At 68.7% G+C, this 57,240-nt stretch carries 48 protein-coding genes (2 of these 48 running past the window's edge); 18 read left to right on the top strand and 30 right to left on the bottom strand.

All coding sequences use genetic code 11. The annotated features are described in order from the left end of the window. The 5 genes in view from ACTJLD_RS11530 to ACTJLD_RS11550 are tightly spaced (at most 32 nt apart) and all read right to left on the bottom strand, a layout consistent with a single transcriptional unit that may run on beyond the window. Positions 1-627 carry the 5' portion of an ABC transporter ATP-binding protein gene (locus tag ACTJLD_RS11530; RefSeq protein WP_059696271.1) on the bottom strand. 201 nt of this gene lie to the left of the window's left edge, so the window shows 627 of its 828 coding nt (coding positions 1-627); its start codon is at positions 625-627; the stop codon falls past the left edge of the window. Then, positions 621-1,727, bottom strand: a complete 1,107-nt coding sequence (locus tag ACTJLD_RS11535) for an ABC transporter permease (RefSeq protein WP_060315283.1) — start codon at positions 1,725-1,727, stop codon at positions 621-623. The genes ACTJLD_RS11530 and ACTJLD_RS11535 overlap by 7 nt, the downstream gene beginning before the upstream one ends. A 4-nt stretch (positions 1,728-1,731) precedes the next feature. Then, positions 1,732-2,784, bottom strand: coding sequence for an ABC transporter substrate-binding protein (locus tag ACTJLD_RS11540; protein WP_174394621.1), 1,053 nt, complete (start codon positions 2,782-2,784; stop codon positions 1,732-1,734). A gap of 32 nt (positions 2,785-2,816) precedes the next feature. Further along, positions 2,817-3,656, bottom strand: a complete 840-nt coding sequence (locus ACTJLD_RS11545; RefSeq protein WP_027791454.1) for a class II aldolase/adducin family protein — start codon at positions 3,654-3,656, stop codon at positions 2,817-2,819. A gap of 22 nt (positions 3,657-3,678) precedes the next feature. After that, positions 3,679-4,764 (bottom strand): LLM class flavin-dependent oxidoreductase, encoded by a 1,086-nt coding sequence (locus ACTJLD_RS11550; protein WP_060085184.1) that lies wholly within the window; start codon positions 4,762-4,764, stop codon positions 3,679-3,681. A gap of 313 nt (positions 4,765-5,077) precedes the next feature. Between ACTJLD_RS11550 and ACTJLD_RS11555 the strand changes: the two genes are divergently transcribed. Then, positions 5,078-6,448, top strand: a complete 1,371-nt coding sequence (locus ACTJLD_RS11555; RefSeq protein WP_440658787.1) for an acyl-CoA dehydrogenase family protein — start codon at positions 5,078-5,080, stop codon at positions 6,446-6,448. A 61-nt stretch (positions 6,449-6,509) separates the two neighbouring features. Here ACTJLD_RS11555 and ACTJLD_RS11560 read toward each other — a convergent pair whose 3' ends face one another. Then, positions 6,510-7,484, bottom strand: a complete 975-nt coding sequence (locus ACTJLD_RS11560; protein WP_440658788.1) for a LysR family transcriptional regulator — start codon at positions 7,482-7,484, stop codon at positions 6,510-6,512. Between the two features lie 17 nt (positions 7,485-7,501). Here ACTJLD_RS11560 and ACTJLD_RS11565 point away from each other — a divergent pair, with 17 nt between their 5' ends. Continuing rightward, the gene (locus tag ACTJLD_RS11565) at positions 7,502-8,068 is read left to right on the top strand and encodes a cysteine dioxygenase (RefSeq protein WP_027791458.1); all 567 of its coding nucleotides are present in this window, start codon (positions 7,502-7,504) and stop codon (positions 8,066-8,068) included. 131 nt (positions 8,069-8,199) lie between these two features. Further along, positions 8,200-9,825 (top strand): rhodanese-related sulfurtransferase, encoded by a 1,626-nt coding sequence (locus tag ACTJLD_RS11570; RefSeq protein WP_059591247.1) that lies wholly within the window; start codon positions 8,200-8,202, stop codon positions 9,823-9,825. Between the two features lie 61 nt (positions 9,826-9,886). On the opposite strand, the gene ACTJLD_RS11575 is transcribed toward ACTJLD_RS11570, so the two are convergent. Further along, positions 9,887-11,032 carry a glycerophosphodiester phosphodiesterase gene (locus ACTJLD_RS11575; protein ID WP_440658789.1) on the bottom strand — a complete coding sequence of 382 codons (1,146 nt, stop codon included), beginning with the start codon at positions 11,030-11,032 and terminating at the stop codon, positions 9,887-9,889. 375 nt (positions 11,033-11,407) lie between these two features. Here ACTJLD_RS11575 and ACTJLD_RS11580 point away from each other — a divergent pair, with 375 nt between their 5' ends. Both ACTJLD_RS11580 and ACTJLD_RS11585 read left to right on the top strand, forming a co-directional pair. Next, the gene (locus ACTJLD_RS11580; protein ID WP_175757510.1) at positions 11,408-12,472 is read left to right on the top strand and encodes a phytoene/squalene synthase family protein; all 1,065 of its coding nucleotides are present in this window, start codon (positions 11,408-11,410) and stop codon (positions 12,470-12,472) included. Between the two features lie 479 nt (positions 12,473-12,951). Continuing rightward, on the top strand, positions 12,952-14,169 hold the full coding sequence (locus ACTJLD_RS11585) for a porin (protein WP_027791462.1): 1,218 nt from the start codon (positions 12,952-12,954) through the stop codon (positions 14,167-14,169). A 250-nt stretch (positions 14,170-14,419) separates the two neighbouring features. Here ACTJLD_RS11585 and ACTJLD_RS11590 read toward each other — a convergent pair whose 3' ends face one another. The 8 genes from ACTJLD_RS11590 to pdxR all read right to left on the bottom strand — a co-directional run bounded on the left by ACTJLD_RS11590 (position 14,420) and on the right by pdxR (position 22,455). After that, positions 14,420-15,907, bottom strand: coding sequence for an efflux transporter outer membrane subunit (locus ACTJLD_RS11590; RefSeq protein ID WP_440658792.1), 1,488 nt, complete (start codon positions 15,905-15,907; stop codon positions 14,420-14,422). Positions 15,908-15,917: 10 nt separating this feature from the next. Beyond that, the gene (locus tag ACTJLD_RS11595) at positions 15,918-17,072 is read right to left on the bottom strand and encodes an ABC transporter permease (protein WP_321843448.1); all 1,155 of its coding nucleotides are present in this window, start codon (positions 17,070-17,072) and stop codon (positions 15,918-15,920) included. Continuing rightward, positions 17,069-18,028, bottom strand: a complete 960-nt coding sequence (locus ACTJLD_RS11600) for an ABC transporter ATP-binding protein (protein ID WP_119339013.1) — start codon at positions 18,026-18,028, stop codon at positions 17,069-17,071. The genes ACTJLD_RS11595 and ACTJLD_RS11600 overlap by 4 nt, the downstream gene beginning before the upstream one ends. After that, complete coding sequence (locus ACTJLD_RS11605; protein ID WP_440658794.1) at positions 18,025-19,008, bottom strand: HlyD family secretion protein; 984 nt, start codon at positions 19,006-19,008, stop codon at positions 18,025-18,027. Before ACTJLD_RS11605 ends, ACTJLD_RS11600 begins: the two co-directional genes overlap by 4 nt. Continuing rightward, positions 19,005-19,703, bottom strand: coding sequence for a TetR/AcrR family transcriptional regulator (locus ACTJLD_RS11610; RefSeq protein WP_060358985.1), 699 nt, complete (start codon positions 19,701-19,703; stop codon positions 19,005-19,007). Before ACTJLD_RS11610 ends, ACTJLD_RS11605 begins: the two co-directional genes overlap by 4 nt. Positions 19,704-20,005: 302 nt before the next feature. Continuing rightward, entirely contained in the window at positions 20,006-20,434 is a 429-nt protein-coding gene (locus tag ACTJLD_RS11615) for a cupin domain-containing protein (protein ID WP_321909351.1), read from the bottom strand. 4 nt (positions 20,435-20,438) lie between these two features. Beyond that, entirely contained in the window at positions 20,439-20,876 is a 438-nt protein-coding gene (locus tag ACTJLD_RS11620) for a carboxymuconolactone decarboxylase family protein (protein WP_021159255.1), read from the bottom strand. A gap of 94 nt (positions 20,877-20,970) precedes the next feature. After that, the gene (pdxR, locus tag ACTJLD_RS11625) at positions 20,971-22,455 is read right to left on the bottom strand and encodes a MocR-like pyridoxine biosynthesis transcription factor PdxR (RefSeq protein ID WP_226180875.1); all 1,485 of its coding nucleotides are present in this window, start codon (positions 22,453-22,455) and stop codon (positions 20,971-20,973) included. A 267-nt stretch (positions 22,456-22,722) separates the two neighbouring features. On the opposite strand from pdxR, the gene ACTJLD_RS11630 reads away from it, so the two are divergent. Both ACTJLD_RS11630 and ACTJLD_RS11635 read left to right on the top strand, forming a co-directional pair. Next, entirely contained in the window at positions 22,723-23,640 is a 918-nt protein-coding gene (locus tag ACTJLD_RS11630) for a LysR family transcriptional regulator (protein WP_027791471.1), read from the top strand. Between the two features lie 146 nt (positions 23,641-23,786). Beyond that, a complete protein-coding gene (locus ACTJLD_RS11635) occupies positions 23,787-24,536 on the top strand; it encodes an SDR family oxidoreductase (RefSeq protein WP_027791472.1) in 750 nt (249 codons plus the stop codon). Between the two features lie 81 nt (positions 24,537-24,617). Here ACTJLD_RS11635 and ACTJLD_RS11640 read toward each other — a convergent pair whose 3' ends face one another. Both ACTJLD_RS11640 and ACTJLD_RS11645 read right to left on the bottom strand, forming a co-directional pair. Continuing rightward, positions 24,618-26,255: a glycoside hydrolase family 32 protein gene (locus ACTJLD_RS11640; RefSeq protein ID WP_440658798.1), complete on the bottom strand. Its 1,638-nt coding sequence runs from the start codon at positions 26,253-26,255 to the stop codon at positions 24,618-24,620. A 175-nt stretch (positions 26,256-26,430) separates the two neighbouring features. Next, positions 26,431-27,996 (bottom strand): glycoside hydrolase family 68 protein, encoded by a 1,566-nt coding sequence (locus ACTJLD_RS11645; protein WP_027791474.1) that lies wholly within the window; start codon positions 27,994-27,996, stop codon positions 26,431-26,433. A gap of 187 nt (positions 27,997-28,183) precedes the next feature. On the opposite strand from ACTJLD_RS11645, the gene ACTJLD_RS11650 reads away from it, so the two are divergent. The 5 genes from ACTJLD_RS11650 (at position 28,184) to ACTJLD_RS11670 (ending at position 33,341) form a co-directional block, all read left to right on the top strand. Continuing rightward, the gene (locus tag ACTJLD_RS11650) at positions 28,184-29,224 is read left to right on the top strand and encodes a substrate-binding domain-containing protein (RefSeq protein WP_060085197.1); all 1,041 of its coding nucleotides are present in this window, start codon (positions 28,184-28,186) and stop codon (positions 29,222-29,224) included. Between the two features lie 397 nt (positions 29,225-29,621). Next, positions 29,622-30,308 carry a type 1 glutamine amidotransferase domain-containing protein gene (locus ACTJLD_RS11655; protein WP_059683383.1) on the top strand — a complete coding sequence of 229 codons (687 nt, stop codon included), beginning with the start codon at positions 29,622-29,624 and terminating at the stop codon, positions 30,306-30,308. A gap of 141 nt (positions 30,309-30,449) precedes the next feature. After that, entirely contained in the window at positions 30,450-31,559 is a 1,110-nt protein-coding gene (locus ACTJLD_RS11660) for an NADH:flavin oxidoreductase/NADH oxidase (protein ID WP_027791477.1), read from the top strand. Positions 31,560-31,683: 124 nt separating this feature from the next. Further along, entirely contained in the window at positions 31,684-32,754 is a 1,071-nt protein-coding gene (locus ACTJLD_RS11665) for an AI-2E family transporter (RefSeq protein ID WP_134255763.1), read from the top strand. A 212-nt stretch (positions 32,755-32,966) separates the two neighbouring features. Then, a complete protein-coding gene (locus ACTJLD_RS11670) occupies positions 32,967-33,341 on the top strand; it encodes a hypothetical protein (protein WP_049097651.1) in 375 nt (124 codons plus the stop codon). 24 nt (positions 33,342-33,365) lie between these two features. On the opposite strand, the gene ACTJLD_RS11675 is transcribed toward ACTJLD_RS11670, so the two are convergent. Further along, complete coding sequence (locus tag ACTJLD_RS11675; RefSeq protein ID WP_059696233.1) at positions 33,366-34,160, bottom strand: SDR family NAD(P)-dependent oxidoreductase; 795 nt, start codon at positions 34,158-34,160, stop codon at positions 33,366-33,368. 170 nt (positions 34,161-34,330) lie between these two features. Between ACTJLD_RS11675 and ACTJLD_RS11680 the strand changes: the two genes are divergently transcribed. After that, positions 34,331-35,176, top strand: a complete 846-nt coding sequence (locus ACTJLD_RS11680; protein WP_060085199.1) for a helix-turn-helix transcriptional regulator — start codon at positions 34,331-34,333, stop codon at positions 35,174-35,176. Between the two features lie 60 nt (positions 35,177-35,236). Here ACTJLD_RS11680 and ACTJLD_RS11685 read toward each other — a convergent pair whose 3' ends face one another. The 4 genes from ACTJLD_RS11685 to nthA all read right to left on the bottom strand — a co-directional run bounded on the left by ACTJLD_RS11685 (position 35,237) and on the right by nthA (position 38,563). Next, positions 35,237-35,824, bottom strand: a complete 588-nt coding sequence (locus ACTJLD_RS11685) for a LysE family translocator (protein ID WP_012338243.1) — start codon at positions 35,822-35,824, stop codon at positions 35,237-35,239. A gap of 184 nt (positions 35,825-36,008) precedes the next feature. Then, positions 36,009-37,271: a GTP-binding protein gene (locus ACTJLD_RS11690; RefSeq protein ID WP_440658802.1), complete on the bottom strand. Its 1,263-nt coding sequence runs from the start codon at positions 37,269-37,271 to the stop codon at positions 36,009-36,011. Next, on the bottom strand, positions 37,268-37,921 hold the full coding sequence (nthB, locus tag ACTJLD_RS11695; RefSeq protein ID WP_027791483.1) for a nitrile hydratase subunit beta: 654 nt from the start codon (positions 37,919-37,921) through the stop codon (positions 37,268-37,270). The genes ACTJLD_RS11690 and nthB overlap by 4 nt, the downstream gene beginning before the upstream one ends. A gap of 42 nt (positions 37,922-37,963) precedes the next feature. Next, positions 37,964-38,563, bottom strand: a complete 600-nt coding sequence (gene nthA / locus ACTJLD_RS11700; RefSeq protein WP_059694987.1) for a nitrile hydratase subunit alpha — start codon at positions 38,561-38,563, stop codon at positions 37,964-37,966. A 513-nt stretch (positions 38,564-39,076) separates the two neighbouring features. Between nthA and ACTJLD_RS11705 the strand changes: the two genes are divergently transcribed. The 4 genes from ACTJLD_RS11705 to ACTJLD_RS11720 all read left to right on the top strand — a co-directional run bounded on the left by ACTJLD_RS11705 (position 39,077) and on the right by ACTJLD_RS11720 (position 43,889). Next, positions 39,077-39,973: a transporter gene (locus ACTJLD_RS11705; protein ID WP_366919100.1), complete on the top strand. Its 897-nt coding sequence runs from the start codon at positions 39,077-39,079 to the stop codon at positions 39,971-39,973. 90 nt (positions 39,974-40,063) lie between these two features. After that, the gene (gene oxdA / locus ACTJLD_RS11710) at positions 40,064-41,122 is read left to right on the top strand and encodes an aliphatic aldoxime dehydratase (protein WP_440658803.1); all 1,059 of its coding nucleotides are present in this window, start codon (positions 40,064-40,066) and stop codon (positions 41,120-41,122) included. A gap of 55 nt (positions 41,123-41,177) precedes the next feature. Further along, the gene (locus ACTJLD_RS11715; RefSeq protein WP_060207441.1) at positions 41,178-42,704 is read left to right on the top strand and encodes an amidase; all 1,527 of its coding nucleotides are present in this window, start codon (positions 41,178-41,180) and stop codon (positions 42,702-42,704) included. Positions 42,705-42,848: 144 nt separating this feature from the next. Beyond that, on the top strand, positions 42,849-43,889 hold the full coding sequence (locus tag ACTJLD_RS11720) for a helix-turn-helix domain-containing protein (RefSeq protein ID WP_440658805.1): 1,041 nt from the start codon (positions 42,849-42,851) through the stop codon (positions 43,887-43,889). 73 nt (positions 43,890-43,962) lie between these two features. Here ACTJLD_RS11720 and ACTJLD_RS11725 read toward each other — a convergent pair whose 3' ends face one another. From ACTJLD_RS11725 to ACTJLD_RS11750, 6 genes are all read right to left on the bottom strand, one after another. Further along, positions 43,963-45,429, bottom strand: a complete 1,467-nt coding sequence (locus ACTJLD_RS11725; protein WP_136469095.1) for a heavy metal sensor histidine kinase — start codon at positions 45,427-45,429, stop codon at positions 43,963-43,965. After that, positions 45,426-46,121: a heavy metal response regulator transcription factor gene (locus ACTJLD_RS11730; RefSeq protein WP_021159240.1), complete on the bottom strand. Its 696-nt coding sequence runs from the start codon at positions 46,119-46,121 to the stop codon at positions 45,426-45,428. Before ACTJLD_RS11730 ends, ACTJLD_RS11725 begins: the two co-directional genes overlap by 4 nt. Before the next feature lie 28 nt (positions 46,122-46,149). Then, on the bottom strand, positions 46,150-47,661 hold the full coding sequence (locus tag ACTJLD_RS11735) for an efflux transporter outer membrane subunit (protein ID WP_440658929.1): 1,512 nt from the start codon (positions 47,659-47,661) through the stop codon (positions 46,150-46,152). 5 nt (positions 47,662-47,666) lie between these two features. After that, positions 47,667-48,896, bottom strand: a complete 1,230-nt coding sequence (locus tag ACTJLD_RS11740) for an efflux RND transporter periplasmic adaptor subunit (protein ID WP_059694979.1) — start codon at positions 48,894-48,896, stop codon at positions 47,667-47,669. 46 nt (positions 48,897-48,942) lie between these two features. Next, positions 48,943-52,110 (bottom strand): efflux RND transporter permease subunit, encoded by a 3,168-nt coding sequence (locus tag ACTJLD_RS11745; RefSeq protein WP_440658806.1) that lies wholly within the window; start codon positions 52,108-52,110, stop codon positions 48,943-48,945. A gap of 228 nt (positions 52,111-52,338) precedes the next feature. Beyond that, on the bottom strand, positions 52,339-53,094 hold the full coding sequence (locus tag ACTJLD_RS11750; protein WP_059814227.1) for a Crp/Fnr family transcriptional regulator: 756 nt from the start codon (positions 53,092-53,094) through the stop codon (positions 52,339-52,341). 168 nt (positions 53,095-53,262) lie between these two features. Here ACTJLD_RS11750 and ACTJLD_RS11755 point away from each other — a divergent pair, with 168 nt between their 5' ends. Further along, complete coding sequence (locus tag ACTJLD_RS11755) at positions 53,263-54,915, top strand: acyl-CoA synthetase (RefSeq protein ID WP_059694975.1); 1,653 nt, start codon at positions 53,263-53,265, stop codon at positions 54,913-54,915. Positions 54,916-54,959: 44 nt separating this feature from the next. Here ACTJLD_RS11755 and ACTJLD_RS11760 read toward each other — a convergent pair whose 3' ends face one another. Next, positions 54,960-56,951, bottom strand: a complete 1,992-nt coding sequence (locus ACTJLD_RS11760; RefSeq protein WP_440658807.1) for a Cache 3/Cache 2 fusion domain-containing protein — start codon at positions 56,949-56,951, stop codon at positions 54,960-54,962. A gap of 137 nt (positions 56,952-57,088) precedes the next feature. Further along, positions 57,089-57,240: the final stretch of a YqaA family protein gene (locus tag ACTJLD_RS11765; RefSeq protein ID WP_027791496.1), read on the bottom strand. 280 nt of this gene lie beyond the right edge of the window; the window shows 152 of its 432 coding nt (coding positions 281-432); its start codon lies off the right edge, out of view; it ends in the stop codon at positions 57,089-57,091.

Here is a 57,240-nt window from a genome sequence, read left to right on the forward strand (position 1 = left end):
ACCGTCGCGTTGCCACAGTGCGGTGAGTTCGGCCTGCATCGTGAGCCGGGTGAGCGAATCGAGCTTGCCGAGCGGCTCGTCGAGAATCAGCAGGCGCGGATCGTTGACGAGCGCGCGGGCCAGTGCGACCCGCTGCGCCATCCCGCCGGACAGCTGATGCGGGAACACGTTCGAGAATTCCTGCAGGCCGACGCGCGCGAGCGCATCGTCGACGCGATGCTGCGACGCGCGCGCCACGCCGCGCGCCTCGAGGCCGAGCGCGACGTTCGCACGCACCCGCCGCCACGGGTACAGCGTCGGGTCCTGGAACACGACGATGCGCGACGGATCGGGTTGCTCGATCGGCACGCCGTCCTGCGCGATTCCGCCTTGCCGCGCGGCGTCGAGGCCCGCGACGAGGCGCAGCAGCGTCGATTTCCCGCAGCCGCTCGGGCCGAGCAGCGCGACGAATTCGCCGGCAGCGACCGACAGCGTGACGTCGTCGAGCACGGGCAGCGGGCCGCCGGGGCCGTCGAACGCATGGCTCACGCGGCGGATGTCGATGCGCGCGCCGCGCGGCGCCGTGACGGCAGGCGACGCGGCGGGCGCAGCGGACGCGGACGATTCGAGTACGGCGGCGTTCACCATTTGACGGTTCCTTTCTGCCACGCGAGCACGCGGTCGCGCACCGCGAACAGCAGCGCGATCAGCCCGGAAAACAGCAGCGCCATCACGATCAGCGCCGCATACATGTTCACGTACGAGGCCCAGCCCTGCGCCCAACTCAGGTACCAGCCGAGCCCGGACTTGACGCCCATCATCTCGGCGACGACCAGCACCGTGAACGACGCGCTCAGCCCCATGAAGATGCCGACGAACACGTGCGGCAGCGCGGCCGGAATCGCGACGCGCAGCACGAGGAAGCGCGCATTCGCGCCGAGCGTGCGTGCGACGTCGTAATACTGCTTGTTGACGCTCGCGACGCCCGACCACGTCAGCACCGCGACCGGGAAGCCGGTGGCGAGCGCGATCAGGAACGCGGCGGCGGAATAGCTCGACGGGAAGAAGTAGAACGTGAGCGGCAACAGCGCGGTGGCCGGCACGGGGCCGAGCACGCGCAGCACCGGATGCACCCAGTAGCCGATCCGGCGCGACCAGCCGATCGACACGCCGACCGCGAAACCGACCGCGACGCCGTATGCAAAGCCGAGCGCGAGCAGCTTCAGCGTGTTGCCGGCGCTGCCGAGCAGGCGCGGCCAGTCGTCGACGTAGACCTCGATCAGTGCCTGCGGCGGCGCGAAGAACGGCGTCGGCAGCCAGCCGGTTTTCGCGGTGACGATTTCCCACGCGGCGAGCACGAGCGGCAGCGCGACGAGCCACGGGCCGGCCGGGCGCACGCGCGCGAGCCGCGTGCGCGTCGCGGCGACGAGATGGCCGAGCGTCGCGGCGGCGAGCAGCAACGCGGCGATCGTCCACGCGGCCGTGCCGAACGTGTCCGTGTACGCCCAGTCGCTGAAGCCGACGATGCGGTTCGGCCACAGCTGCGTGAGGGCGCCGAGCGCGGCCCAGGCGAGCGCGGCGGCGATGCCGGTCGGCCAGGTGCGCGCGCGGCGCGCTTCGGCCGCGAGCGTCGCTTCGCAGGCCGTGCAGGCCACGCGTGCGGAGGCAGCGGAGGCAGCGGAAGCAGGCGCACCGCCGGCCGGTGACGGTGCGGTGCGCGCGGTGGAGGCGTGTTCGATCGTCGACATCGCGTCACCCGAGCACGTTCGCATAGACCTGCTGCGCGAAGCGCTGCGGGTCGGTGCTCTTCTTCAGCACGCTGATGCGGCGGAAATCGTCCGCATAGAACGCGATTTCCTGCTGCAGGTCGACGTTGGTCGGGTGGTGCGTGTAGGTGAGCGTCGCGTACAGCTTGCGCAGGTCCTCGGGGCTGATCTTCGGCGAATATTTCGCGAACACCTTCGCGGCTTCGTTCGGGTTGTCGTGCGTGAACTCGGTGGCCTGCACGATCGAGCGCGCGAGTGCGGCGGCGGCCGGCCGGTCGTTGCGCACGAGATCGCCGCGCGCGCCGATCACGCAGCACACCTTGCGTGCGTATTCGCCTGACAGGTTCGTGGCGAGTTCCGTGTACGCGCCGTTGCTGCGCTTTTCCAGCAGATAGAGGTTAGGGTCGCCGTCGGCGATCGCGTGGATCTCGCCCTTGTCGACCGCGACGCCGAGCAGGTCGGCCGGATACTGCCGCCACGTGATGTCGCGCTCGGGATCGATCCCGTTCTTCGCGAGCAGGATCGAGAAGAAATGCTTGCCGGGCGCGGCCAGATCGCTGACGCCGACCGTCTTGCCCTTCAGCGCCTGCAGCGTCGTGACGCCGGCGGCCTTCGAGCCGAGCAGCCGCACGCAGCCGCCGTGCGAGCTGCCGATGATCTTCACGTCGAAACCGGCTTCGAGCGGCTTCAGCCAGCGATGGATCATCCCGACCGCCGCATCGGCCTTGCCGGTCGCGATCGATTCGAGCAACTGGTCGGTCGAGCCGCTGTAGTTGATCAGTTCGACCTTGAGGCCGTTCTTCTCGAAGAAGCCGCGCTCCTGCGCGACGACGATCGGCGTCAGGCAGAACGCGTTCTGGTTCCACGCGAACGTGAGCTTCTTCAGCGGCGGCGCGGACCAGGCCTTGCGGCCAAGCGTGATCGCGGGCGCGGCGAGCGCGGCGGCGCCGGCCGCGCGCAGCAGCTTGCGGCGTTTGTCGTCGTGCGTGTCGCGCGTGTCGTGTGCATTGGCGGGCGCGGGTGCGGCGGTTCGGGTCATGTGGTCTGGTCTCCGGTCGTGCGGGAAGGCGCTCAGTCGAGCAGGTCGGGTTCGTCGGCGACGACGCGCGCGAACAGGCTGTCGAACGCATGCAGCGCGCCCTCGGGGCCGCCGATCTGGCCGTGCGTGTGGCGCGCGGTGGCATGATCGATCGGTTGCGGCGTGCCGGCCGCCTCGGCCAGCAACTGCGTGTGCGCGGCGTTGTCGAGCGCGATGTACCACCATGCGGCGGCCTCGACCGTCGGGCCGGCGGTCAGGATTCCGTGGTTCTTCAGGATCGCGCCCTTGTGCGTGGTGCCGTCCGGTTTCGCAAGCGCATCGGCGATCCGTGCGCCTTCGCTCGTGTCGACGACCATCCCCGTGAAGTCGTCGAACAGCGCGTGGTCTTCATAGAACACGCACGCGTCCTGCGTGAGCGGATCGAGCGGGCGGCCGAGCGTCGACCACGCCTTGCCGTACGTCGAATGCGTATGCGCGGCGGCGACGATGTGCGGATGCGCGTCGTGGATGGCCGCATGGATCGCGAACGCGGCCTTGTTCAGCGGTCGGGAACCGATCGCGGTTTCGCCGCGCGCGTTGACGAGCAGCAGGTCGGACACCTTGATCTGCGAGAAATGCACGCCGAGCGGATTCACCCAGAAGTGGTCGGGCAGCTCGGGGTCGCGTGCGGTGATGTGGCCGGCGAGCCCCTGTGCGAAGCCGAAGCGAGCGAACAGGCGGAACGCGGCCGCGAGCCGCTCCTGACGGTGACGGCGCTCGGCGGCGACGTCGATGCGCGGCGCGGGCGGATCGAACCAGAAATGCTGGCGCGGCGACGCGGCGAGCGCGAGGCCCGACGCAGTGCGTTCGAGTGTGGACGGAACGGCGGACATCGTAAGGGTCTCCCGGGTCGCGTCAGGCCGCGCGGCGCGCCGCGTCGCGTGCGGCGACGGCGCCGCGCACGCGCGGAATCAGTTCGCGGCCGTAGTCGATCGCGTCTTCCAGCGGATCGAAGCCGCGGATCAGGAACGTCGTGACGCCGAGGTCGTAGTAGTCGAGCAGCGCATCGGCGACCTGTTCGGGCGTGCCGACCAGCGCCGTCGAATTCGAACGCGCGCCGGTGAGGCTGGCGATCTCGGTCCACAGCCGCTTGTCGACGCGCGAGCCGCGTTCGGCCGCGGCCAGCAGGCGGCGCGCGCCTTCGCTTTGCTGCGGGCCGCCGGCGCCGAGGCCGGCCGCTTCACGCAGCCGGCGTGTTTCGTCGAGGATGCGATGCGCACGCGCCCACGCTTCGTCCTCGGTCGCGGCGAGGATCGGGCGGAACGACACGGAGAAACGCACCTGCCGGCCGTGCTTCGCGGCTTCGGCGCGCACCCGGGTCGTCAGGTCGCGCACCTGGTCGAGCGATTCGCCCCACAGCGCGTAGACGTCCGCGTGCTTGCCGGCCACGGCGAGCGCGGCTTCCGATGCGCCGCCGAAATAGATCGGCACATGCGGCTGCTGGAACGGCTTCACTTCCGAGAACCCCTGTTTGAACCGGTAATGCGCGCCGTCGTGATCGAACGGCTGCGCTTCGGTCCAGATCCGCCGCAGGATGCCGAGGTATTCGTCGGTGCGCGCATAACGCGCGTCATGGTCGAGGAAATCGCCGTCGCGCTGCTGCTCGCTGTCCGAGCCGCCGGAGATGAAGTGCACGGCGAGCCGGCCGCGGCTGAACTGGTCGAGTGTCGCGATCTGCCGCGCGGCGAGCGTCGGCGCGGTGAAGCCCGGGCGATGCGCGAGCATGAAGTGGATGCGCTCGGTCGCGGCCGCCGCGAACGCGATCGTCAGCGTCGCCGACGGGCCGGTCGAGTGATGCGGCACGAGGATCCGGTCGAAGCCGGCCGTCTCGTGGGCGCGGGCAAAGTCGCGCACGTAGCCGGGATCGACCACGGGGCCGGACGGCGGGTGGATTTCCGACTGCTTCTGGCTCTGGATCATGCCGATGAATTCGACGCTCATCTGGGTCTCCGGTGCGGGGATGTCCCGGCGCGCGGCCGGGCAGGAATGGAGCGCAGGTTAACGCCGCGATCATGCGGAATGGAAATAATCAATCCCGATTTGAATATCAGATTTGCATGGTTTGGGCGCGTGTGCGCTGCGCATACGCTGTGGGCTCACGAACGATCGGGCGCGCGGGCGCCGGCGAATCCGGGGGCACGCGTTGCGGATCGCCCGGTTCACGGGATACCGCGCCGCGTGGCGATCGATTGCCGCGGTTGCCGATCTCCGTCGCGCTTGCCGCCTGTCCGTATTACCCAGGGAATCCGTTTCGATGTCCGCCAGCCTTGCCGCTTCCTCGCCGTCGCCGCAGCCGCCCGCGCTGCGCCTCCTGCCCACCGACGATGCCGACGACGCACGCGTCGCCGCGCTGCTCGAGCGCCTCGCGCCGGAACTTGCCGCCGATGCGGCGCGCAACGACGTCGATGGCCGCTTTCCGCACGAGAACTTCGCGCGGCTGCATCGCGCGGGGCTGATCGCGCAGGTCGTGCCGCGCGAGCATGGCGGCGCCGGTGCGACGCTCGCGCAGGCGAGCCGGATCGTCGCCGCCGTCGCGCGGGCCGATCCGGCCACCGCGCTGGTGCTGACGATGACGTATCTGCAACATCGCGCGCTCGGCCGGGCCGACAACCGCTGGCCCGCACAGGTGCGGCGCGCGGTGTTCGACAGCGCGGTCACGCACGGTGCGCTGATCAACGCGCTGCGGGTCGAGCCCGCGCTCGGTTCGCCGTCGCGCGGCGGCCTGCCGGAAACCGTTGCCCGGCGCGACGGCGACGGCTGGCGGCTGTCCGGCCACAAGCTGTACAGCACCGGGATTCCGGCGCTGCGCTGGCTGGCCGTGTGGGCGCGCACCGACGAACCGGCGCCGCGCGTCGGCGTGTTTCTCGTGCCGCGCGACCGCGATGCGGATGGCGATCGCATCCGTGTGATCGAAAGCTGGAATCACCTCGGCCTGCGTGCGTCGGGCAGCCACGAGGTCGTGTTCGACGACGTCCGGCTGCCGGCCGATCACGCGGTCGACGTGCGCGCACCGGACGCATGGGCCGTGTCGGCCGCGACCCACGCGGATGCCGACGCGCAGGCCGACCAGCAGGCGTGGATGGTCGCGCTGCTCGGCAGCCTGTACGACGCGGTGGCGCGCGCGTCGCGCGACTGGGTGGTCGAATTCGCGACGACGCGTGCGCCGAGCGGGCTGGGCGCACCGCTCGCGACGCTGCCGCGCGTGCAGGAAGCGGTCGGCGAAATCGAGGGCTGGCTGCACGCGAACCGCGTGCTGCTCGACGATCACATCGCGCGCACCGACGCGGGTCATGCGCCGCCGGTCACGACGAGCGGACTGGTCAAGCGCACCGTGACCGAGCACGCGATCCGTGCGGTCGAGCAGGCGCTGAAGCTGTCGGGCAATCACGGGCTGAGCCGCGCCAATCCGCTCGAACGCCACTATCGCGACGTGCTGTGCAGCCGCGTGCATACGCCGCAGGACGACGCGATCGCGGTGGCGGCGGGGCGTGCGGTGCTCGACGCAGCGAGCCGGGTTGAAGCGAAGGGCGAGACGAAGGGCGCAGCGAAGGGCAAAGCGAGCGGCGAGACGGAAACGGGCGGGGCGTCGGTCAACGGGACCGGGCGCGGCCGCAGCGATGCTTGAGCGGAGCAGGGCTGGCGCGAGCATCGATCGGGCGGCGCGATGCTGCCGCCGCCCGATAGGGTCACGCAGCCTGGTCGTGCGCCTGCTCGGGCAGCGCGAATGCCGCACGCGCATGCGCGGCGACGGCCGCGAGCGGCGCGCCGAAGCGGGCCGCATCGTGCCGGCGCAGCAACCACAGATCGATGTGCGGCTTGAAATCGGCGAGCGGCACGATGTCGAGCGCGTCGCGCAGCGGGCTGCCTTCGACGAGCGGCAGCGGCATCAGCCCGATGCCGAAGCCGTTCGCGACGCTCTGCAGTTGCAGGTCGCGGCCGTAGGCGTCGAGCGTGACCGGCATCGGCAGGCCCTGCGCGTCGAGCGCGCGCCGCAGGCCCGCACGAAAGCCGCAACCGTCGGGATTGAGCACCCAGCCATGAGCGTGGCAATCGGCGAGCCGGTAGCTGCGGCGCGGCCAGTTACCCTTGCGGCCGACCGCGACGAGCCGCGTGGCCAGCAGCCGTTCGCCGTCGACCTGTGCCGGCAGCACCATCTCGCGCGCGAGGAACACGAGCGCCGCATCGAGTTCGCGGCGGGCGACGCGCTCGACGAGCATGCCGCCCCACGCGGTCGTGACCTGCGTCGCGAGCGCGGGCCACTGCGCGGCCAGTTCGGATATCAGCGCGGGCAGCATCAGTTCGCCGAGGCCCTGCGTGAGCCCGATCCGGAACTCGCCGGCGGGCGGCTGCTCGCCGGCCGTCAGCTCGCGCAGCGCATCGACTTCGCGCAGGATCGCGCGACACTGCTCGAAGACCTGCCGGCCGATGTCGGTCGGTCGCGGCGGCTTCGTGTTGCGATCGAGCAGGGTCACGCCGAGCGCTTCCTCGAGATTCTGGACGCGCCGCGTGATCGCGGGCTGCGTCATCCCGAGCTCGGCCGCGGCCTGGCTCAGGGTCTGGCAGCGGACCACCGCTGCAAAAGCGTCGATATCGCTAATTTTCATGTTTGTTCTGCATGGTCTTTCAGGTGCATCATGACGATCCATCATATTCGGCATCATATTCGAGGAGCCAGCCGATGAGTACGCTTTCGTTGCATCAGACGCCGCTGCGTCCGTTCGTCGACGGTCTGGGCGCGTTGCTCGCGTCCGGCGCGGACGAGGCGCGCATCCTCGACGAGGGCGGTGCGCTGCTCGCCGCCCTCGTCGAACACGACGACTGGTTGCCCGACGCGTTCGCGCAGCCCGACCCCGCGCGCTATCGGCAATACCTGCTGCATCTCGACCCGGACGAGCGGTTCTCGGTCGTCAGCTTCGTGTGGGGTCCCGGCCAGACGACGCCGATCCACAACCACACGGTGTGGGGGCTGATCGGGATGCTGCGCGGCGGCGAATTCTCGCAGCCGTACCGGTTCGACGCAGCGGGCCGGCCGGTGCCGTCCGGCGAAGCCGTGCGGCTCGCGCCGGGCGAGATCGAGGCCGTGTCGCCGCGCATCGGCGACGTCCATCGCGTGACCAACGCGTTCGCCGATCAGGTATCGATCAGCATCCACGTGTACGGCGCGAACATCGGCAAGGTCGAGCGCGCGGTGTACCTGGACGACGGCACCGTGAAGCCCTTCGTGTCGGGCTATTCGAACGCCTGATGCAACGCCTGCCGATGCGGCCGGCCGCAAGCGACCGGCCGGAAGGCCGATTGCCCGCACGCGCCGGCGGGCCCAAGATTGAACCGTTCCGCTTTCTTCACCGACTTCAACGCATTCAATACAGAGACATCGTGACGCACTCCGCCGATTCCACTTCCCGTTTTCCCGTCGCGTCGTACCAGGATGTGCGCGCGCGCCTGCTTGCCCGCGACGAGATCGCACTGATCGACGTACGCGAGGAAGACCCGTACGCGCAGGGCCACCCGCTGTGGGCCGCCAACTTTCCGCTGTCGAAACTCGAACTCGACGCGTGGACGCGGATTCCGCGCCGCGACACGCCGATCGTCGTGTTCGGCGAAGCGGGCGGCGAGGATCTCGCGCCGCGCGCGGCCGAGAAGCTTGCGCAACTCGGCTACACCGACGTGCGGCTGCTCGACGGCGGCCTCGCGGGCTGGCTCGCGGCGGGCGGCGAACTGTTCATCGACGTGAACGTGCCGAGCAAGTCGTTCGGCGAATGGGTCGAGGCCGAGCGGCATACGCCGTCGCTGTCCGCGCAGGAGGTGCAGGCGCTGATCGACGCGCAGGCCGATGTCGTGATCGTCGACGCGCGCCGTTTCGACGAATACCAGACGATGAACATCCCGACCTCGACGAGCGTACCCGGCGCGGAACTCGTGCTGCGTGTGCGCGCGCTTGCGCCGAATCCGGCGACGCAGGTCGTCGTCAACTGCGCGGGACGCACGCGCAGCATCATCGGCACGCAGTCGCTCGTCAACGCGGGGCTGCCGAATCCGGTCGCGGCGCTGCGCAACGGCACGATCGGCTGGACGCTCGCGGGCCAGACGCTCGAGCGGGGTGCCGCGCGGCGCTTTCCGGACGACATCGACGCGACGCAGCGCGACGAAGCGCGCCGCGCTGCGCGCGCGGTGGCCGAACGTGCTGGCGTGCCGCGCATCGCGCTCGCCGACGTCGCCGCGCTCGACGAACCGGGCCGCACGCTGTACCGCTTCGACGTGCGCACGCCGGAGGAATACGAAGCCGGCCATCTGCCCGGTTTCCTGAGCACGCCGGGCGGCCAGCTCGTGCAGGAGACCGACCATCACGCAGCCGTGCGCGGCGCGCGGATCGTGCTCGCCGACGACGACGGCGTGCGTGCCGACATGACCGCGTCGTGGCTCGCGCAGATGGGCTGGGACGTGCGTGTCGTCGAGCCGGCCGGCGCGGCCGCTTTCGGCGAGCGCGGCCAGCCGCCGCGCGACGTGCCGGCGACGCCGGCCGTGGCGGAGGTATCGCCCGCGACGCTCGCGGGCTGGCTGAAGGAGGCGGCGCCCGGCGAGCTGGCGATCGTCGACGTGACGGCCAGCGCGAACTACGTGAAGCGGCATATCCCGGGCGCGTGGTTCGCCGTGCGTGCGCAGCTGCGCGACGCGCTCGCGGCGATTCCGGCCGCGAAGCGTTATGTGTTCACGTGCGGGTCGAGCCTGCTCGCGCGGTTTGCGGCGGACGACGCGCGTGCGCTGCTGCCGGCTTCGGCCGAGATCCGGGTGCTCACCGGCGGCACGGCCGCGTGGATCGACGCCGGACTGCCGCTCGAAAGCGGCGAGACGCGCCTGGCGTCACCGCGTGTCGACCGCTACCGGCGCCCGTACGAAGGCACCGACAACGCGGCGGCCGCGATGCAGGCGTATCTCGATTGGGAATACGGGCTGGTCGACCAGTTGAAGCGGGACGGCACGCACCACTTCAACGTGATCTGACCGATGCGATGCAACCGGGCGCAACGCGCGCGTCGCGCGCCGCGCCCGGTCGACGCGCGTGTCAGCGCTTGAACGTATCGACGGCCGTGCGGCCGACGGCCGGATCGTCGGTGAAGAAGCCGTCGATGCCCGCGCGCAGGTACGCCTGGATCTCGCGCACCGAGCCTGCCGTGTTGCGTGTGGCCGGCGTGCCGCCGTCCTTCAGCGACGCGGGCAGGAAGTTGTTCTCCGGGCGGAACGTGTACGGATGCACGACGAGGCCGGCCTCGTGCGCGTAGCGCACGTACGGTGTCGGTTGCTGCAGCGTGCCGTCCGCGGCGACCGCGATGATCGACGTCTTGTACGGGCCGACACCGTTCGCATAGGTCGCGACCTCGCGCATGCCGTCGCGCGTCGACAGGTCGCCGTAGGTGCGCTTGTCGTTCGCCTTCACGAAGTCGTATGGGCGCTGGCCGGCTTCGTCCATCAGCTGCACGAGCTTCCAGTTCGGCTGGCTCGACTTGATCCGGTTGCGGATCGCCTTCAGGTTCGCGACCTCGAACGACTGGATGTAGACGGTCGCGGTGCGGGCCGTGTACGCATCCTTCAGCAGGGCATCGACGAGGCGGTCCTCGAGCGGCAGGCCGATCGACTGGAAGTAGGTCGGGTGCTTGGTTTCCGGATACAGGTGGATCGTGCGGCCGGTCTGTGCGGACAACTGCTTCGCGAGCGCGACGATTTCGTCGAACGTCGGAATCTCGAACTGGTCGTTGTACGCGGTGTTCGCGGGGCGGACCTGCGGAATGCGCTCGCGGGCGCGCAGCGTCTTCAGCTCGGCGAGCGTGAAATCCTCGGTGAACCAGCCCGTCAGCTGCGCGCCGTCGATCGTCTTGGTCGCCTTGCGGCTCGCGAACTTCGGCAGCGCGGACACGTTCGTCGTGCCCGAGATCTCGTTCTCGTGGCGCGCGACGAGCACGCCGTCGCGCGTCGACACGAGATCGGGCTCGATCACGTCCGCGCCGTCCTCGATCGCCTTGCGGTACGACGCCAGCGTGTGTTCGGGGCGTAGCGCGCTCGCGCCGCGATGGCCGACCACCTGGATCTTCGCGGAAATCGGCTGGGTGGGATCGGACGCGACGTCGTCGTCGCCGCCGCACGCGGCGAGCAGGAATGCGGCGGCACAGGCGAACGGGACGTAGCGCAGGGAGGTCGGGCGCTTGAAGAGCATGTCGGTGAACCTTCGAAACGAGAGTCGGAAAGGGGCGGTCGCTCCGGCGGTGCGGCTGTCGCGCCGTGTCGCACGGAGTCGGATGGGACGCGATCGTCGCACCGAATAATTACATATGTATTACTCAGGCCTTTCCGTTTCCTGTTTTCGGGGCGCGATATGCGCGGCGGGGCGGTTGACGGCGGCCCGACGGGTGACGCATTCCGGCCGTCCCGGGCAGGCCGTGCGCCGGATGCACTAAACTTGCGGGAATTTTGCATCGCCGTGCCGGGCCGGACGCCCGCCTGGCGCGACGATGCGGCGACTCGCGGGCCGGCGCGGGCGCCCGGCGCCCGTGTGCGTCCGGCGCCCGCGCCGGCCGATTTTTCCCGACCCATGACGACTCGAACCGATTCCGCCTACCTGCTCGGCGACCTGCTGAAGAACGTTTCCCGCTCCTTCTACCTGACGCTGCGCGTGCTGCCCGACGGCATGCGCGACCCGGTCGGCCTCGCGTACCTGCTCGCGCGCGCGGCCGACACGATCGCCGATACGGCGCTCGTCGCGCCCGATCGCCGGGCGGCATTGCTGACCGAGCTGCGCGACGAGGTCGAGCAGCTCGGCGACGGCGTCGCGCTGTCGCGTGCGCTCGAGGACGTGACGCGGATGCAGACCGATTCGCACGAGCACGTGCTGCTCGGCTCGATGGAGCCGATGCTCGCGCTGCTGCGCGCGCAGCCGGACGCCGATCGCGCGTCGATCCGCAAGGTCGTCGCGACGCTGACGGCGGGGATGGTATTCGACCTGCGCACGTTCCCCGACGAGCAATCGGGGCGGGTCGCGTCGCTGCGGACGCGCGACGAACTCGACCGCTACACGTATCTCGTCGCCGGCTGCGTGGGCGAGTTCTGGACCGACATGACGGGCATGCACACGCCGGCCGCGCGCGGCTGGAACCTGCCGGACATGGTCGAGAAGGGCATCCGCTTCGGCAAGGCGCTGCAGATGACCAACATCCTGCGCGACTGCGCGAAGGACCTGCGCATCGGCCGCTGCTACCTGCCCGACGATGTGCTGGGCGCGCACGGGCTGAGCGTCGCCGACCTGATGTTGCCCGATGCGTCGGCGCGCGCGCGCGGCGTGCTGGTCGACCTGCTGCGCGTGACGCTGGACCAGTATCGCGACGCGTGCCTGTATACCGTTGCGATCCCGCGCCGCTTCGTGCGGCTGCGGCTGGCATGCCTGTGGCCGATCATGATCGGCCTCGAAACGCTCGAACTGCTGGCCGGCCATGACGCGTGGCTCGATCCGGCGAAGCCGGCCAAGGTGCCGAGAAAGCGCGTCTACCGGATCATGGCGTCGTCGCTCGCGCTGGTCGGCTCGAACACGGCGATTCGCGCGCGCATGACCGCGCTTTCCGATGCCGTGAGCGCGCGTCTCGTGCAGCCGGTCACACGCTGACACCCACCGAACGATGCCGGCGCGACAGGTGCCGGCGTCGCTCCTCGGCCCGCGTTCGCCGGGCCGGTTCTCCCGCATCGGCTAAAAACGTTTTCATTATTTCGTTTCGCGAAACGTGGGTGTCATGAACGTCAGCGATCCTTCGCGGCGGCGTGAATCGCGGCGTCAGCCGCGGTCGCGCATTTGTAAGATGTATTTCGCCGAAGGCATCTGACAACATCCGACGGTCGTGTTGCACCCGTAAAAATGTAAAGCTAGGGTTTTCACCGGGAAATGCCGGAAAAGCCCGCCGCGTAAGCGTTTTCAGGTGTTATGTAACTGCTTGGTGAACCCGTGCGTTGCGTCGATCATACGATGACCGACTGCACATGTTGGGAAATGATTGGTAATCCGTCAGAATCGCGTCGGCATGTACTCGCACATGTGTCAGTCATAAAACCACACCAGAAAAGAAATCATTCTTTGAGGACGGAGAATCAATGAAAAAGCGCGTCGCTTTCGCCATGACGGCAGCGGGCCTTGCAGCCGCTACCGCCGCCCACGCACAGAGCAGCGTGACCCTGTACGGTATCGTCGATAACGGTATCGCATACCAAAACAACTCGTCGGCAGTCGGCGCGACCACGGGTGGTCACTCGAAGGTGCAGATGTCCACCGGCGTGTGGGCAGGCAGCCGCTTCGGCCTGAAGGGCAGCGAAGATCTCGGCGGCGGCACGAAGGCGATTTTCCAGTTGGAAGCCGGCGTCAACACGGCTAACGGTTCGTCGCAATGGACCAACGGCATCTTCACGCGTCAGGCGTGGGTTGGCCTGACCAACAATACGTACGGTACGCTGACGGCCGGCCGCCAGTACACCGCGTACTACACGCTGCTGTCGCCGTACAGCCCGACGACCTGGCTGACCGGTTACTACGGCGCGCACCCGGGCGATATCGATTCGCTGGATACCAGCTACCGCGCGAACAACTCGCTCGTCTACATGTCGCCGAAGTTCTACGGCTTCACGGTCGGCGGTTCGTACTCGTTCGGCGGCGTCGCAGGCGCGACGAACCGCGGCTCGACGTGGAGCGCGGCGATCCAGTACCTGAACGGCCCGGCAGGCATCGCGGTCGGCTACCAGCGAGTCAACAACTCGACGCTCGGCGGCGGCGCGTGGGGCGCGAACTCGACGGTGCAGAACGGCCTGAACGCAGCCGGCACCAACGGTGTCGAGCCGGCAGTTTCGTCGATCAACAATGGCTACCAGTTCGCGCAGTCGCAACAGCGACTGGCCGTCACGGCTGGCTACCAGTTCTCGCCGGCGTGGGACATTTCGGCGTCGTACTCGAATGTTCAATACATTCCGGGCACGGGTTCGGGTTTCAAGAACACGGCGATCTTCAACACGGCTGGCGCCGTGCTGCACTGGAAGCCGGTCGCTCAGTGGGACTTCGCGGCAGGCTACTCGTACACGGCGGCAACGCAGTCGAACGGCATCACGAGCTCGGCCAAGTACCACCAGGTCACGGTGTCGCAGTATTACAGCCTGTCGAAGCGCACGGGCCTGTACGCGGTTGAGGCGTACCAGCACGCGAGCGGCAACACGCTGAACGGCGGCAAGATCATCGCTGCAACGACGTCGATCGGCGACGGCGTGGGCGCAGGTTCGAAGCAGAACCAGATCGGCGTCGGCGTCGGCATGATCCACCGCTTCTGATGTCGCGCGGCGCGCGAGCGCCGCTTGCGGCATGCGGTATGAAAACCGGCCTTCGGGCCGGTTTTTTCATGTCCGCGCGATTCGTGCGAATGCCGCGCCGCGATCGTTGCGTCGAGCACGCATCGCGCCGTCATTCCGCTTCTATCGCTGCGTCAAGCCCGCATCCGGTCGCTCCGTTTCTATCGCTGGGTCAAACCCGCGTCGCGCGATCGCTCCGCTTCGATCACCGCATTGAACCTGCACCGCGCACTCACTCCGCCGCGTCGTTCGTCCAGCTTCCCGCGAGCGCCTGAAACAGCGCCGCCGTATCGGCAAGCCGGTCGGCCTGTGCGCGCGTACGGTCGAGCGCCGTCTGCAGTGCCTGCCGCTGTGCATCGAGCAGGTCGAACGTGCTGATCCCGCCCGTCGCGTAACGGTCGCCGGCAATCGTATTGCTGGCCGCCGCTTCTCGTGCCGCGGTGTCCCGAGCCTGCCATGCGGCAGCGTCGTGTTCGACCGCGCGCATCGCGTCGGCCACCTGCTGCAGCGCCTCGAGCACGGTTTCCCGGTAACTCGCGAACGCGGCGTCGTACGCCGCTTCGGCCGCCCGTTTCTTCGCGCGCAGTTCGCCACCGTGAAAGAGCGGCTGCGTGAGACCGAGACCGACATTCCATACATTGAGCCCGCTCACGATATCCGCGATGCGCGTGCGTTCCGAGCCGATCCCCGCCGAAACCGAAAAGCGCGGATACAGGTTCGCGGTGGCCACGCCGACGTTCGCGCTCGCCTGGTGCAGCACTGCTTCGGCGGCGCGGATGTCGGGCCGTTCGCGTGCGAGCGTCGACGGCAGCGCAACGGGCAGCGTGCGAGGCAGCGCGAGCGCATCCAGCGTGAGGTCGGGCAGCATCGCGTCGGCGGGCGGCGCACCGAGCAGGATCGCGAGCCGGTGGCCGGACTGCGCGAGGCGGGTCGCGAGCGGCGGCAGCGACGCCTGCGTCTGCGCGAGCAACGCGCGCTGCGCATGCACATCGGCCTGCGATACGCCACCGGCAGCGAAACGCGCTTCGACGATGCGCAACTGCCGCGTCTGCGCGTCGATCAGCTGCCGCGTGAGCGCGACCTGCTGCGCGAGCGACGCGCGCAGGATCGCGGTGGCGACGACGTTACCCGCGAGCGTCAGGCGCGCGGCGTCGAGCGTATAGGCCTGGTAGTCGACCTGCGCGCGCAGCGCCTCGAGCGCGCGCCGGTTGCCGCCGAACACGTCGAGCACGTACGACACGCTCACCGACGCGTCATAAAGCGTGAACGGCCCCGGGCTCGGCACGCTGGCCGGCAGGCCGAACGCGGTCGTGTCGACCTGCTCGCGCGTCGCGGACAGGCTCGCATCGACTTTCGGCAGCATCGTCGCGCCGGCTTCGGCCGCATGGTTCTGGCGCGCTTCGTCGAGCCGCGCGCGGGCTTCGGCAAGCGTCGGGCTGTTGCGCCACGCGGTATCGACGAGCCGGTTCAGCGGTTCGGATCCGAACTGCGTCCACCAGTGCTGCGGAGTGTGTTCGGCCGATGCGAACGTCTGGCCATCGCCTGCCGGGCCGGCGGCGGCCGTCGTCTCCGGCGGTTCGCCGCGCGTGTAGCGCTGCGTGGCGGGCGTATCCGGCGCGCGGAAATCCGGCCCGACCGCGCATCCGGCGACGAGCAGCGCGGCGACGGCCAGCGTGCAGCAGCGGGTGGCGTGGAGGGGGCGACGCGAAGCCGGTTTCATCGTGCGGCGCCTAGTCGAGCGTGCGCCGGTAGAAGCGCAACGCGATGCCCATCACGACGACGGTGAACAGCGCGACCGGCCACACGGATGGCCACAGGTCGTTCCAGCCGTTCCCTTTCAGCAGGATGCCGCGCACGAGGCGGTTGAAGTAGGTGAGCGGCAGCAGGTTGCCGATGAACTGCGCCCACTTCGGCATCCCGGCGAACGGGAACATGAAGCCCGACAGCAGGATGTTCGGCAGGAAGTAGAACACCGCGAGCTGCATCGCCTGCAACTGGTTCTGCGCGAGCGACGACAACGTGATGCCGACGGTCAGGTTCGCGGCGATGAACAGCAGCGCGGACAGGTAGATCGCGAACGCGCCGCCGACGAACGGCACCTCGAACACGAAGCGGGCGGCCGCGAGAATGATCGACACCTGGATCAGCCCGATCAGCACGTACGGGACGATCTTGCCCGTCATCACCTCGAGTGGCCGCACGGGCGTCGCGAGCAGGTTCTCCATCGTGCCGCGCTCGCGTTCGCGCGTGATCGCGAGGCCCGTCATCATCACCATCGTCATCGTCAGGATCACGCCCATCAGGCCCGGTACGACGTTGTACTGCGTGATGCCCTCGGGGTTGTAGAGCCGGTGCAGCACGACGTCGAAGGCGGCCGGACGGCCGTTCAGGTGCGCGAGCGGGCCGGTCAGATCCTTGTCCGCGACCGGCTGCACGAGGCCGGCGAGCGCGCCGATCGCCGACGCGGTTGCGACGGGATCGGTCGCGTCCGCCTCGACGAGCAGCGACGGACGTTCGCCGCGCAGCAGCCGGCGCGAGAAATCGGCCGGCACGTTCAATACGAACAGCACGTCGCCGCGCGCGAGCGCACGCTGGCCGGCCGCTTCGTCGGGCAGCGTCCCGACGATATCGAAGTACGCGGAGTTGCGCATCGCGGCGACGAAGCTCCGCGCGAACGGGCTCGTGTCGGCGACAATCACCGCGGTCGGCAGGTGCTTCGGATCGGTGTTGATCGCGAAGCCGAACAGCGAGAGCTGGATGATCGGCACGCCGACGATCATCGCGAACGTCACGCGGTCGCGGCGCAGCTGCAGGAATTCCTTCAGCACGATGCTCCACCAGCGCGCGACCGAGAACGCATCGCGCAAGCGCGCCCACGCGTTCATGACGACGCTCCGCCGGGCGGCGCGGATGCGCGGCCCATCATGTAGATGAACACGTCCTCGAGGCCGGTGTCGATCGGCGCGACCTGCAGCGCGGCGGGCCCGCCGGCCTGCGCCGCGACCTGCGCGAGCGTCGCGTCGAGCCGCGCGCGATCGCGGCCGCTCACGTGCAGCGCCGAACCGAACACGACCGTCTGGTCGACGCCCGGCATCGTGCGCAGTCGCGCGGACAATTCGGCCAGGTGGCCGCCGGTGATCGCGCGGGTCGCGAGCCCCTGCGACGCGACGATCTCCGCCGACGTGCCCTGCGCGAGCAGCTCGCCGTACGCGATGTACGCGAGCTTGTGGCAGCGTTCGGCTTCGTCCATGTAGTGCGTGCTGACGAGCACCGAGATTCCCTGGGCGGCCAGCCGGTGCAGTTCTTCCCAGAAGTCGCGGCGCGCGGCCGGGTCGACGCCGGCCGTGGGCTCGTCGAGCAGCAGCAGGGCCGGCTCGTGCAGCATGCAGGCGGCCAGCGCGAGGCGCTGCTTCCAGCCGCCCGACAGCGCGCCCGTGAGCTGGTCGGCGCGGCTCGCGAGGCCGAGCCCGTCGAGGGCGCGCGCGACCGCCGCCTTGCGGTCGGGCATCCCGTACACGCGCGCGACGAAATCGAGGTTCTCGCGGATCGACAGGTCTTCCCAGTACGAGAAGCGCTGCGTCATGTAGCCGACGCGCCGCTTGATCTGCGCGCTGTCGCGCACGATGTCGTAGCCGAGGCAGGTGCCGCTGCCCGAGTCGGGCGTGAGCAACCCGCACATCATCCGGATCGACGTGGTCTTGCCGCTGCCGTTCGGCCCGAGAAAGCCGAAGATCTCGCCGCGCGCGACGCGCAGCGACACGTCCTTCACGACATGCTTGTCGCCGAAACGCTTGTTCAGGCGAACGACGTCGATCGCGTACGGGGCGGAGGGCGCGTTCACGGCACCCTCACGGCGACGGGCTGGCCCGGATGCAGCTTCGGCGCGTCGGCCACGGCCGGGCGCGCCTCGATCATGAACACGAGCTTGGTCCGGCTCTCGTTGCTGTAGATCACGGGCGGCGTGTATTCGGCCTCGCTCGACACGTAGGTGATGTGCGCGGGCACGTCGGCCGCACAGCCGTCGCAGTGGATCGCGACGGTGCGCCCCGGTGCGAGCGATGCGATGGCGGCCTCGGGCACGAAGAAGCGCACCTTCAGGTTTTGCGGCGGCAGCATCTGCACGACCGGATTGCCGGCCTGCACCCATTCGCCGACACGGTACAGCGTGTCGTACACGCGCCCGGCGGCGGGGGCGGCGACGCGCTTCTGGTCGAGCTTCCACTGCGCTTCGGCCACGGCCGCCTGCGCGGCGTCAACCTGCGCGGCCTGCGCGGCGACCTGCTGCGCACGGCCCGGCAGGCGCGCGACGTCGACCTGTTTCTGCAGTTCGCGCATCTGCGCGGCGGTGGTTTGCGCGGACGTGCGCGAATCGTCGAGCTGCTGCTTCGACAGGCCGCCGGCCGCGTACTGGCGTTCGTCGCGCGCCAGTTGCGCGGCGGCCCGCGCGGCCTGCGCGGTGGCCTGGGCGAGCTGCGCCTGCGTGACCGCGATTTCCGGCGGGCGCTTGCCCGTCCGCAGGTCGGCAAGCTGCGCGCGGGCGGCCGCGAGCTGGTGCTGCGCCTGCAACAGCGCGGCGGTTTCGCTGACGGCCTCGAGCGAGAAGGCGGGCGCGCCGGCGGCGAGGGTCTGGCCGCGCGCGACCGGCAGCTGCGTCAGCGTGCCCGATTGCGACGACGACAGGTACACGAATTCGCCTTCGACGTAGCCCTGGTAGGTCGTGCCGTTGTCGGCCGGGCGTCCGCAGCCGGCGAGCACGGCGATTGCGGCGACCGCGGCAACCGCGGCGACCGTCGCCAGCGGCAGTGCGCGGCGCGGGTTCATGACGGCCTCCGTGGCGAGCGGGCCCGTGCGCGACGCGCGGGGGCGGGCGGCTGCATGCCGGAACCGAGCAGCGCGCGGACGTGCCGGTGCAGCACGTCGCGGTCGATCGGCGGCATGCCGCGCGCGCTTTGCCACAGTTTCGCGGTCGCGAGCGGCAGCATCACCAGCGCGACGATCGAATGGAACAGGAACGCGGGTTCGAGCGCGGGGTTCAGCGTGCCGGCCTGCTGCGCGCTGCGGATGCGTTCGGCGAAGCGCCCGACATGATCGAGCGGAATGCGCCGGACCATCCGTTCGCGCAGCAGCCCGCCTTCGTGGACGATCTCGCGCAGCCAGATCGACGGCAGCCACGGCATGCGGTGCGTGACGTCGAAGAAGCGGTCGACGAGTTCGCCGACGAGCGCGAACGGATCGTCGTCGATCCGCGGCTCGGTCGGTCGCCACACGAACGCGATCGCCTGTGCGAGCCGTTCCTCGACGATCGCGTCGAGCAACCGCTCGCGATTCGTGAAGTAGTAGTGGACCATCGCCGACGTGACGCCTGCGGCGGCGGCGATCTGCGCGACGGTCGTCGCGGCGATGCCGCGCTCGGCGAACAGCTGCATCGCGACGTCGAGCATGTGGTCGCGCAGGTCGAAATCGTCGACCGACGGGCGGCGCCCGCGCGGCCTGGCGACGGTGGATTTCGCGTTCATGAAATCGACGCTAATTGATGAGTTAGTTAATTTCAAGGAAGGGTTTTCGACCGGGTTGATCGAGATCAGGCGAGCGTCGAACGGGGGCGCGGGCGGGCCGGGATGTGGCGCGGCGCGGTGGGGTGCGGCAAGCGGGCAGCGGAGTGTAGGGAGCGGCTAATGCGGAAACGGCGGAGAAACGGCAGAGAAACGCCGAGGGAAAACCGGCGGGGAGCGGCGGGGCTCAGTAAGCGAAACGGCGGCGAACCCGGTCGCGCAGCGGGCGCACATGCCTCGACAACGGCACGCGCCCCGGCAAGCGCTTACTGATCGATCGGCGACGTCAGCGGCACGTGTTCGCCGGTCAGCCCGAACACGACGATCTGCGCGGGTTCGGTCGCGCTCGCGTTGCGCGACACCTGGTGGCGCGAGCCGGGCGCCTCGTACCAGCCTTCGCCGGCGCGGTAGCGGTGCAGCGGGCCGCCGTTCACCTGCGACAGCACCTCGCCTTTCGACACGACCGCGAACACCGAGCCGAGGTGCCGATGGGCTTCCGACGCCTGGCCGGGCGCATAGTCGACGGTCGCGACGACCGCGAGCTTGCCGGGCGCTTCCGGCACGGCCTGCTGCATGATCGTGTGCACGTTGTCGCCGGTGTCGTGCGCATGGGCGGCGGCCGGCGGCAGCGCGGCCGCGGCCGCGAGCCATGCGCCGAGGGCGGCGCGACGGAGCGTGGCGTACGTCATCGTCATCTCCTTACTCGGGCATCTTGCGGAACGCGATCGCGAAGCGGTTCCACGTGTTGATCGTCGCGATCAGCATCGACAGGTCGAACAGTTCCTCGTCGGTGAAATGCGGCTTCACGGCCTCCCAGACGGCGTCGGGCACGTGGTTGTCGGCCACCAGCGTCAGCGCCTCGGTCCATTCCAGCGCCGCGCGTTCGCGCTCGGTGAAGAACGGCGTTTCGCGCCACACGACGACGGTCGCGAGACGGCGGTCGGTTTCGCCGTCCTTGCGTGCGTCGGTCGTGTGCATGTCGACGCAGAACGCGCAGCCGTTGATCTGCGACGCGCGCAGGCGGACGAGTTCGGCGAGCGGCTTCTCGATCGAGCTTTTCGCGATGAAGTCCTCGGCGTTGCGCATCACCTTGATGGCGTTCGGGCTGGCGGTATAGAAGTTCAGGCGCGGTTGCATGGCAGGTCCTTTTTCGGTTGGAGCGCACGGTGGCGCGACAGGACCCACTTTAGGGCGCAAGCTGGCCTGCTTGAATGGCCAATTTTGAGAAAATTCAGGTAACCAGTGCAGGGCCGCCGATGCTGCCCGAACCCAGCAGGCCGGCGAGCTTCGCAAGCGCCGTGTCGATGCGCAGCGCGTCGATCCCGCCATAGCCGAACAGCAGCCCCGCACTGACCGGCACGCCGATGTGGAATGCCGAGATGCCGTACAGGCCGATGTCCTGCGCGCGGGCGGCGCGGACGAGTGCCGCCTCGTCGAGCCCCGGCTTCAGGCGGGCGGCGAGGTGGATGCCGGCGGTCGGCACGATCGCGTCGAACCACGGCGCGAGTTCGCCGCGCAGATGCGCGATCAACATCTTGCGACGCGCGTCGTAGTGCTTCTGCACGCGCTTCAGGTGCCGTGCGAAGTCGCCTTCGAGCATGAAGCGGGCGAGCGCCGCCTGCGTCAGCGTGCAGGTGTGCCAGTCGACGATCTGCTTCGCCTTCGCCAGTGCGCCGCGCAGCGCGCGCGGCGGAATCGCGTAGCCGATCCGCAGCTCCGGAAAGATCGTCTTCGAGAAGGTGCCGACATATGCGACGAGGCCCGTGCGGTCGAGGCTCTTCAGCGACTCCACCGGCCGGCCCTCGAAGCGGAACTCGCCGTCGTAATCGTCCTCGATGATGACGGCGCGGCGGCGCTGCGCCCATTCGAGCAGCGCGACGCGCCGGTCCAGCGTCATCGGCATCCCGAGCGGGAACTGATGCGACGGCGTCACGTAGACGAGGCGCGCGTCGTCGGGCAACCGTTCCGTGACCAGGCCGTGCGCGTCGACCGGCACGCCGATCACCGTCGCACCGAGCGACGCGAACGCGGCACGCGCGGGCGGATAGCCGGGATCTTCGACCGCGACCACATCGCCGGGCCGCACGACGACGCGGGCGATCAGGTCGAGCGCCTGTTGCGCGCCTTGCGTGACGAGCACATCGTCCCAGCCGCACGCGACCGCGCGGCTGAACGCGACGTAACGCGCGATCGCCCCGCGCAACTGCGGATCGCCGGCCGGGTCGTGATACTGGGCGGGGCCGCGCATCTGCTGGCGCAGCGCGTGATGCAGGCAGCGCCGCCACGCGTCGAACGGGAACAGCGTCTTGTCGGTCACGCCGCCGCGGAAGTCGAAGCCGGGCGCATCGTGCTGTATGGGCATCGCGAGCGCGTCGGGCAGGTCGTTCCACAGCGCGCGGGCATCGACCGCGTCGACGCGCGGCGTGCCGTCGACGAGCGACGGCGCGGACATGGACGCGGCGTGCGGCACGCGCGCGAGGCCGTCGGCGACGAACGTGCCGTCGCCCGCGCGGGTATTCAGGTAGCCCTCGGCCACCAGGCGCTCGAACGCGTCGAGCGTCGTCTTGCGCGAGACGCCGAGCTGTTTCGCGAGGTCGCGCGTCGACGGCAGCCGCGCGCCGCCGGCGAGGCGCCCGTCGACGATCGCGGTGCGCAGTTGCCGGAAGATCTGCCCCGTCAGGTCGTGACGGCCTTCGATGCGGATCGCGATGTCCATCGCAGTGGTTACCTCGATTGCCATGATTTCGAGTCGACCAGCATACCGGAAGCCAGTCGCGGCGGCATGGTGCGGGCTGCGTGGCGGCGTGACGGAATGCCTGTACCGGCCGCCGGAGCGCAAGGAATCGCGCGGAAGCCGGCCGAACCGGCCGGGCGGGATACGCGCGTGACCGGCACGATCGGCACGACCGGCCCGCATCGCCCGATTGGACCTTGGCCCGCCGCTGCCTTACGATCCACGACAACCCCACACCGGAGCCACCCCATGCTGTCCGAAGACGAACTTGCGCTGCTCGACGCGATCCGCGCCACCGGCAGCCTGTCGCGGGCGGCCGCGCGGCTCGGCAAGGCGCCGTCGACGGTGTCGCACGCGGCGCGCCAGCTCGAAACGCGCTTCGACGCGCTGCTGTTCGACCGGCGCGGCTACCGGCTGCAGCTCACGCCGGCCGGACAGCTGCTGACCGACGAGGCGGCGCGGCTGGCGCTGGACGTCGCGCGGCTGACGCAGCGCGTGCGGCAGGTCGCGAGCGGCTGGGAGGACCGGCTGTGGATCGTCAGCGACGAGGTGCTGGAGTTCGACACGCTGTTGCCCGTCGTCCACGCGTTCGATGCGCTCGATTCGGGCGTGTCGTTGCGTTTCACGCACGAAGTGCTCGGCGGTACCTGGGAAGCGCTGCGCGACGGCCGTGCGGACCTGGTGGTCGGCGCGACCAACGAGCCGCCGGCGATTCCCGGCTTCAAGTGGTTCGAGCTGGGGGCGATCGAGTGGGTGTTCGCGGTATCGCCGCGCCATCCGCTGGCCGCCGTGAGCGGCGCATTGACGCGAGATGCGATCGGCGCGCACCGGGCGGTCGTCGTCGCCGATTCGTCGCGGCGCGCGGCCGGCCGCGCGTATGGCCTGCTCGGCGGGCAGGCCGTGCTGGCGGTGCCGTCGATGCGCGCGAAGATCCTCGCGCAGCGCGACGGGCTCGGCGTCGGCTGGGTGCCGCGCCGGCGCGTGGCGTCGCTGCTGGCGCGCGGCGAGCTCGTGGAAAGACAGACGGCCGATCCGCGCGAGCCGAACCGGCTGTATGTCGCGTGGCACGGCGACCGGGACGGCCGGGCGCTGCAATGGTGGCTCGAGCAATTGCGCGAACCGAGGCTCGCGCAGCGGCTGCTCGACGGGATCGACGTGGCCGGCTGACGCGGCGCGGAACAGCGCGACCGAACCCGCCCGCGCAAACACGTTCGACGATTTCGAACGTGTTCGTCGCGCCCGTCGTACGGCAAGGCCGGGCGCGGCGCGCATCCTGTGTCCACGGTCAACTCACCGGTTCACAGGAGAACATCATGCAACGCTTCGAAGGAAAGACGGTCCTCGTCACGGGCGGCAACAGCGGTATCGGCCTGGCGGCCGCCAGGGCATTCGCGGCCGAAGGCGCGCGGGTCATCATCACCGGGCGCGATGCGCAGACGCTCGAGGCCGCGCGGCAAACGCTCGGCGCGGATGCGCTCGCGATCCGCAACGAGGCCGGCAGCGTCGCGTCGGCCCGCGCGCTGGCCGATGCGATCGCGTCGGCGGGGGCGCGGCTCGACGCCGTGTTCATCAACGCGGGCGTCGCGAAACTCGCGCCGTTCGCCGACAGCGACGAGGCCATGTGGGATCTCGTGTTCAACACCAACGTGAAGGGCGCGTATTTCCAGATCCAGTCGCTGGTGCCGCTGCTGAACCGTGGCGCGTCGATCGTGATCAACGGCTCGATCAACGCGCACATCGGGATGCCCGGCTCGTCGGTGTACGCGGCGAGCAAGGCGGCCGTCAATTCGTTCGCGAAGACGCTGTCGACGGAACTGCTGCCGCACGGCGTGCGCGTGAACGTCGTGAGCCCGGGGCCCGTGCAGACGCCGCTCTACGGCAAGCTCGGGTTCGACGCGGCCACGCTCGACGAGACGGCCGACAAGATCAAGGGCCTCGTTCCGATCGGCCGGTTCGGCACGCCGGACGAGATCGCGTCGACGGTGCTGCACCTCAGCGCGCCGGAATCCGCGTTCATCGTCGGCGCGGAGATCATCGCGTCGGGCGGGATGGGCTTGCTCTGATCGGCGAGGCCCCGGCGGGGGCTGCAACCGCCCGGCGTTGCGCCGGGCGGACAGCCCCCGTCATCGGCGGACGGATTGCATCTATCGCGCCGCACAGGCGTCGTGCCTGTCGCCGCCGGCTTCGAGCTGCGTCACCGTGAGCCCGGAGAACGTCGCGCGGCCGTGCTCGGCGAATACGGCGACGCGGTCCGCGTCGGGCGGCGGGAAGATCAGGTCGGTGAGTGCCACGCGGCCGCTGTTCGCGAACACTTCGACCGAGCCGCGATCGACGACGATCTCGAGCCGCAGCCGTCCGTGCTCGAGCGGCAGGTCCACGATGTGTTCGCCGCTGAACGTGCCGGCGAAATTCGCTTCGCCGGAGCGGAAGCGGTCGAGCGTCAGCGTGCGCTTCACGGTGTCGTACACGATCCGGGTGCCGACCGAGCCGTCCGCCGAGCGCCGGACGATCAGGCCGGCACGCGCCGCGTGCCGCGGCTCGAGCGTGACCGTGATGCGCTGGACGGCGCCGCGCGTCGCGGGCGACAGCGCGCGTGTCGCGGAGTCGACCGCGAGGTCGCCTTCGTGTACGGCGGGCCGCCCGTCCGCCCATGCGTCGAACGCGGCGGCCGGCGCGACGACGAGCGTCGGTTCGCCGTCGATCGTTTTCAGCGAGAGTTCACGCGGCAGGGTCATCGCGCCGCGCCACGGCGCGGTCGGCACTTTCGCCGCGTAATCCCAGTTGCTCATCCACGCGATCGCGACCGGCCGTGAGCCGGGCGCGCCCGAGAAGGTGCCGGCTGCGTAGAAATCCGCGCCATGGTCGACCCAGTGGAATTGCGCGGGATCGGAACCGGCGGGGGCGACGCGATCCGGCGTAAACGTGCGGCCGTCGAAGTGGCCGACGAAATACATCGCGCCCGAGCCGCCGGCGATCGACCACGGGTTGACGTTGACGATCATGACCCACCGTGTTTGTGCGGGGTCGCCGTCGAGCGGCAGCGGCACGAGGTCGGGCATTTCCCACAGCGCGCCGTCGTGCGGCACGCCCGGCCGCGTGAAATCGCTCAGGAAATTCCAGTGGATCAGGTCGTCCGAGCGATAGAGCTTCACGACGTGCGCATCGGCGACGACCGTCGTCATCAGCCAGTAGCCGCCCGGCGCATACCACGACACTTTCGGATCGCGAAATTGCTTCGATTCCGGGTCGAGCGTCAGCACCGGATTGCGTGCGTAAGGTTGCCACGTCGCGCCGTGATCGAGGCTGTACGCGAGCGACTGCGCCTGAACGCCCGGCGCGTGGCCGGAGCCCGCCTTGTACACGCTCGTATAAAGCGCGACGAGCGGCGGGTGGCCGGGCGTGCCCAAGCCGGACGTATTGAGGGTGTCGGCGACGATCGAGCCGGAGAAGATTTCCTCCGTCGCGTTCGCGCGCATCGCGACCGGCTGCTCGTGCCAGTGGACGAGATCGGTGCTCGTCGCGTGGCCCCACGACATGTTGCCCCAGTCGTTGCCGAGCGGATTGTATTGGTAGAACAGGTGATAGCGTCCGTTGTCGTAGACGAGCCCGTTCGGATCGTTCATCCAGTTGCGCTGCGGCGTGTAATGGAGCGCGGGTCGCCATTGCGGGGTGCCGTCGTCAGCCGGCGCGTGGCAGGGCGCGGCAGCGACCTGGGTACAGGCCACGCAGGCGAGCAGCAACCGGGCGATCCGGGCGGAAAAGCGAAAAGACGTCGATATCATGCGGGGTGTCGTGCTTCGCCGTGCAAGGCGGGAAAGAAGGGCGCCTGCCGCTTTCGACGGCGGTGCGCGCAATGGATGGAAGGAAAAAGGTGGAGGCGCGCACGCGACACGCGCGATATGCGCCTCCCTAACCCCGTGCCTTTATCGATGATCGTTATTGTTGGTTATCCCGGCTTCACGGGTTGTGGCCGTCGCCCGTCGCGGGCAGGTTCGCCGGAATGTCGCCGTAGCCGCCGAGCCCGCCGCGGCCATACGTGCGATCGACCGCCGTCGATGTTCCGTTGATGCCGACCTTCACCGTTGGCGCGAGCGTGCCGCCGCGACGCGGGCCGATCGCATCGATGAACGACTCGACGAGGCCGCCCGGCATCACGTAGTGCGAATACGACTGGAATTCGCGCGGGTTCTGGTTGGGATCCTGCGAATACGGTGCACCGGCCGGCGCGGAGAAGTCGGTCGGGTTGCCGAGCACGAGGCCGCTGCCGCCGTTCAGCGGCAGGAAGTCGCTGCGGATGCCGTTGCCGACGAAACCGTACACGCCGTCCGGGCCGTCGACGCCGGCCGCCATCGTCGTGCGGTGGCTGATCGTGAACAGGTAGTACTTGCCGTCCTTCAGGTAGATCTGCGGGCGCTCGGTCTGGTCGTCGACGCAGTTCGCCGACAGGATCGGCGGCAGGAACTTCCATTCGGTCAATTGCGGGTTCGTCGCGACCGCCAGGCCGACATTGGCCTTTTGATACACTGCGCCCGAATTCATCACCGCGTTGAGATCTTCCTTGTACGGATCGTTCGGCGCGTAGCCGAGATCGGCCTCGGTGCAGGTGCGTGCGCCGCGCTGGCCGCCCGTATTGCCTTCGAAGACCATGTAGGTCTTGCCCGGGTGCGCGGGATCGGTGAACACGAACGGATCGCGGAACGAGAAGTAGGTGTTCTGCTGGCCGGTCTGGTAGTAGTTGCCGTCCGGTTGCAGCAGCGCCTTGTGATCGCCGAAGCCGGTGAACCACACGTGCTTGTCGTCGGCGTGGATGTTGCCGTCGGCGCGCGTGATGATCGCCTGCGGCGGCGTGATGTCCGCGCCGCCGGGCGCCGAGCGGTTGAACGACGTCGCGGTGTAGTACAGGCTGACGTTGCTGCCGTTCGTGAGGCGCGCGGAGCCGGACCATTCGGCGTTGTTGGTCATCGGTGCGGTGCCGAATACCCTGGCGCTCGCGCCGTCCGGGAACAGGTGGCCGCCCCAGGTCCAGCCGCCGTTGGCGGGGCGCTGCGACGCGGGGATGCCCGCGCGGCGATAGAAGAAGCCGATGCGGGCGTGGACGTGACGGTCGTCGAACGTGTAGCCCGCGTGCGGATCGGCGGTGAGCGAGAAGATCACCTCCCAGCCCTTGTAGCTGAGCTGGTTCGCGCGCAGGTCGGCCAGCGGCCACGTGTCCCATACCCACACGTTCGAGTTGATCAGCGGGAAATCCTGCGGGATGTCCGGCATCGTCAGCGCTTGCGGCAGCGAGTTCTTGTCGGCGCCGGCGGTGTGCGACTGCGCGACGATCTGGCGGATGTCCGCACGCGTCCAGCGCATCGTGAAGTTGCCTTCGGGATCGTAGGCCTGCTGCGTATGGGGCGTGGGCATGGGCGCGCCCGTGCCGCTGGACTGCGCGTGCGCGACGGACGCGAAGGCGGCAAGTGCGCCGCCAGCGAGGAGCAAACGTTTGGTCGTCGTCGGGCGGAAAAGGGGAAAGTATGTCATCTCGTCGTCGTTTCCTGGAAAGGTCAAAGTGAACGGCTGAGTGGGCATCGATGTCCAAACCGGTTTGGATGCTATTTCAAACCGGTTTGGAACGCAAAAGATATTTAATTGACGGTAATCGTTACCAATTGGAAATAATTACCCGGCCGGTGCATCCCTGTGTTCGGGCGGCCGGGCGGATCGGCGAATGCGAGGAGTGACGGTGAAGGTGAATCTGAAGGCGCTGTCGGACGCGCTCGGGCTGTCGCGGACGACGGTCAGCCGTGCGCTGAACGGCTACGACGACGTCAGCGAGGCGACGCGCGAACGCGTCGCGCGAGCTGCACGGGAAATGGGCTATGTGGCGGACCCGACCGCGCGCCGGCTGGCGACCGGTCGGGCCGACATGATCGGGATCGTTTATCCGTTCGGCGCGGGCGATCTCGGCGATCCGCGTTTCGGCGAGGTCGTCGCGGGCATCACCGAGCGGCTCGCGGAACGCAATCTCGATTTCATCATCGCGTCGGCGCGGCCGAACGCGGAACTGGACACCTATCGGCGCATCGTCGAAGGCAAACTCGTCGACGGCCTGATCGTCGCGCGAACGCTGGTCGACGATCCGCGCATCGCGTACCTGCAGGCGAGCGCGTTTCCGTACGTGGCCTACGGCCGGACCCGGATGGCCGAGCCGTACGCGTGGTTCGACTTCGACAACGAAGCGGGCGCGCGGGACGCGGTGCGCCGGCTGACGGGTTTCGGGCACCGGCGCATTGCGATGATCAGCGCGCCGCTTGCCCTGAATTTCGCCGCGCAGCGCCGTGCAGGTTATCTGTCGGCACTGCGCGAAGCCGGCATCGAGCCGGATCCGGCGCTGCTCGTCGAGTGCCCGTTCACGCACGACGGCGGGTTGCAGGCGGTGCGGGCGCTGCTCGCGCGCGCCGAGCGGCCGACGGCGCTGCTGGTCGACAACAATATCGCGGGCGGCGGCGCGTTTCGGGCGCTCGTGGACAGCGGGCTGCGCCTGGGCGAGGACATGTCGCTGATCGTCTACGACGGCGTGCCGCCGGGCCTCGCGCACCCGTATCGCGTGACGGCGGTCGTGCAGCCGACCGGCCACGCATCGGGGCGCTCGCTCGCGGAACTGATGCTGCGCCTGCTGGGCGACGGCGTGCGCGAGCACCGTCTCGAGGCGCCGGCAATCGAGGCGGGCGACACCGACGGTCCGTTGCGCGACCAGCCGGCGCGGTGAAGGCGAGGGGCGCGAGCACCTGCGGACACCGACGGATCGCGTCCCTCGAGAAAGGCCATGACGACGGCAGGGATGATTGCCCGACTACTAGACGACCGGTCTAATCCGCGACTATCATCCGTCCTCGTGAATGCGGCGACGTCCGTGGCGCAGGCAAGCAAGGCGCGAAAATGCCATCTCGCGCCGTGGTGCTGGTAGCGCGGCGAGACGCCGTCGTTTTATTTTCGAATGTTCTAGACGACTGGTCTAATAGGCGCATGCTGCATTCGGATACGCGGGTCGCACGATGACGCGTCACAGCTGACTAACGGACAGGCGCGGACAGGCGCGCCGCGCCGGCCGGTTTTCTGGATCATGCGGCCCCGTTTCCGTCAACTTTTCGAAGGAGTGTCCGATCATGAAGATTCTGGTTGTCCTGACCTCGCACGACACGCTCGGCGACACCGGCAAGAAGACCGGCTTCTGGCTCGAGGAACTGGCCGCGCCGTACTACGTGTTCAAGGATGCGGGCGTCGAGCTGACGCTCGCGTCGCCGAAGGGCGGCCAGCCGCCGCTCGACCCGAAAAGCAGCGATCCGGCCGCCCAGACCGACGCGACGCGCCGCTTCGAAGCCGATGCGGCGGCCAAGGCCGAACTGGCGTCGACGCGCAAGCTGGCCGACGTGTCCGTGGACGACTACGACGCCGTGTTCTACCCCGGCGGCCACGGCCCACTGTGGGATCTCGCCGAGGATCTGCATTCGATCGGCCTGATCGAGCGCGCGCTGGCGGCCGGCAAGCCGGTGGCGGCCGTCTGCCACGCGCCGGGCGTGCTGCGTCACGTGAAGAATCCGCAGACCGGCGAATCGGTCGTGCGCGGCAAGCGCGTGACGGGCTTCACCAACAGCGAGGAAGCGGCCGTCGAACTGACGGAAGTCGTGCCGTTCCTCGTCGAGGACATGCTGAAGACCAACGGCGCGCAATTCGAACGCAGCGCCGACTGGGCGCCGCATATCGTCACCGACGGGCTGCTGATCACGGGGCAGAACCCCGCGTCGTCGGCGCCCGCCGCCGAGGCGCTGCTCGCGCAACTCGGCCGCCGTTGAGCCGATGGCGCCGGCCGGGCCGGCGCCGCACCGTATCCGTCGTCGGGCGCAAGCCGTCCGGCGACGGCCCGAATCGTTCCGTCGTGCGCACCGCACGGCGCGTTTCCCGTCGTTTTGCAGAACCAAGCAAAGGAGCCGTGGATGTCTGCCCTGTTCGAACCGTTCAAACTCAAGGATGTCACGCTGCGCAACCGTATCGCGGTGCCGCCGATGTGCCAGTACGTCGCCGAGGACGGCGTCGTCAACGACTGGCATCACGTGCATCTGGCCGGCATCGCGCGCGGCGGCGCGGGCCTCGTGATCGCCGAGGCGACGGCCGTGTCGCCGGAAGGGCGCATCACGCCGGGTTGCGCGGGACTGTGGACCGATGCGCAGGCCGCAGCGTTCGCGCCGTCGGTCGCGGCGATCAAGGCGGCCGGCGCGGTGCCCGGCATCCAGATCGCGCATGCGGGCCGCAAGGCGAGCGCGAACCGCCCGTGGGAAGGCGACGACCATATCGCCGACGGCGATCCGCGCGGCTGGCAGACCATCGCCCCGTCGGCCGTGCCGTTCGGCGCGCACCTGCCGAAAGTGCCGCGTGAAATGACGCACGACGACATCGCCCGCGTGCAGGCCGATTTCGTCGCCTCGGCGAAGCGTGCGCGCGATCTCGGCTTCGAATGGCTCGAATTGCACTTTGCGCACGGTTATCTCGGCCAGAGCTTCTTCTCGGTGCATTCGAACCACCGCACCGACGAATATGGCGGCTCGGCCGAGAATCGCGGCCGCTTCCTCGTCGACACGCTCGCGGCCGTGCGCAAGGTCTGGCCCGAGCACCTGCCGCTGACCGCGCGCCTGGGCGTGATCGAATACGACGGCCGCGACGAAGAGACGCTCGCCGAGTCGATCGCGCTCACGCAGCGGATGAAGCGGGAAGGGCTCGACATGCTGAGCGTGTCGGTCGGCTTCTCGACGCCCGCCGCGCAGATTCCGTGGGGTCCGGCGTTCCTCGCGCCGATCGCCGAGCGCGTGCGCCGCGAGGCCGGGCTGCCGGTGTCGTCCGCATGGGGGATCGACACGCCGCAACTGGCGAACCGCGTGGTGGCCGAAGCGCAGCTCGATCTCGTGATGGTCGGGCGCGCGCACCTGGCCGATCCGCACTGGCCGTACTACGCGGCCAGGCAGCTCGGCGTCGAGCGTCCGTCGTGGACGCTGCCCGCGCCGTACGCGCACTGGCTCGAGCGCTACCGGATCGCCGACAAGGCGGCCTGAGCCGCCTTGACGACACGGCGCGCGCATCTTGCGCGTCGGCGATCCGGCGCCGATGGATAGAATGGCGGTTCATGCAGGCCGGTTGCCTGCGCGAACCGCCATTTTTCATTTCGACAGAGGTGCCATGGGCGCACACGTCCCGTCGTCTCACGACCCCGCCGCACGGCCGCGCGCGCAGCAGGTTGCCCGCGTCGTGCTGTATGCGGCGCTGCTGGTGCTCGCGCTGTGGATCATCCGCGACTTCATTCCCGCCATCGCATGGGCCTGCGTGATCGCCATCGCGATGTGGCCGCTGCTCAAATGCTTCGAATCGCACCGGCTGTTCCGTGACCGGCCGACGCTGATCGCGACCGTCATCACGGCCGCGATCTCGCTGCTCGTCGTGCTGCCGATCGCGGTCGCGGCCGTCCAGGCGATCGGGCAGGCGCACGACCTGCGCGAGTGGCTGAAGTCGGTCCAGGACAGCGGCATTCCGTTGCCGGACGTCGTCAGCCGGCTGCCTTACGGTTCGGCTCAGATCACCGAATGGTGGCAGGCCAATCTCGGCCATCCGCTGCATCCGGCCAGCGCGATGCACGGCGTCAACAGCGAGAAATTCCTCGCGTTCGGGCGGCAGTTCGGCACGAAGCTCGCGCATGTGCTGCTCGAGTTCGGCTTCATGCTCGTCACGCTGTTCGTGATCCTGCGTGCGGGCCACAAGCTGTCGGGCGCATTGCTGCAGGGCGCGCGGCGCGCGTTCGGGCACAACGGCGCGGAACTGATCGACCGGATGGTCAAGGCCGTGTACGGCACGGTGACGGGGCTCGTCGTCGTCGGGCTCGGCGAGGGTGCGCTGCTCGGCATCGCGTATGCGCTGGCCGGCGTCCCGCATGCGGCGCTGCTCGGCCTCGTCACGGCGATTGCCGCGATGCTGCCGTTCTGCGCGCCGATCGTGTTCTGCGGCGCGGCGCTCTGGCTGTTCGTGCAGGGTGCGACGGTGTGGGCCGTCGTAGTGGCCGTGCTCGGTTTCGTCGTCGTGTTCGTCGCCGAGCATTTCGTGCGGCCGGTGCTGATCGGCAGCTCGGCGCGGCTGCCGTTCCTGCTGGTGCTGTTCGGCATCCTCGGCGGCGCCGAGACGTTCGGCCTGATCGGGCTGTTCGTCGGCCCCGCGCTGATGACTGTGCTGACGATGCTGTGGGCCGAGTGGATCGCGTGACGATGCGCGACGTTATGCCGATTTGACGCATCGGCGCGGCGGGTTCGATGCGCGTGCAAGCATGTGGGGGCTGCAACGACCGGGCTTGCGCGCGGGCATGACATGCAGGGATTCGTATAAAGATCTCTACATTTCTTTTCGATCCGGACCCAAAGGTCGAGTAGCATGGGGCTTTCGATCACGCCGGCATGGCGCAGCAGATTTTCCCAAGCATGCGATTGATTTCGATGGCCCGTCCCGCAGCGACGCTGTCCCTGGCCGCCAGCTGCCTGATGTTGCACGGCTGCGCGTGGTTCGACTCGTGGCTGCCATTTTCGTATTCACGCACGCCGCTCGCGCGGGCCGCCTCGCGGCACGGCGCGACGCGCGCCGATGTCGTCCGCGCGGCCGGCAACCCGCGCAGCGTGTGGATGGTCCGCAACGGCAGCGGCGTCTGCTACAACTACTTCATCGAGCACGGCAACGATCACCGCGAATATTTCGTCGTGTTCGACAGGGCCGGCATCGTCACGCAACACGGCTTCGATTCGTGCATGAACGCCGACCGCAAGGGCACGCTCCAGCCGGGCAAGGCCGCTTCGCGCTAGCGCGGCGGCCGTGCCCGCCCGCCGTCACGCGATCGTGTCGACCACGCCGCCGTCCACCCGCAACGCGGCGCCCGTCGTCGCCGAAGCCTGCGGCGAGCACACGTAGACCACCAGGTTCGCGACTTCCTCGGGCGTCGCCGGCCGCTGGATGATCGAGCTCGAGCGGTGGTTGCGCACGAATTCCACGGCCACGTCTTCCACGCTGCGGCCGGTTTCGTCGGCCGTTTCCTTCAGCAGCGCCCGCACGCCGTCCGACATCGTCGGCCCCGGCAGCACCGAGTTGACGGTCACGTTGGTGCCGGCCGCGAGCTTCGCGAGGCCGCGTGCGATCGACAGCTGCGCGGTTTTCGTGAATCCGTAATGAATCATGTCGACCGGGATGTTCAGGCCCGATTCCGACGAAATGAACACGATGCGGCCGGCATTGCGTTCGATCATCCCCTTCAGGTAATGCCGTGCGAGCCGCACGCCGGACATCACGTTCATCTGGAAGTAATGTTCCCACTCGGCGTCGTCGATCTCGAAGAACGCCTTCAGGCCGTAGATGCCCGCGTTGTTGACGAGGATGTCGGCTGCGGGCGTGTGCTGCGTGATGCGGGCGACACCCGCGGCATCGGAGAGATCGGCCGCGATGCCGTCGAAGCCCGCGTCGGGGACGGCCGCGCGCAGGTGCGCGAGCGCGGACTGCACCGACGCATCGCTGCGGCCGTTGACGACGACGCGCGCACCGGCGCGCGCGAGCCCTTCGGCAATCGCGAGCCCGATGCCGGCGGTGGAGGCGGTGACAACCGCGGTCTTGCCTTTCAGATCGATATGCATGAGCGTGACGGAAGAGGAGTGAACGAAAACCGCCGCGGGCGCCGCGGCGGACGGAATTCAAAGCTTAGGCGAAACGGCGCAATCCCGTATCGAAGCGTGGCGATCCGGTTGCGCGGAGCCGCACAGTCTTGTACGGTGGGCGGTCGCCGTCCGAACCGGGAGCCCGCCGCGTGAGCCGTACCGCCAACCGATCCGTCGTACCGTCGCCGTTCTGGCGCGATGCCGCGCTGCCGTTCATCGAGGCGCGCACCGTCGACGACGGCCGCTCGATCTGCTACGCGAAGCACACGCACGACACGTTTTCGGTGGGCGCGATCGTCGGCGGCACGAGCACCTACGTGAACGGCGCGACGCACGAGCACGTCGGGCGCGGTGTGCTGGTGATCATCGATCCGGAACAGGTGCATGCGTGCAATCCGTACGGCCCCGACGCGTGGGCGTACCGGATGGTCTATGTCGACGTGCCGTGGCTCGCGCGGCTGCAGCATTCGCTGGGCCGCGATCCGAACCGCGATTTTCATGGCTTTTCGCCGAAGTTGACCGAACGGCGCGACCTGTTCGCGCAATTTGGCGGTTTCTACCGGACGCTCGTCGCGCCCGGCATCGATCCGCTCGGCAAGGAGAGCGCGGCGGTCGAATTCTTCACGGCGCTGCACGGCGCGCTCGACCGCGAACTGCCCGGCCCGCGCGCCGGGGACGACAACGCCAAGCTCGCGCGCGCGGCCGATTACATCGCCGCGCATTGCCGCGAGGGCGTGACGCTCGATGCGATCTGCGCGGCCGCCGATTTGTCGCCGTCGTACCTGATCCGCGCGTTCAACGCGCGCTACGGCATGACGCCGCATGCGTTCCTGATCGACCGCCGCGTGCAGTACGGCCGCACGGAGCTGCGCCGCGGCCGGCCGATCGCCGACGTCGCGCTCGACGCGGGCTTTGCCGACCAGGCGCATTTTCAGCGCGCGTTCCGGCGGATCGCGGCCGCGACGCCCGGCCAGTACCGCAGCGCGACGAGCTGAGCCACGAGTCGAGCCACGAGTCGAGCCACGAGTTGAACGGCGAGCCGGGCGGGGCGCGCCCTACACGTCCAGCAGAAACAGCGCGCTGCCCGCGAGCAGCAGCGCCATCAGCCGGTTGAACACGCGCATCCTCCGCGCGTTCGCGAGCCGGTGCCGCAGTGACGCGCCGGCATACCCCCAGCAAGCGATCGACGCGAAACAGATCACGAGATACAGCGCGGCGAACTGCCAGACCTGCGCGCGGTCGCCGTCGGCCGCGTACGCGCCCATCGCGGCCACGCACGCGAGCCACGCCTTCGGATTCAGCCACTGCATCGCCGCGCCGGACGCCGCCGACGGGCCGGCCACGTCCGGGTCGGCCGACAGCCGGCCGTCGTCGAGCGCGAGCCGCAGCGCCATGTACAGCAGGAACGCGATCCCCGACCACTGCGTGGCCGTCGTCAGCACGGGCCAGCGCGCGAGCGCCGCGTGCAGCCCGAGGCCGATCAGCAGGAACAGCGCGACGAAGCCGAGCGTCGCGCCGGCCGCATACCGCAGGCTTGCGCCGAGACCGTGGCGCGCGCCCGCACTGAGCGCGACGATGTTGACGGGACCGGGGGTGATCGACGACGCCAGCGCGAACGCGGCCATCGAAACCAGCATGCTCATTGAGTGCCTCCATGCGAATGTCAAAGTCGCATCGAGACTAAAGAAGCCGCGCGTGCCGGTATTGAAGAAAACTGCCCTCGGCGGCGCTGTCTGGATTCAGGCAACGCCGAACCGGGCACGGCGCTCACCGGTGCTCGACAGTCGTTGGACGCAGGCGTTGCAACCGAAGGCATCGAGTCTCACGTCACGGACGAGCGGCCGCCGCGAGCGCGTCGAACGCGTCGGCTTCCGGAAGCCGCAGCCACGACTCCGGGCCCGCGTCGATTTCCTCGACCGTCAGCAGGCACGCATCGAGTTCGCGACGCAACCGGTCGTGATCGACCGACTGCCCGATGAACACGATTTCCTGCCGACAATCCCCCGCAGGCTCCTCCCATTTTTTCAGCACGCCATCGCGGCGATAGTCGTCGTGCGGCCAGTCCGACTGCGGGATGAATCGCCACCATCGCCCAACGTAACCCCACTGGAACGCGCCGCCCGTCTGCACGAGCATGGCGATCTCGGGATAGCGGTGCGCAGCCCAGACATAACCCTTGCAGCGAAGCAGTCGGCCGTTGTCCCACGGGCGGCGCAGCCATGCGAGCAGGCGCGCCGGATGAAACGGCGAACGTTCACGATAGGTCCACGACGCGATCCCGTACGCATCCGATTCCGAGGGGCGTTCGTCGATCTGCATGCGCTGCATCCATCCCGGCGATTCGACGAGCGCCGGCAGATCGAAGCGCCGGGTATCGAGCACGTCTGACGGATCGACCTTGCCGTGCTGCATCGGCAGGATTCGCGCAGATGGATTCAGCGACGCAAGAAGCGCGCGCAGCCGGTCGAAACCCGCGTGGCCGATCCGGTCGAGACGGCTCACGAGGATCACGTTCGCGTATTCGACTTGCTCGAGCAGCAGGTCCGACAGTTTGCGCGGCGGACCGGAATTGCCGTCGTTCGCGAGCGCCGCGTCGTGCGCGACCGGTTCGGCCGACGCGATCATGTCCTCGAACGTCTCGCCGTCGACCACCGTGACGAGCGTGTCCAGCCGTGCCAGCTCGCTCAGGCTGAAACCGTCCCGATCGAGAAACGCAAACGTCTCCGCGACCGGCATCGGCTCCGAGATGCCGGTCGATTCGATCAGCAGATAATCGAAGCGGCGCTGCCGCGCGAGCGTGCTGATCTGCTCCAGCAGATCGGCGCGCAGCGTACAGCAGATGCAGCCGTTGCTCATCTCGACCAGTTCGTCCTCGCCTCGATGCAGCTCGACGTTGCGCCGCACATCGTCGGCGTCGATGTTCACTTCGCTCATGTCGTTGACGATCACGGCGACCTTCAGTCCCGCGCGATTGCGCAGGATGTGGTTCAGCAACGTCGTTTTCCCGGCGCCGAGGAAGCCGGACAGCACGGTGACCGGAATCCTCGAGCCAGGGGCGGCCGGCGCGCCTTGCTTCCCCGGCGTCGTCATGCGCTCTGCCCGGACGCGCGATCCAGGTAGCCTTCGAACAGGTCGACCACGACGTAGCCGTCGTCGGCGGCGTCGCCCCACAGATCCTTCACGCGGAACTCGACATGGTAGGTCGGCTGACGGGCGGCGCCGGTGTCGCCGTGGCCGATCGCGTCCGGGAAGGGCCACGATTCGGTCGTCCGGTGCAGCACGACGCCTTCCTTGCCGCGAACGTAGCCCGGCGCGCGGATGTGCCCGCTGACGTATTCGTCGCGAACGACGACACGCTCGCCGACCTCGAACCGCGTCGAGTCGGGCGGTGCCGCCCGGCCGCCGGACGTCGGCGGGTTCGCGAGCCGGAAATGCGAACCGAGCGCGCGGTCGAGTTCATCCTGCGTGAGCACGCCGGTTTCGACGAGCAATGTCGCCGTCGCGATCACGTAGCGCTCGTAGTAGCGCGTGCCGACATGCTGGCGTACGTCGATGCGTTCGACCGCGTGACGTACCTCGTCGACGCTGAATTTTTTCAGTTGGTCCACGCCGACGAACATCAGGCTGTACGCGAGATGTTCCCAGTCTTCCTTGAAGACCGGCTTGTAGCCGAGACTGTTGATCGTGTGCGGCACCGGGCCGAAACCCTGGAATCCGCCGAGGTCGTGAAAGCCGTCCATATGTGATCTCCGAGATGAAGGTCGAGAGCGAAACGGGGGGAGTCAGCGCGCGCGCGGCAGCGCCACGCCGATCAGCACATCCTTCGTGACGAGCGCGCGCAGTTGTTCCTCGGTCATGTGCTCGCTGCCGGCCGGCCGCACGGGCAGCACGAGATAGCGGCTTTCGGCGGTCGTATCCCAGACCTTCACGACGACGTCGTCGGGCAGGTCGGTGCCGAGCTCGCGCAGCACCGTGCGGCCCTCGCGGACGAGCCGCGCACGATATTCGAAGCCCTTGTACCACTCGGGCGGCAGCCCGAGCACCGGCCAGTTCGTGCACGAGCACAGGCTGCAGACGATCACGTTCTTCAGCGTGGGCGTGTCTTCGAGCGCGACGATGTACTCGCCCTGCGGGCCGGTGTAGCCGAACTGCGCGCACGCGGCCGTGCCGTCCTTCAGCAGCAGTTCGCGAAACGCCGGGTCGACCCACGCACGCGCGACGATGCGCGCGCCGTTGGCCGGATCCCAGGTCGTGGACATCAGCTCGGTCAGGCCTTCGATATAGCCGTCGGGGATCAGGTTCTTCTCTTTCATCACGCGAAACAGCGCCCAGGCACGTTCGCCGGGCGTCGAGGCTGTTTCCGCGGAAGGGGTCGCGCTCATCGTGGGGTTCCTTGTCGTGGTTCGGGTTGACCGCCGCCATCGCGTTGGTATTGCCGTGGCGGGGCGTGGACGCGTGGTGTCGGTCACGCTCGACGAGCAGGGTAAGAAGAGAAAAAGCGCGGTTCTTTGCCGGCACGGATCGGAAACTATGCTGAGACGGCCCCGTGGCGCGGCATGGAGCCGATGCGCGCGGATGCACGGAGATGGGCGGCAATCGGCGGGGCGCCCGGCACGAAAACAGCGGCAGCCGGCGCACGTTTTGCGACCGCTGCATGACATCGGAGGCGCAGGCCCGCCACAGCCAATTTCTTGTTCCGCCGGAAAACAGAACTGCGGATTTTGCCTTCCTATTCTCATCCTCAAGCGACGGCCGTTCGATGTCGCGAATCGCCGGCATCCCCGATGTAACGGCGGAACAACAGTCGGCCAGCATCCCGCGATTCCACCATCCGGCGACGGTTCCCGTTCGTCGTGCGTCGAGCGTGGCGGTGTCTGCGCAACCAGGTGAGGAGCATGATGGACAACGTCAACAGAATGAAACTGAAGCGAATCGCGCGCTGGATCGGTTTGTCGCTGATCGCCGTCGCATCGCATTACGCGGGCGCGGTCGAGGTCGATCCCGGCGACTATGAGCAGTATCCGGTCGGCGCGACGATCGGCGTGCTGTACTACAACTATTCCGCGACGAACGCCTACTACGCGAACGGCCACCGGACGTCGGATTTCGACCTGCAGTCGAATGTCGGCATCGCCCGCCTGCTGCATGTGTTCCAGCTCACCGACAGGCTCACGATCGATCCGCAGGTGTTGCTGCCGTTCGGTCATATCAGCAGCTTCGGCAACGCCGGCGCGCTTGGCAGTACGAACGGTGTCGGCGACGTGATCCTGACCGCACCGTTGAAATTCCGCCTGAACGAAGCGAAGGACGTCGTCGCCGCGACGGTCTACGTCTACGCGCCGACCGGGAGCTACGACCAGAACCGCGGTCTCAATCTCGGCGCCAACCGCTGGTCGCTCGATTTCCAGGCGGCCTACGTCAAGCACTTTTCGCCGCAGTGGGCACTCGATCTCGTCGGCGACGCGATCTGGTACGGCAACAACACGTCGTACGGCGCGAGCGGCGCGACGCTGCATCAGCGGATGAGCTACAGCGCACAGGCGATGGTGCGTTACATGCCCGATCCGGGCACGTCGCTCGGGATCGGCATCACGCAGCTCTGGGGCGGTGAAACGAGCGTCGACGGCACGGACAACAACGACGCGCTGCGCACGACGCGCCTGCGGATCACCGCGGCGAAGTTCGTGACGAAGGCCGACCAGGTGCAAATCCAGCTCGGCACCGACCTGAGCGTGCGCAACGGTCCGAAGAACAGTGTGCTCGCCGGCCTGCGTTACGCGCACATCTTCTGACCACCCGCATGCGCCGGATAAGGCCGGTGCATGTCGCTCCTTCCCCACGTCGATACCCGACACCCGATTCCCTTTCCAGAGAGGTCATGCATGGAATCCGCCATCGACAAACACCTGGTCTGCCCGCGGACGCTGTCGCGCCGCGTCGCCGATGACTACCAGCCGCCGTTCCCGATGTACGTCGCCCGGGCCGCCGAAGACCTGAGCCAGGTCGTGATGGGCTATTTCGGCGTGCAATACGGCGGCGCCGACAAGCGCGCGGCGGCACTGGCCGCTTTGCGCGGGATCGTCGCCGATTTCGGTGTGCAGGACGGCCCGAACAACTTCGATCTGACGCAACACACCGACGACCAGGGTTACGAGAACCTGATCGCCGTCGGCTACTGGCGCGATCCGGCCGCGTATGCGCGCTGGATTGCGTCGCCTGCACTCGTCGAATGGTGGGCCTCCGACGCACGCCTCGCGGACGGCATCGGCTACTTCCGGGAAATCGTCGCGCCGCGCGCCGAGCAGTTCGAGACGCTCTACGCGTTCACGAACGATTTCCCCGGCGTCGGCGCGATCATGGACGGCGTCAGCGGCGAGATCGAAGAGCACGGCTACTGGGGATCGATGCGCGACCGGTTCCCGATCTCGCAGACGGACTGGATGCGGGCGGACGGCGAGTTGCGCATCGTCGAGGGCGATCCGGCCCGCGGCGGCCGCGTGGTCGTGCTGGCGCACGACAACATCGCGCTGATTCGCTCCGGCCAGGACTGGCGCGCGGCCGAGCACGACGAGCGCCGACTGTATCTCGAGGAGATCGAGCCGACGCTGCGCAGCGGAATGGACTTCCTGCGCGACAACGGCACGGAGGTCGGCTGCTACAGCAACCGCTACGTGCGCTCGATCGATCTCGACGGCAACGTGCTCGACGAGAGCTACAACATCGGCCACTGGCGCTCGCTCGACCGCCTCGAGCGATGGGCCGAATCCCATCCGACGCACCTGCGGATCTTCGTCACGTTTTTCCGCGTCGTCACCGGGCTGTCGAAACTGCGGCTGTATCACGAGGTTTCCGTCTTCGACGCGAAGCATCAGGTTTACGAATACGTGAACTGCCATCCGCGCACCGGGATGATGCGCGACGCCGTCGCCATCGCCCGCTGAATCCCGCCGGCACCGCCGTGGCCGGCGGTGCCGCTTACCGAACTGGAGAACGTCGATGGCCATCAAACGCCCGACCCGCGAACAACTGTCCGATATGGCAGCCGGCTTCGGCTTTCATCTCGATTCCCGGCAACTCGCCGAATACGACGATGCCTTGCAGGCGAACTTCGACGCCTACGATGCGATCGACGCGCTGCCCGACTATCTGCCCGTCGTCGCGTATCCGCGCACGCCCGGCTACCGCCCGGAAGGCGACGAGAACCGTTACGGCGCGTGGGCGCGCAAGAGCACGATCCACGGCGCCGCCGACGGCAAGCTGCGCGGCAGGACGGTGGTCGTGAAAGACAACATCTGCGTCGCCGGCGTACCGATGCGCAATGGCTCGACCACGTTCGAGGGCTATGTGCCCGATGTCGATGCGACCGTCGTCACGCGGGTGCTCGACGCCGGCGGCACGATCGCCGGCAAGTCGACCTGCGAGTACTACTGCTTTTCCGGCGGCTCGCACACGAGCGCGTCGGGGCCGGTGCACAATCCGCGCAAGGCAGGGCACTCGTCCGGCGGCTCGTCGTCGGGCAGCGGCGCGCTGGTCGCGAGCGGCGAGGTCGACATGGCGCTCGGCGGCGACCAGGGCGGCTCGGTGCGGATCCCGTCCGCCTATTGCGGCATCTACGGGATGAAGCCGACGCACGGGCTCGTGCCGTACACCGGCGCGATGCCGATCGAGGCAACCGTCGATCATCTGGGGCCGATGACGGGCAACGTGCTCGACAACGCGCTGCTGCTCGACGTGATCGCGGGCGACGACGGGCTCGATCCGCGCCAACGGACGTTGCCGCCGCGCGCCGACTATCTCGGCGCGATCCGCGACGGCATCGCGGGATTGCGGATCGGCATCCTGCGCGAGGCGTTCGGGCTCGCCAATTCGGAGAAGGTGGTCGACGAGGCCGTGCGGGCCGCCGCGCTCCGGTTGCGCAAGCTGGGCGCGCGCGTCGACGAAGTGTCGGTGCCGCTGCATGCGGCCGGCACCGCGATCTGGCTGCCGATTGCGGCCGAGGGCGCGACGCAGCAGATGATGAAGGGCAACAGCCATGGATTCAACTGGGGCGGCCTGTACGTGACCGGCATGATCGATCATCACGCGGGCTGGCGCGAGCGCGCCGACGAGTTGCCGGATACCGTGAAGGTGACGATGCTGCTGGGCGAATACTTCACGAGCCGGTATCGCGGGCGTTACTACGCGAAGTGCCAGAACCTCGCGCGACGCTTGCGATCGGCTTACGACGCGGCGCTGCAGTCGTATGACGTATTGCTGATGCCGACCGTACCGATGCGCGCGTCGAAGCTGCCGGAACCCGGTTGCGCGATGTCCGAGTCGCTGACGCGGGCGTTCGAGATGCTCGCGAATACCGCGCCGTTCGACGTGTCCGGGCATCCGGCAATGTCGCTGCCGTGCGGGGTAGCCGACGATCTGCCGATCGGGCTGCAACTGGTCGGGCGCCGTTTCGACGAGGCGACGCTCTACCGCGTTGCGTATGCGTATGAACAGTCGTCCGACTGGCGTCGGACGACGTGCGCATGACATGTCCGGAGCGGTAGCATGCCGCCGCCGCGCCGCGTGCCGGTTCGACCGGCCATGCGGCGTACGCGGTCATCGATTGGACAATGCGCTTTTGAACGGGCACGCTGTCGGCTGCGTGTTTGCTAACCCATGTGGGGCACGACCATGACGATGCGTCCTCTCCCGCGCGCCGCACGCGGCGACGCGCCCGGTCCGGCGTCCGGCAGCCCGCTGGACGAACGGACGAACGCGGCCATCGAGGTGCCGATCGACGGCTCGGTCAGCCAGCGTATCGAATTCTGGCGCGAGACGATTCTGCGCCTGTTCGCGGACGTGCAGATCGCGGCCGTGCAGAAAGCCGATTTCTTCGGCCGGGTGCGGCAGCGCAAGTGCGAAAAGATGCGAATCTCGGAAATCCACGCGAGCGAGCAGGCCGTGATCCGGCGTTATCGCCAGGCGCGCAGCGAGTACGAGGACAAGTATTTCGGGGTCTTGATGCTCGAGGGCAGCCAGTCGGTCGAACAGGACGGCAAGATCGTCACGCTGCATCCCGGGGATTTCGCGATCTACGATGCGACACGGCCTCACCACCTGCAGTTCGGCCAGTCGTGGCGCGAGATCGTCGTCAGCATTCCCCGCGCGACGCTGAACCAGCTCGTCGTCGGGATGGAGCACCGCACGGCGTGCCCGACGCAAACCGGGGACGGCGTCGGCAGCGTCATGCGTGCGTTCCTCGAGCAGATGTCGTCGCAGATCCGCAGTGTGACCGAGGACGAGATGCGGCAGTTGTCGGATACCGCGATCACGCTGATCGCGATGACGCTCGGGGGCATGCAACGCAACGACCTCGCGCAATCGAGGATGAAGGCGTTGACACTGACGCGTGTGAAGCGGCATGTGCTCGAGCACCTGCACGATCCGGAGCTGAACCCGATGATGATCGAGCGCTCGATCGGGATTTCGTCGCGGTACATCAACAAGCTCTTCGAGGCCGAGGAGACGTCGCTGATGCGTCACGTGTGGAACCTGCGGCTCGAACGGTGCGCGCAGGATCTCGCGAATCCGCAATGCGCGTCGCTGCGCGTGTCCGATGTCGCATTGCGCTGGGGATTCAACGACATGTCGCATTTCAGTCGCGTGTTTCGCGAGCGGTTTGCGATGTCGCCGCGGGCGTGGCGCGAGCAGGGCGGCAAGTCGCGCGCGTAATGCGTCCCGCGCCGCGTTCGTGGCCGGCAAGCGCCGATCGGAGGCGGCCGGACGTCGACAGGCGCAGCCGCCGTCAGTGCAGCGCCCGCGGCGCGTGCGCCGGCCGCGAATCGGTGGAGTCGACCACGCCGGTTGCATCGGTTGCATCTCCCGCGCGCAGCGGTCCGCCCGCGCAGGGTTCCGTCGACACCGAGAAGCCGAACGTGTTGACGCCGCCCGAACACGCGACGAATACGCTGCCGCCATGCATCTCGGCGACGGCCTTGACGATCGACAGCCCGAGCCCGTGGTTCTCCTTGCTGTTCGCGCGGGCTTCCTCGAGCCGGTAGAAGCGTTCGAACACGTGCGAGCGCTGCACCGGATCGATCGGCTCGCCGGGGTTCGACACGGCCATCTCGACGAGCGTGTCGCGGCGCGTGATCGTCACGTGCAACGTCGCGCCGGGCGACGAATGCTGGATCGCATTGATCAGCAGGTTCGTCATCGCGCGACGGAACAGCGACGGATCGACGGCCGCGCGCGCGTCGCCGTGCAGTTCGGCGTGCAACTGCGCCTCGTCGAGCGGGATCTCGAGGAAATCGAGCATGCGCCGCACCTCGTCGGCGAGCGACACGTCCTTCAGGTCGGTCGCCCGTTCGCCGCGGTCGCTGCGCGACAGGAACAGCATGTCGTTGATGATCACGCGCAGCCGCTCGAATTCCTCGAGGTTCGACTGCAGCGTCTGCCGCATCCGCTCGACGGTGCGGTCGCGGCTGGTCAGCGCGACCTGGGTCTGGCCGATCAGGATGCTGATCGGCGTGCGCAGTTCGTGCGCGACGTCCGCGTTGAACGCCTCGAGCCGCGCGTAGGTCTGCTGGATGCGATCGAGCGCGCCGTTGAACGATGTGGCGAGGTCGCGCAGCTCGGCCGGCAGCGCGTCGGTGTGCAGCCGCTGGCGGCGGTTCGCGAGGCTGATGGCCGATGCATCCTGCGACAGCCGGTCGAGCGGCGCGAGCCCGAAGCGGGCTACCGCGCGGCTCAGCAGCAGCGTGATGATCGTCGCGATCGCGATCAGCCCGGCGAGCGTCCAGCCGAAGCGGCGCAGCATCCGCTGCGTGCGCTCGCACGAGCTGGCAACGATCAGCCTCAGTGTCGGCCGCTCGCCGTTGCCGGCCACCGTGACGGTCTTCGTCATCACGTCGTAGCTGCTGTCGTTCAGCGCGTAGCGCTGGAATGCGCCGAACGGCGCGCCGACGGGCACGCCGTCGACGGGCTTGCCGAACCGGAAATCCGGATTCGTGCTGTCGACCTGGTAGCGCGTCGAGCCGTCGGGCGGTTCGAGATCGGCGAGCTTTTCCTGCATGAGGCGCCCGCGTTCGGACGTGAGCGCGTGCGACACGATCATCTCGGCGACCTTGGTGCGCGTATCGAGCGTCGCGCGCAGCTCGGCGAACAGCTGGCGCTCCATCATCACGAACAGCCCGCAGCCCACCAGCGTGAACACGAGCAGCGACACGATGCCGAACATCGCCGACAGCCGCAGGACGATCGAGCGTTTCATGCCGGCCTCTCGGTATCGCCGTCCTCGCGCGCCTCGAGCACGTAGCCCATGCCGCGGATCGTATGCAGCAGCTTGTCCGCGAACGGGCCGTCGAGTTTCGCGCGCAGCCGCTTGATCGCCGTCTCGACGACGTTCGCGTTGCTGTCGAAGTTCACGTCCCACACGAGTTCGGCGATGGTCGTCTTCGACAGCACCTCGCCGCTGCGCCGCGCGAGCACGCCGAGCAGCTGGAATTCCTGCGCGGTCAGGTCGAGCCGCGTGCCGTCGCGGGTCGCGCGGCGGCCGATCAGGTCGACCCGCAGGTCGCCGATCGAGATCAGCGTCGATTCCTGCACGCGCGCGCGGCGCGTCAGCGCGCGCAGCCGTTCGATCAGCTCGAGGAACGAGAACGGCTTGGTCAGGTAGTCGTCGGCGCCGCCGCGCAAGCCCCGCACGCGGTCGTCGACGCGGTCGCGCGCGGTCAGCATGATGACGGGCGTCTGCTTCTGCGCGCGCAACGCACGCAGCACGCCGAAGCCGTCGAGCTTCGGCAGCATCACGTCGAGCACGACCACGTCGTAGTCGAATTCGACGGCTTTCCACGCGCCGTCCTCGCCGTCGAGCGCGGTATCGACGACCCAGCCTTCTTCGGTCAGGCCGCTCTTGAGGTATTCGACGACTTTCGGTTCGTCTTCGACGATCAGGACTTTCATGTTCGAATCCGTTGTCCGCGTAATCCGGTTAAGGGCCCGGGGGCGCTGGCGCCGGTGCCGGGGCTGCGGCGACCTCGGCCGGCGCCGGGCCGCTTGCCGCCTGGCCGTCCCAGCCGCCGCCGAGCGCCTTCGCGAGAAACACGACGAGCGCCGCGCGCTGGCCCTGGATCTGCACGGCCTGCCGCTCGCTCGTCAGCAACTGCTGCTCGGCCGTCAGCACGTCGATGAACGGCGTCAGGCCGCCCGCGTAGCGATCCTGCGCGAGCGACACGAGCTTGCGCGCGTCGTCGACGGCCGCGGAGGCCTGCTGCGCGGCCTCCGCGAGCACCGACAACCCGGTGACCGCATTCTGCACCTCCTGGAACGCGGTGAGCACGGTCTGCCGGTAATTGGCCTGCGCGGCGACATAGCCGGCCTGCGCGAAATCGACGCCGGCCTTCAGCTTGCCGCCTTCGAACAGCGGCTGGCTGAGCGACCCGCCGACCGACCACAGCAACGCCGGGACGGTGAACAGGCCGGCGAAGCGCGTCGCGTCCCAGCCGATGTCGGGCGACAGCGTGATGCGCGGGAAATACGCGGCGCGCGCGACGCCGATCTGCGCATTCGCGGCGGCCATTGCGCGCTCGGCCGACGCGACGTCGGGGCGCCGCTGCAGCACGTCGCTCGGCAGGCCGGTCGGCAGCGCGGGCGCATTGATCGGCACGACGCGCGGCGCGATCGAGAAGGTGGGGGCCGGCGTGCCGACCAGTGTCGCGATCGCGGCTTCGACCTGCACGCGCTGCTGGAGCAGCAGCTGCGCCTGGGTGCGCGTCGCGTCGAGCTGCGCGCGCTGCTGCAGCAGGTCGAGGCCCGACACCGCGCCGAGGTCGTGCCGCGCGCTCACGTAGTCGAGCGCCTTCTGCTGCAGGTCGATCGAGCGCTTGACGACGTCGATCTCGGTGTCGAATTCGCGCAGCGCGAAATAGCTCGACGCGAGATCGGCGGTCAGCACCAGGCGCGCGTTCGCGAAATCGTCGCGCGCCTGTTCGGTGGTGGCCTGCGCCGATTCGACGCTGCGCCGCACGCGGCCGAACAGGTCGAGCTCGTAGCTCACGCTTGCGCCGACCTGGACGTCGTTCTGCACGGTCGACGCGCTCTGCGTCGCGTAGTTGGTCTGCGGCCGGTCGGCCGAGATCTTGAAGCGCTGGCCGCTCGCGTTCAGGCCGACGGCCGGATACTGCGCCGAGGCGACCGACGCGAGCGTCGCCTTCGCCTGGTCGTAGCGCGCGGCGACGGCCTTCAGGTTCTGGTTGTTGCGCAGCGCCTCCGCTTCCAGCGCGTCGAGCTGCGGATCGCCGAACGCGGTCCACCATGCCGGGTCGAGCGGCGCGCGGGCCGGCGCGGCCGGGTGCCAGTACGCATCGGCCGGATCGAACCGCCACGCGGCCGGCGTGGCGACGTCGGGCCGCCGGTAGTCGGGGCCGACCGTGCAGCCGGCGAGGGCGGCGGCGAGCGCAACGGCGGTGGCGGAGACGGCGGCGGGCCGCCGGCGGATGCGCATCGCGATCACGACTTCGCCTCCGCGGCGCTCGATGCCGGTTTCGCGGCCGGCGCCGAGACGATCACCTGATCGCCGTTGGCGAGCGCGTCGCTCGGGTTCGTGACGAGACGGTCGTTCGGCGTGAGCGGGCCGTCGACTTCGAGCGTCTGCCCGATCGTGCGCACGACCGTCACCTGTTTCAGGCGCACCTGGCCGTTCGCATCGACCGTCGCGACCGTCGGGCCTTCGGCGCGGAACAGCAGCGTATTGGCCGGCACCTGCAGGCGGCCGACCGGCGTCATCGGCAACGTGGCCTGCACGTAGGCGCCGGGCAGCAGTCGCCCGTCCGGGTTCGGCAGCGTGATCTCGATCTGCAGCGAGCGCGTCGCGACGTCGATCGCCTCGGACGTGCGCGTGATCGTCCCGTCGAACGTCCGGCCCGGCAGCTCGGCCTGCGCGACGCTCACGTGCTGGCCGACCTTCACCTGCTGCGCGTACGCCTGCGGCACCTGCACGTAGAGGCGCAGCCGGTCGGCCTGCACGACCGTGAACAGCGAACGCCCCGCGTTGCCGGAGCTGACGAGATCGCCGACGTCGACGTTGCGCTGCGTGACGATCCCGTCGATCGGCGCGACGATCCGCTGGAAGCCTTTCAGTTCGGTGAGGCGGCGCATGTTCGCGTCGGCCGCGGCGAGGTTCGCGGTGCCCTGGTTGAACGCGCCTTGCCGGTCGTCGAGTTCCTGCTGCGAGACGGCATCGCGCTGGCGCAACTGCTGCGCGCGGTCGAACGACGTCTTCGCGAGCGCGAGTGCGGCTTGCGCCTGCTGGCGCTGCGCGGTGGCCTGCGCGAGTTCCTGGTTCAGCTCGGGCGTGTCGAGTTCGGCGAGCACCTGGCCCTGCTTCACGTGCGCGCCGATGTCGGCCTGCCAGCGCAGCACGTAGCCGCTCGCGCGTGCGTAGATCGGCGCCTCGACGAAGCCGCGCAGCGTGCCCGGCAGCGACAGCTTGCCGCCGGTGGCCGCATCGACCGGATGCGCGATGGTCACGTACTGGCGCGTGTTCTGCTCGGCGACCGTGTCGAGCCGGTTGCGGTTCAGCACGTTGACGACGATCGTGCGCGCGGCGCCGGCGGCCAGCAGCACGCCGATCACGATCAGGACGATGCGTCCGCGTCGCGACACCGACGTGCGTGTCGGCAGGTGCATGCCGTGTTCGTCCACCTGGATGCCGACGGCGCTGTGATGTTTCTCTTCCATGAATTCAACCAATTCAACCGGGTAGTGGGACGAAAGGGGACGAAAGTCAGTGTCCGGCCTGGCGCGCGCGCCGGCGGGCCAGCCGCGCATGCACGCCGCCGAACACGAGCGGCACGAACAGCAGCGTCGAAACGGTCGCGAACAGCAGCCCGCCGATCACCGCGCGGCCCAGCGGCGCGTTCTGCTCGGCGCCTTCGCCGAGACCGAGCGCCATCGGCACCATCCCGATGATCATCGCGAGCGCCGTCATCAGCACCGGTCGGATCCGTGTCGCGCCGGCCTCCAGCGCGGCCGTGAGCGGCGGCGCGCCGGCTTCGAGACGCTGGCGCGCGAACGACACGACCAGGATGCTGTTCGCGGTCGCGACGCCCACCGTCATGATCGCGCCCGTCAGCGCGGGCACGCTCAGGTGCGTGCCGGTGATGAACAGCATCCACACGATGCCGGCGAGCGCGGCCGGCATCGCGCTGATGATGATCAGCGGGTCGAGCCACGACTGGAAATTGACGACGATCAGCAGGTAGACGAGCACGATCGCCATCGCGACGCCCGCGCCGAGGCCGAGGTACGACGTGCGCATCGTCTCGATCTGGCCGCGCATCGTCAGCTCGGTGCCGCGCGGCAGCGTCGCGCGCGCGTCCGACACGATGCGGTCGATCTCGCCCGCGACCGCGCCGAGGTCGCGGCCCTCGACGCTTACGTACACGTCGATCGCCGGGCGGATGTTGTAGTGCGTGATCACGGCCGGGTTCGCGGTGCTGCGCACCTGCACGAGGTTGCCGAGCAGTTGCAGCGGCATGCCGGTGCGGCCGCTCGCCGAGATCGGCGTGCCGAGCAGGTCGTCGACCGACGAGATGTTGTATTGCGGGGTCTGGATCTGCAGCGGGTACTGGACGCCGGTGCGCGGGTTGATCCAGAACGACGGCGTCGTCTGCGAGCTGCCGGACAGGGAGATCAGCATGTTCTGCGCGACGTTCTGCGCGGAGAGATTGAGCTGCTGCATGCGCGTACGGTCCATGTCGGCCAGCAGGGTCGGCTCGTCGTTGCGTTGCAGCACGTGCACGTCGACGGCGCCGGGGATTTGCCTGAACTTTTTCATCAGGCTGCTCGCGATAGTCATGTTACTCGCGAGATCGTTGCCGAGCACCTGCAGGTCGATCGCGGCCGGTTGGCCGAAGTTGAGGATCTGCGTGATGATGTCCGACGGCTGGAAGAAGAACTCGACGCCCGGGAAGCGCTCGGGCAGCACCGTGCGCAGTGCCTGCACGTAATGCTGGGTCGCGCGGTGGCCGGGCTTCAGCGCGATCAGCAGCTCGCCGTCGAGCGTGCCGATCGTGCCGGCGTTGCTGTACGACAGGTTGATGCCGCTCACCGGCAGGCCGAGGTTGTCGACGATCGCGCCGAGCTCGTCGGGCGGCACGGTTTCGCGGATCACGCGCTCGACCTGGTCGGCGAGGCGCGCGGTTTCCTCGATCCGGTAGCCGGTCGGCGCGCGCATGTGCAGGCGGATGTTGCCCGAATCGGTGTTCGGGAAGAAGTCGCGGCCGAGCACGAACACGAGGCCGGTCGACAGCACGCAGAAGCCGAGGAAGCACGTCGCGTAGAAGCGGCGGCGCACCAGCAGGATGCTGAGCAGCACGATGTACCACGCGCGCAGCCGCTCGAACGCTTCGTTGAACGCGTGATGGATGCGTGCGAAGCGCGACGTCGAACGATCCGGGCCGGCGCTCGCCTGCTGCGGGCGGAACAGCAGCATCGCGAGCGTCGGCACCAGCGTGCGCGACAGCACGTACGACGCGAGCATCGCGAACACGACGGCTTCCGCGAGCGGCACGAACAGGAAACGCGCGACGCCCGTGAGGAAGAACATCGGCACGAACACGATGCAGATGCACAGCGTCGACACGAACGCGGGCACCGCGATCTCGCCCGCGCCTTCGAGAATCGCGTCGTGCAGGTTCGTGCCGAGATGCAGGTGCCGCTCGATGTTCTCGATCGTCACCGTCGCATCGTCGACCAGGATCCCGACCGCGAGCGCGAGCCCGCCGAGCGTCATGATGTTGATGGTCTCGCCGAGCGCGGACAGCGCGATCAGCGACGTGAAGATCGACAGCGGAATCGAGATCGCGATGATCAGCGTGCTGCGCCAGTTGCCGAGGAACAGCAGGATCATCATCGCGGTCAGCACGGCGGCGATCAGCGCTTCGTGGATCACGCCCTGAACGGCCGCGTCGACGAACACCGACTGGTCGAACAGCGGCGTGATCGTGAGCCCTTCGGGCAGTGTCGGGATCACCTTCGGCAGCAGCGCCTTCAGGTCCGACACGACCTTGAGCGTCGACGCGTCGCCGCTTTTCAGGATCGAGATGAGCACGCCGCGCTGGCCGTTCTGGCGCACGACGTTGGTCTGCGGCGCGAAGCCGTCGCGTACCGATGCGACCTCGCGCAGATAGGTCGTCGCGCCGTTGACGGTCTGGACCGGCAGGTTGTTGATGTCGGCGACCGTATCGGCCGACGCGTTGGTGTCGATCCGGTATTCGGTCTGGCCCATCTTCGCGGTGCCGGTCGGCAGCACGAGGTTCTGCGCGTTGACCGCGTTGACGATGTCGGCGGACGTGAGCCCCTTCGCGAGCAGCGCCTGCGGATCGAGGTCGATCGCGACCACGCGCGTGCGGCCGCCGTACGGGAACGGGATCTGCACGCCCGGCACCGTGATCAGCTGCGGGCGCAGGAAGTTGAGCGCGATGTCGGCGAGCGACTGTTCGCTGAGCGTCTTGCTCGACAGCCCGAGCTGGATCACCGGGATGCTCGAGGCCGAATAGGTGATCACGAGCGGCGGCGTCGCGCCCTGCGGCATCTGCCGCACGATCGCCTGCGCGGACGAGACCGTCTGCGCGATCGCCGTCTGCACGTTCGCGCCCGGCTGCAGGAACACCTTCACGACCGCGATGCCGGGCAGCGACGTCGATTCGACGTGCTGGATGTTGTTGACGGTCGTCGTCAGGATCCGTTCATGCACGGACGTGATGCGGTTCGTCATCTCCGTCGCGGAGAAGCCGCTGTAATTCCAGATGACGCTGATCACGGGGATGTTGATCGCGGGCAGCACGTCGACCGGCGTGCGCATCAGCGCAAGCGGGGTGGCCAGCACGATCATGATGGCCATGACGATGAACGTGTAGGGGCGCCTGAGCGCAAGATTGACGATCCACATGGAGGCAGCGGGACAGGCGGTGATCAGGCGTCGGTGAAGGGAACCCGCATGATAGGCGTCGGCGTGGAACGGGTTACTGTCGCGAAACTGGCGGAATTGTCAGGTTGCGGCGGGGCGGCCCGGCGCCGATTCGGCAGAGGAAACGCCGCGCGGCGCGCCAGCCGCAAAACGGTCGCGATACCGGACGGGTCGGCTGCGCCTGCGGCGGTTCCGCTCATGGGCCCGCGCTCAGATCTGCTCCATCCCGACACGCGCGAGCGCACCGAGGTCGACGACGTCGATCTGGTTGTACGCGAGCCGCAGCACGCCGAGTTTCTCGAGCTGCTGCAGCGCCTGGTTGATCCGCTGCCGCGACACGCCGACGAGCATCCCCAGTTCCTCCTGCGAGATCGACAGCGACGGGCCGGTGTCCGGGTACAGGTCGGGATTGAACAGCTGCGCGAGCGACTGCGCGACGCGTGCGTCGACGTCCAGCAGCCGGCTGTTCTGGATCGACGCGATGAATTCGCCCATCCGGTTGTTCAACTGATGAATCACGAAGCGCGTGAACGGCAGGCTCGTGTCGAGCAGTGCGTGGAACGTGTCGACCGGCACGAACAGCACGGTCGAGCGCTGGATCGCGACGACCTCGTACTTGCGCAGCTCGCGCTTGATCACGCTGCCTTCGCCGAACCAGCCGCCGGACGGCACGCCGGAGAACGTGCAGCCGCGCCCGGACGCGTTGAAGATCGCGAGCTTCAGCAGCCCGCGATGCACGCCGATCCAGTATTCGGACGGCGCGAGCCGATGGGCGATCACGTCGCCGGCCTCGCACTGCTCGACGCGCGATTGCGCGAGCACGAGCGCCTGGTGTTCGGGCGCGAGCGTGCGGAACCACGCGCACTGGCCGAACAGCGTGGACAGCGCCGGCAGCGGGCCCGGTGCGGAAAGGGCGTCGGCCGGGTGGGCGGGCGCGTCGGGCGGGGCGGCGAGAGGGTCGTGCATGGGTGCGGGTTTGCGAGGATAGGGATAACGCGCAGCGCGGGAAAGGCACTCTGTCGTTTCGATGACAGACGGCTCACAATAGCGCCCGTTAGGCTGTCGGCAATTGAACCACATCAAAACGATCCGGGGTGGAAGCGCCCCGGTCGACAGAACACGGGAGACAGGATCATGACGCAGATGTTCGAGGCCGGACTCGGCCGCCGCGACGCCAATTACGTGCCGCTCACCCCGATCGACTTCCTGGTCAGGACGGCCGAAGTCTACGGCGAGCGCCTCGCGATCGTGCACGGCGACGTGCGGCGCACCTGGGGCGAGACCTACACGCGCGCGAAGCAGCTGGCGAGCGCGCTCGCGCGGCTCGGCGTCGGCCGCGGCGACACGGTCGCGGCGATGCTGCCGAACATCCCGGCGATGGTCGAGGCGCACTTCGGCGTGCCGATGGCCGGCGCCGTGCTGAACACGATCAACACGCGGCTCGACGTGTCGTCGGTGCTGTTCATGCTGCGCCACGGCGAGGCGAAGGTGCTGATCGTCGACACCGAATATGCGGAATTCGCGCATCGCGCGGCGCTCGAGGTGCCGGGCCTGAAGATCGTCAGCGTGGCCGATGCGATGCCGGCGGACCCCGCCCGCTTCGCGGGCGCGACCGACTACGAGGCGCTCGTGGCAAGCGGCGACGCCGACTACGCGTGGACTCCGCCCGCCGACGAATGGGACGCGATCGCGCTGAACTACACGTCCGGTACGACCGGCGATCCGAAGGGCGTCGTCTACCACCATCGCGGCGCGTATCTCGCGGCGATCAGCAACATCCTCGAATGGGACATGCCGAAGCACGCCGTCTACCTGTGGACGCTGCCGATGTTCCACTGCAACGGCTGGTGCTTCCCGTGGGCCGTCGCGGCGCGCGCGGGCGTGAACGTCTGCCTGCGCAAGTTCGACGCGAAGACGGTGTTCGACCTGATTCGCCGCGAACGCATCACACACTACTGCGGCGCGCCGATCGTACAGAGCGCGATCGCGAACGCGCCGGCCGAATTCCGCGCCGGCATCGACCACACGGTGCACGCGATGGTGGCGGGCGCGGCGCCCGCGCCGGCCGTGATCGCGAAGATGAAGGAGATCGGCTTCGACCTGCTGCACGTGTACGGGCTGACCGAGGTCTACGGCCCGGCGACCGTGTGCGCGAAGCAGGCGCATTGGGAGGAACTGCCCGATGAGGAGCGTGCGCGGCTCAATGCGCGCCAGGGCGTGCGCTACCACCTGGAAGCGGGCGCGACGGTGCTCGATCCCGACACGATGGCGCCGGTGCCGGCCGACGGCGAGACGCTCGGCGAGATCATGTTCCGCGGCAACATCTGCATGAAGGGCTACCTGAAGAACCCGAAGGCGACCGACGACGCGTTCCACGGCGGCTGGTTCCATACCGGCGATCTCGCGGTGCTGACGCCGGACGGCTATATCCGGATCAAGGATCGCAAGAAGGACATCATCATCTCGGGCGGCGAGAACATCTCGAGCATCGAGGTCGAGGATGCGCTGTACCGGCATCCGGCCGTGGCGGTCGCCGCCGTCGTCGCGATGCCCGACCCGAAATGGGGCGAGGTGCCGTGCGCGTTCGTCGAGCTGCGCGAAGGCGCGAGCGCGACCGAAGCGGAGATCGTCGCGCATTGCCGGCAGTTGCTCGCGGGCTTCAAGGTGCCGAAGGTCGTGCGCTTCGGCGAGCTGCCGAAGACGTCGACCGGCAAGATCCAGAAATTCCAGCTGCGCAACGCGGTCGGCTCGGACAAGGCGATCGACCTGGCGGGCGACAAGAAGTAGGCGAGCCGCCCGGCCCTGGCCGATCGTCCGTCGTCCGTCTCCGGTCACGCGTCCCGCTCGAGGCGGAACACGCTGACCGCATCGGCCAGCTGCGCGGCCTGGTCGCGCAGTGCGACGGCCGCGCGTTCGGCGTCCGAGATCAGCGAGGCATTCCGCTGCGTCGCGTCGCCGATCTGCGTGACGGCCAGGTTCACCTGTTCGATGCCGGTCGATTGTTCGCGCGACGCGGCGCTGATCTCGCCGATCAGCGTGCTGACCTGGTCGACGCGCGCGACGATGTCGCGCATCGTGCCGCGCGCGGCGTCCGCGATCCGGTAACCCTGTTCGACGGTCGTCGACGATTCTGCGCTCAGCGCGTCGATTTCCTTCACGGCAGCCGCGCTGCGCTGCGCGAGCGTGCGCACCTCGGCCGCGACCACCGCGAAGCCCTTGCCGTGTTCGCCCGCGCGCGCGGCCTCGACGGCCGCGTTCAGCGCCAGGATGTTGGTCTGGAACGCGATGCCCTCGATCGTGCCCGTGATCTCGGCGATCCGGCGTGTTGCGCGGCCGATGTCGTCCATCGTCGCGACCACGCGCTGCACCGCGGCGTCGCCGTTCGTCGCGGCGGCCGACGCGTGGGCGACCAGCGCGTTGGCCTGCGCCGCGTGCTCGGCGCTCTGCTGCACGGCGGCGGTGATCTGCTCCATGCTGGCCGCGGTCTGTTCGACGCTGCTCGCCTGCGTCGCGATCCGCGCGGCCATGTCGCCGCTGCCGGCCGCGATGTCGACCGTGCCGCGCGCGATGTCGGCCGAGCTGTTGCGCACCTGCTCGACGATCCGGGCGAGGCCGTCGCCGATCCCGTCGACGGCCTGCTCGAGCCGGCCGATCTCGTCGTTGCCGGCGTGGCCCGCGTTGCCGCGCATGGCTGCGTCATCGCGGATGCGCACGCTGAGATCGCCCGCCGCATAACGCTCGGAGGCGCGTGCCGCCGCATCGAGCGGCCGGCTCACGACACGGCGGACCACGATGACGAACAGCGTCGCGAACGCCGCGACGAGCAACGCGCCGATCATCAGGAAGCGGTTGCGGGTGGCGCGCATGCCGGCGAGCAGTTCGTCGTCGAGCGCGATGCCGCCGACGAGCCACTGCCACTGCGGAATCGTCGTGAACGACACGAATTTCGCGGTGGGCCCGCTGTCGTGCGCGGCCGGGTCGGTCGACGTGTACGCGAGCTGTCCCGCGCCGGCCGCGAGCATCTGCGCGTAGGGCGCGCGCGTATCGTCGGCAGGCGCGCCGGCCGCATCGGGATGCACGACGAAGGTGCCGCGCGACGGGCCCTGCGATGCGTCGAGCACGAAGTAGTAGCCGTTGCTGCCGATCTTCAGCGAGCGGATGCCGTCCTCGACGAGCTTGAGCTCGGCGCTGATGTCGAGGCCGACGAACAGCGCGCCGATCACGCGGCCGGTCGCATCGGTCACCGGCTTGTATTGCGTGACGTACGGCCGCCCGAACAGCTTCGCGAGGCCCGTGTACACGCGTCCGGCGACGAGCGGGGCGTACGCGGGGCCCGCACGGTCGAGCTTCGTGCCGACGGCGCGCGCGCCGTCCTGCTTCTTCAGCGATGTCGTGATGCGCACGAAATCGTCGCCGTCGCGCGCGAAGATCGTCGCGATCGCGCCGCTTTTCTTCAGGAACTGGTCGGGAATCGAATAGTCGAGGTCGAGCGGCTGGCCGCCCGCGAGGAGCGTCGGCGCGGCGACGCCGCCGATGTCGACGGTGCGCGCCGGGTCGATCGAGAACTCGGCCGGCAGGAAGCTCGCGAACAGCGACATCGAGCGATCGGCTTCGGCGGTCAGCGCCTTGTCGAACAGGTCGACCATCGCGCGGATCGACTGCTCGTTGTCGGCGATCCGCAGGTGCGCCTCTTCGGCGAGTTGTCGGCCGGCGAAATGGGCGAGCGTCCATGCGAACACGGTAAACAGCAGGGCGACGAGCGCGCACGCCAGCGCGGCAAGACGCGCGCCGACGCTCACCCGGCCCAATTGGGTCAATCTCATGAAACTTCCTGAGTGGGGAGGGAGAGGGGCGGAACGCACGCGTCACCGCTGATCGACCTTAATACGGCAGCAGCGGCGAATTCTTTAGCGGCGCGTCGTCGATGGCGACGCCGGCAGGTGCGGCGGGAGCGCGGGTGTCAGTGCGTGACGAGCCACGCGACGGCCAGGTAACGGCCGACCTTCGCGATCGTCACGATCGCGAGAAAGCTCGGCAGCGGCTCGCGCAGCACGCCGGCGATCATCGTCAGCGGATCGCCGATCACGGGCGCCCAGCTGAGCAGCAGCGACC

It is taken from the genome of Burkholderia sp. 22088 (assembly GCF_052045915.1).
Lineage (GTDB): Bacteria > Pseudomonadota > Gammaproteobacteria > Burkholderiales > Burkholderiaceae > Burkholderia > Burkholderia cepacia.

Coding starts and splice junctions, on each gene's coding strand:
- ACTJLD_RS11615 (WP_321909351.1), bottom strand. CDS start 20,434: ATGACGATGACGTACGCCACGCTCCGTCGCGCCGCCCTCGGCGCATGG.
- ACTJLD_RS11735 (WP_440658929.1), bottom strand. CDS start 47,661: ATGCGCATCCGCCGGCGGCCCGCCGCCGTCTCCGCCACCGCCGTTGCG.
- nthA (WP_059694987.1), bottom strand. CDS start 38,563: ATGAGCGCGACCCCTTCCGCGGAAACAGCCTCGACGCCCGGCGAACGT.
- ACTJLD_RS11755 (WP_059694975.1), top strand. CDS start 53,263: ATGACGCAGATGTTCGAGGCCGGACTCGGCCGCCGCGACGCCAATTAC.
- ACTJLD_RS11585 (WP_027791462.1), top strand. CDS start 12,952: ATGAAAAAGCGCGTCGCTTTCGCCATGACGGCAGCGGGCCTTGCAGCC.
- ACTJLD_RS11620 (WP_021159255.1), bottom strand. CDS start 20,876: ATGCAACCGCGCCTGAACTTCTATACCGCCAGCCCGAACGCCATCAAG.
- ACTJLD_RS11555 (WP_440658787.1), top strand. CDS start 5,078: ATGTCCGCCAGCCTTGCCGCTTCCTCGCCGTCGCCGCAGCCGCCCGCG.
- ACTJLD_RS11705 (WP_366919100.1), top strand. CDS start 39,077: ATGATGGACAACGTCAACAGAATGAAACTGAAGCGAATCGCGCGCTGG.
- ACTJLD_RS11715 (WP_060207441.1), top strand. CDS start 41,178: ATGGCCATCAAACGCCCGACCCGCGAACAACTGTCCGATATGGCAGCC.
- ACTJLD_RS11650 (WP_060085197.1), top strand. CDS start 28,184: ATGCGAGGAGTGACGGTGAAGGTGAATCTGAAGGCGCTGTCGGACGCG.
- ACTJLD_RS11760 (WP_440658807.1), bottom strand. CDS start 56,951: ATGAGATTGACCCAATTGGGCCGGGTGAGCGTCGGCGCGCGTCTTGCC.
- ACTJLD_RS11540 (WP_174394621.1), bottom strand. CDS start 2,784: ATGACCCGAACCGCCGCACCCGCGCCCGCCAATGCACACGACACGCGC.
- ACTJLD_RS11730 (WP_021159240.1), bottom strand. CDS start 46,121: ATGAAAGTCCTGATCGTCGAAGACGAACCGAAAGTCGTCGAATACCTC.
- ACTJLD_RS11675 (WP_059696233.1), bottom strand. CDS start 34,160: ATGCATATCGATCTGAAAGGCAAGACCGCGGTTGTCACCGCCTCCACC.
- ACTJLD_RS11645 (WP_027791474.1), bottom strand. CDS start 27,996: ATGACATACTTTCCCCTTTTCCGCCCGACGACGACCAAACGTTTGCTC.
- ACTJLD_RS11670 (WP_049097651.1), top strand. CDS start 32,967: ATGCGATTGATTTCGATGGCCCGTCCCGCAGCGACGCTGTCCCTGGCC.
- ACTJLD_RS11605 (WP_440658794.1), bottom strand. CDS start 19,008: ATGAACCCGCGCCGCGCACTGCCGCTGGCGACGGTCGCCGCGGTTGCC.
- ACTJLD_RS11660 (WP_027791477.1), top strand. CDS start 30,450: ATGTCTGCCCTGTTCGAACCGTTCAAACTCAAGGATGTCACGCTGCGC.
- ACTJLD_RS11745 (WP_440658806.1), bottom strand. CDS start 52,110: ATGTGGATCGTCAATCTTGCGCTCAGGCGCCCCTACACGTTCATCGTC.
- pdxR (WP_226180875.1), bottom strand. CDS start 22,455: ATGGACATCGCGATCCGCATCGAAGGCCGTCACGACCTGACGGGGCAG.
- ACTJLD_RS11610 (WP_060358985.1), bottom strand. CDS start 19,703: ATGAACGCGAAATCCACCGTCGCCAGGCCGCGCGGGCGCCGCCCGTCG.
- ACTJLD_RS11595 (WP_321843448.1), bottom strand. CDS start 17,072: ATGAACGCGTGGGCGCGCTTGCGCGATGCGTTCTCGGTCGCGCGCTGG.
- oxdA (WP_440658803.1), top strand. CDS start 40,064: ATGGAATCCGCCATCGACAAACACCTGGTCTGCCCGCGGACGCTGTCG.
- ACTJLD_RS11575 (WP_440658789.1), bottom strand. CDS start 11,032: ATGCTCTTCAAGCGCCCGACCTCCCTGCGCTACGTCCCGTTCGCCTGT.
- ACTJLD_RS11535 (WP_060315283.1), bottom strand. CDS start 1,727: ATGTCGACGATCGAACACGCCTCCACCGCGCGCACCGCACCGTCACCG.
- ACTJLD_RS11750 (WP_059814227.1), bottom strand. CDS start 53,094: ATGCACGACCCTCTCGCCGCCCCGCCCGACGCGCCCGCCCACCCGGCC.
- ACTJLD_RS11720 (WP_440658805.1), top strand. CDS start 42,849: ATGACGATGCGTCCTCTCCCGCGCGCCGCACGCGGCGACGCGCCCGGT.
- ACTJLD_RS11740 (WP_059694979.1), bottom strand. CDS start 48,896: ATGGAAGAGAAACATCACAGCGCCGTCGGCATCCAGGTGGACGAACAC.
- nthB (WP_027791483.1), bottom strand. CDS start 37,921: ATGGACGGCTTTCACGACCTCGGCGGATTCCAGGGTTTCGGCCCGGTG.
- ACTJLD_RS11630 (WP_027791471.1), top strand. CDS start 22,723: ATGCTGTCCGAAGACGAACTTGCGCTGCTCGACGCGATCCGCGCCACC.
- ACTJLD_RS11640 (WP_440658798.1), bottom strand. CDS start 26,255: ATGATATCGACGTCTTTTCGCTTTTCCGCCCGGATCGCCCGGTTGCTG.
- ACTJLD_RS11685 (WP_012338243.1), bottom strand. CDS start 35,824: ATGAGCATGCTGGTTTCGATGGCCGCGTTCGCGCTGGCGTCGTCGATC.
- ACTJLD_RS11560 (WP_440658788.1), bottom strand. CDS start 7,484: ATGATGCCGAATATGATGGATCGTCATGATGCACCTGAAAGACCATGC.
- ACTJLD_RS11580 (WP_175757510.1), top strand. CDS start 11,408: ATGACGACTCGAACCGATTCCGCCTACCTGCTCGGCGACCTGCTGAAG.
- ACTJLD_RS11690 (WP_440658802.1), bottom strand. CDS start 37,271: ATGACGACGCCGGGGAAGCAAGGCGCGCCGGCCGCCCCTGGCTCGAGG.
- ACTJLD_RS11655 (WP_059683383.1), top strand. CDS start 29,622: ATGAAGATTCTGGTTGTCCTGACCTCGCACGACACGCTCGGCGACACC.
- ACTJLD_RS11725 (WP_136469095.1), bottom strand. CDS start 45,429: ATGAAACGCTCGATCGTCCTGCGGCTGTCGGCGATGTTCGGCATCGTG.
- ACTJLD_RS11545 (WP_027791454.1), bottom strand. CDS start 3,656: ATGTCCGCCGTTCCGTCCACACTCGAACGCACTGCGTCGGGCCTCGCG.
- ACTJLD_RS11565 (WP_027791458.1), top strand. CDS start 7,502: ATGAGTACGCTTTCGTTGCATCAGACGCCGCTGCGTCCGTTCGTCGAC.
- ACTJLD_RS11665 (WP_134255763.1), top strand. CDS start 31,684: ATGGGCGCACACGTCCCGTCGTCTCACGACCCCGCCGCACGGCCGCGC.
- ACTJLD_RS11590 (WP_440658792.1), bottom strand. CDS start 15,907: ATGAAACCGGCTTCGCGTCGCCCCCTCCACGCCACCCGCTGCTGCACG.
- ACTJLD_RS11635 (WP_027791472.1), top strand. CDS start 23,787: ATGCAACGCTTCGAAGGAAAGACGGTCCTCGTCACGGGCGGCAACAGC.
- ACTJLD_RS11550 (WP_060085184.1), bottom strand. CDS start 4,764: ATGAGCGTCGAATTCATCGGCATGATCCAGAGCCAGAAGCAGTCGGAA.